Source organism: Thermodesulfobacteriota bacterium (assembly GCA_034189135.1).
Taxonomy (GTDB): domain Bacteria; phylum Desulfobacterota; class Desulfobacteria; order Desulfobacterales; family JAUWMJ01; genus JAUWMJ01.
Map to the genome: position 1 here is coordinate 1 of JAXHVO010000068.1, position 50580 is coordinate 50580.

A 50580-nucleotide genomic window follows, 5' to 3' on the forward strand; every position below is an offset into this window, starting at 1 on the left:
TTGGATTTTGGTCACAGAATCAGCGCTGTTACCTTTAATCCAAAAGGAGCATTTTTTAAATACTCAGCATAGCTTTTGCCATTCTCCCCAGCTTAGCTGGGGGTTTAGCTCTGTAATTATCCGCGCTGTGCCGGGCATTGTCAGTGTCACCTACAACATCGCCCCGAAACCCCCTTCAACGATCGAAGCGGTCTGACGATAATGAAAGCTTCAGCAGCCTGAAATGCACGGGAGAGCTTAGGGGACAGCCTTGATTTTATCCAGATATTCCCAGGCCTAAAAATGGTTGCGACATCGTCGCATAAGATGATGTCACAAGCTCGGCGATAGTTGGTCATTTCTTAATTTATCTGGAAATATTGGATTCCAAGCGAACACCACATGTGGCGCGCTCCATGAGCTCTAAAAACCAACACTATCTATGGCGAGCTTCCCTGGGTAACTATCATTAAGCATATATAGTAATTCTCATAAGTATGTTTCGTTTTAAATGAGGAAACTGTCTGAGTGTATTAGAGATTGTCAAGAAAGAACTTAAGTACAATATGCTCAATTTATTGAAATAGTTCTATTACTAAAATAAATTATCATAAAGTCAGTCTGTTCTTTCTTTACGATCTCTTATATACGAGTTTTTCATCGTTTAAAACGGAATATATTTATGAGAAACAGTATAACTCTTGAAATAAATATCGCCGGTTTGATAAATTGGCGCTGACTCAAAACGCACCACTCTCATTTAGCGTTCGGAATATTATTATGAAAGACAGAACCAGACGTACAGAATTTTGGTCCGGGGCACGCGATAGCTTACCCCTTATAATCGGGGCCATACCATTTGGTATTATTTTTGGTACCCTGTCCGGCGGTGCAGGGCTGTCCGCGGCTGGGGCCATGGGGATGTCGGTGTTTGTTTTTGCCGGCTCGGCACAATTTATCGCTATGGGGTTGGTGGGTGCCGGAACGATTTGGCCCATAATCGTGCTGACGACATTTGTGGTTAATTTCAGGCATCTGCTTTATACGGCGACCCTTTTACCCTACCTTCGGCACCTGCCGTCACGTTGGCAAGTGCCTCTGGCTTTTGGCTTAACGGACGAGACTTTCGCTGTGGCCGTGCGGCGCTGGCAGCAGGAAGATACGAGCCCCCATAAGCATTGGTATCAGTTCGGGTCCATGTTTTTCATGTATGCCAACTGGAATGTATGCACCTTGCTTGGTCTGGAGGCAGGGCGCATGTTGCAGGGAATCGGGGGGTGGGGGCTGGATTTTGCCATGGTGGCCGCCTTTGTCGGCATGGTTATTCCCTATCTAAAGGATAAACCCAGCTACTGCGTGGTATTGGTGTCCGGCTTGAGCGCCCTTGCTTTTAACGGACTGCCACATAAACTGGGCTTGATAATTGCATCGGTTCTGGGTATGGCTGCCGGTGTGCTTGCGGAATTGTTCATCGCTAGACGGTTGCAGTGCACCGCCATGGCCGACGGGGAGGAGTAATATGGAAACCGTTTATTTAATTGCCGGCATGTTTTTTGTCACTTTTTCCACTCGCTATGGGCTCCTTCCGCTGTCTGGCTATATCCGGTTTTCTCCCGGCATGCAGCGTGCCCTGAGCTATGTACCGCCGGCGGTGCTGACCGCCATTATTGTGCCGATGGCACTCATCCCCGACGGGCAAACGCTGCAGGTATCAATTGCCAACCCTTACCTTGTTGGCACAGTTTTTACAGGGCTCATCGGCTGGTTCAGCAAAAATTTGATGATAACCATTGTCGGCGGGATGGCTGTTTTTGGGATGTGCCAGTGGTTATTGACTCTTTTTTAATAGAAGCGTGACAATGTTTGCAGACAAATCTACAGATCCTGCTGCCAAGACCCAAAGCACCTGGTTTCAATAGAGCGAGTTTGCCGGAACTCACCTTGGAATCAATGAGGGTACCTTTAGTCCGCAGATTTGTCAAAAGGCTCGCGCCGGAATATTCGATATAAAATCATTTAACCATTGTTCATATGCAAAGGGACAACGCAATTGAGTAAAAATCAATTCAACACCACACCGGAACAGAGGTATTTGGAAGACTACGTGGAAGGGGCCGTACATGAGTTCGGTCCTATTGAAATTTCCGAAGATGAGATCGTCCAGTTCGGTAAAAAATTTGATCCGCAACTTTTTCACACAGATCCAACTGCGGCTAAGGAAACCGTTTACGGCGGTCTCATCGCCAGTGGTTGGCACACGTGCAGCCTGTTCATGCGATTATTTGTGGAACACTACTTGCCAGGACCTGCCAGCATGGGGAGCCCCGGGGTAGATGAACTGCGCTGGCTTAAACCGGTACGCCCCGGTGATAAGCTTACCTTGCGCATAACTGTGCACAAAGTAAAACCTTCCCTCAGTAAACCTGATCGCGGTGTGTTGTTCTCCTTTTGCGAGATGCTTAATCAAGAGTTGTGGCGACAATGATGGCCTTGAATTTGATTAGGTATCGAAACAGGGGTTGAAAGAAAACCGTCTATGGTACCCTGTTAGCTGTCTATAAAAAGGACATGGCCAAAAGACAGGTGTCTGCCATATCACCAGTCTAAATATTCTTGACATTACATGGTATTCCATAATATTTAAACTTTAATATTGTGCTCACATGAAGCTCAATCTCACTTCACCAATTTCATTTCTTATCTCTTTTAGACACTTTCTACCTATCGTTGAGTCAATGCTAAACTTCCGAATGCTCTTGCCCCTGAAAGATACTGGTTTTTCTCAAATATAATCTATCAATTTTGGTAAAGATTAATATGGAGAACCCACTTAAAATTACCAGCCTTGCTTTTGACAGGTTATAGATGCTCCGGCAGGAGCTAAGAAAATCATTTCTTTCCAAAGATTTTTATCTGATGCCCACCCCAGTCTTGACGGGAGATTTCAAGAATGAAGTGCCCAAAATGCCAGACAGATAATAAAGAAGCGGCCATATTTTGTCGCAAATGCGGGGAAAAATTTTCGCTCAACTGTACAAAATGTGGTGCTGAAAATCTTCCTGGCGATAACTTCTGTGATCAGTGCGGCTATAACCTAACTGTTCCTTCTGAATCGATCCCCAAAGATCTTTCCTTTGACGAAAAGATAGACAAAATTCAGCGCTACCTCCCCAAAGGCCTTACAGAGAAAATCCTCTCCCAGAGGAATAAAATCGAAGGCGAACGCAAGCAGGTCACGGTGATGTTCTGCGATATGGAGGGGTTCACCGGCCTGGTTGAGAAACTAGGCTCTGAAGACGCTTATGGCATCATGGACCGGATCTATGAGATCCTCATCCATAAGGTCCACACTTACGAGGGCACGGTCAATGAGATGACCGGCGACGGGATTATGGCCCTGTTTGGAGCCCCCATCGCTTTGGAGGAGTCACCTCAGCGGGCCATCCGGTCCGCCATAGCCATCCACCGGGAGATGTCCAAATTCAGCGACAAACTAAAGCAGGAGAAACCAGGCATCACACAACTCAAAATGCGGATCGGTATTCACACCGGTCCGGTGGTGGTAGGCACCCTGGGCAATGACCTCCGCGTGGAGTTCAAGGCCGTGGGAGATACGGTAAATCTGGCTTCCAGGATGGAAGGGCTGCAGAGCCGGGGACCAGCTACGTGACTGGAGAGACATTCAAGCTTGCGGAGGGATTTTTCCGGTTTGAAGCTTTGGGGAAACGGGATGTCAAGGGCAAGAAAGAGTCTATCAATGTGTATAGAGCGATCGCTCCAAGCACAAGAAGGACACGATTTGATGTCAGTACAGAGAGAGGCCTTACGCCTTTTGTTGGAAGGAAGCGCGAGCTTGAACTTCTATTAGATAGTTTTGAACGTGCAAAGACCGGTCGAGGCCAAGCCTTTTCTATAGTGTCAGAGGCTGGAATGGGGAAATCCAGGCTCCTCTATGAGTTCAGAAAGTCTGTAGCCAATGAAGACGTAACCTTTTTAGAAGGCAAATGTCTTTCTTATAGCAGGGGGGTTGGTTATCATCTTGTGATAGACCTTTTGAAAGCAAACTTTGATATTCTGAAAGGCGATGGGGATGCGGAGATTAGGGCAAAAGTTAAAAGAGGCCTAAAAACATTGGGATTAGATGAATCCTTGACTCTGCCGTATTTCTTGGAACTCTTGTCTGTCAAAAACAGCGGTATCGATAAGGTACCTATGAGCTCTGAGGCGAAAAAAAATCGAATTATGGAGGCAGTAAAGCAAATTGTTCTTAAAGGCTCTGAAATCAGACTTCTGATTCTAGCCTTTGAAGATTTGCATTGGGCTGACAAGACTTCAGAGGATATATTAAAATATATTTTGGAGAGCATACCGGGGGTAAGAGTACTAATGCTATTCACCTACCGACCCGAATTTGTGCACACCTGGGGAGGCAGGTCCTATCATAATCAAATCACTTTGAATCGGCTCTCCAACCGTGAAAGCCTTGTGATGGTGGCCCATATTTTGGGCACAGAGGAGATCGACAGTGACCTTGAGGATCTGATTTTAGATAAGACGGAAGGTGTCCCTTTCTTCATTGAGGAATTTGTGGAGTCCCTCAAGGCGCTAAGGGTAATTGAAAGAAAGGACAGTAAATATCATCTGGCAAAAGACATACAAAATGTGGCCATTCCTTCAACTATACAAGATGTCATCATGGCAAGAGTTGACTCACTGCCAGAGGGTACGAAAGAACTACTTCAGACGGGGTCCGTCATCGAAAGGGAGTTCAGTTACGAATTAATAAAACAGGTTACGGGTATACCCGAACAAGAATTACTCTCTCAGCTTTCACTCTTAAAAGACTTAGAACTTCTTTACGAGAGAGGCATATATCCGCAATCGACCTACATCTTCAAACATGCTCTCACCCAGGAGGTGGTCTATGATTCCATATTGACCAAGCGGAAGAAAGTCTATCATAAAAAAATCGCCAGGGCCATTGAAGAGTTGTATAAAGACACTATCAAGCATTATTATGTGATGCTAGCCGAGCACTTCACTGATGGTGAAAACTATGAGAAAGGAGCAACGTATTCAAAATTAACAAGCAAGAGGGCAGAAAGGACAGGATCATTGAATGAAGCGATTAACTATGCACTCAAGCGGGTTTCGTGTCTTGAGAAGCTGCCCAGAACTGATAGTCTCATAAATGAAATCATTCATCTCAGAACAATCCTCGGACTTTTCATGATCGATATGCTTCACTTCAAGAAGGCACAAGAAATTATCGCGCCAATCGTTGAACTTACTCTAAAAGGTAGTAATAATAAAAGGATAGCTCAAATACTCACCATAATTGGCACACGCGAGTTTGTTGTAGAGGAAAATTTCCCAAAGGCATTTGGGCACTTAGAGGAAGCCTTAAGAATTTCAAAAAAAACAGAAGGCATAGGTACTCTGGCTGTAGCCAGTTATTGGCTCGGGTGCGCTCAAGCTTACAATTGCGACTTTGAGGAGGCAGGTGTCAATATCGGTAGATCGGAGAAAATCCAAAGGGAGACGAAAATTCCCTGGCGAGAAGCAGCTCTTAAAAACCTTTTAAGTTTTCTCGTCTATTATAATCAGGGAAGAATTGACCTTGCTCATGAAACAAACCGCCAAGCTCTTAGGATAGCTGATGAAAGCGGCGATATTTATTCAAAGACGTTCGCCTATTGTTGCCAAGGAGTTTCATGCTTTGATAGAGGCTCTTTTCAACAGGCGTTGGAATTTCTTTCTTTAGGTAGAGAGTTCAGTAAAAAACTTGGTCAGTACTGGTGGGAACCAGGGTCCAACCATTTCTTAGGCGAAGTCTACTTCGAAACCGGACAATACCAAAAGGCGAAAGATCATTATCATAAGGCAGTTACCCTTTTTGACCAGTATGGTAATTGGCCGTCCGCTAATATATTGAGTAAAATAGGTTTGGTGAGAGCTCAAATATTGAACAGCGAAAAGGACTTCAAAATAGAAACTCTTTACCGCTATATTTCTGCTGCTAAGACAAAAGTGTATAAAGGAGAGATTAGGCGATATATGGGTGAGATCTTGTTGAATATAGACGATCATCACATATCTGAAGCGGAGGACTGGATTAAAAAGGCCATAGAAGCGAACAGCAGGAATGGTATGAGGTGGCATTTAGCAAAGAGCCGGGTGCTGTATGCCGAATTTTTTAAACGAAAAGGCGACACTTCGAAAGCCGGGAAACAACTCTCTGCAGCAATTAAAATCTTCAAAGAATGTGGTGCTGATGGGTGGGTGGAAAAGTATGAAAAGGAACTGGCTTCATTACCATAATCCTCAAAAATTTCTTTTAAATCTAAAACTCAATATCTTGTGTTTTAAGTGATTCCAATAAAAGTGCTGATTTGCTATTATCTATTATGAAAATGAACTGTCAAAAGTATTGACATCAATCCTGTGGGAGGCTTGGGACGCCTTTCAAATTTAAAGTCTCCAAGATGATTCAAAGATAAGCTATTCGCACAGCATGAATCAAAAATAGATGCACCGCACACTTTTCATGTCAATTTGGCTGTCAAGTGTATCTTGCTCATCCAATATTTGATTTATCCTTATTTTTTCCCTTCGGCCAAAACTTCTGCAATATGTTTGACTTGAATTTTGCTTCTACGTTTGTCCATTCCGCCACGAAGCTGTATCACACAGCCTGGACAATCTGTTACCAGAAGCTGGGCATCGGTGTCTTCTATGGTATCCAGCTTTTTTTTGAGGATTGCCGAGGATATTTCAGGAAAGTCGACTGAATAGGAGCCGCCGAACCCGCAGCAAACATCTTCGTCTTTGGACCGTACATATTCATAGCCGGCTAGTTCAATAAGTTTGCGGGGCTCCTCGACAACATGCAAACCCCTGCAAAGATGGCAGGGGGAATGATAGGCGACTTTTTTGTGGATTCCCTCAAATTCTTCAGCAGAAACGTTTAATACGTTTACCATAAAGGAACTGAAATCAATAATTTTATCTGCGAATAACTTTAAGCTGGCCAGTGTATCAGGATCCTCCTTAAATATCTTGGGATAATTGTGCTTGAGGTGAGAGGCACAGGAAGCACACAGGGTAAGAATGTAATCGTAATCTCGAGGCTGCATGGCCTTTATATTCTGAAGAGCCACTTCTTTGGCTGTTTCTTCTTCCGCCATCATTAAGGCAGGTAATCCACAGCAGGTTTGTTCCATAGGAAATTCCACCTGGACATCATGGCCTTTAAGTAATTTAAACAGCGCTTTGGCCTGTTCAGGATAAATGAAATCGATGGCGCACCCGGCGAAAAAACCGATGGTATATTTAGGCTGGACCACTTGAGGACGCAACTGTTTCCATTGATCTCTGAACGAAGTTTTGGCAATCACCGGCAGGCTGCGAAATCCGTGTTCCTTTTCAAAAAAATGCGGAAGGTGCCGGATCATCGGCTTATTTTTGGCAAGCGGCTTTTGTGCAAGATAGGCATGGCGCAGTATAAAATGAAAAAGTTTTCGGTTTTTCATGACCTTGGCCAGCAGTAAATTTTTAACCGGTGTTTTTCCTTCCTGATCCAATACCGCTCGATAGGTCTTTTTAATAAGATGAGGAAGATCAATATCCACCGGGCATACTTCTTTACAGGCCTGGCAGTTAATGCAGTTTCGTACAATCGCCCGGTCGTTTTCCTTGCCGTGGTAAAAAAGGGTTAGAATTAGACCGATAGCCCCGATGTAAACATGACCATATTTATGTCCCCCCACCTTGCTGTAGACAGGGCAGACGTTGGCGCAAGCCCCGCAGCGGATACACCTGAGGGCTTCCACAAAAACAGTGTCCTTGGCCAGAGCCAGTCGCCCATTGTCCAGAAAAACAATATGCATTTTCTTACGGTTCGACGGCGCAGAACTGCATTCGGTGGCACCCTTGATCCAGGTAACATAAGAGGTAATCGCCTGGCCGGTTGCATTCCTAGGAAGAACCTTGAGGATTCGTAACATCGATTTCAAGTCAGGAATCAACTTGTCATAGCCTACCAGCGCGACATGAACCTTTGGTAATGTGGTTACCAGGCGCATATTCCCTTCATTGGTCACCAGCCCGAGCGTTCCTGATTCAGCAATGGCAAAATTGGCTCCGCTGATCCCCATATCCGCCTCTAAAAAGGCCAGTCTAAGCTCTTGCCGGGCAACTTTCACCAGCTTATCGATATTTTTTGAGTCTTGTTTTTTTTGGGTCACCTCTTCGAACAGGTCGCCCACCTGATATCGGGAAAGGTGGATGGCTGGCATAACCATATGGGACGGTCCCTCGTGTCGCAATTGGATAATTCTTTCTCCCAGGTCGGTTTCCGTCACAGTAAAGCCTTCTTTTTCCAAATAGTCGTTAAGAAAGGTTTCTTCGGCGGTCATCGATTTGGCCTTAATGATCTTTCTTACGTTATTTTCTTTGCCAATATCAGCAATAATCTCATTGGCTTCACGGGCATCTTGGGCAACATGAACCTTGGCTCCGGCCGCTTCTGCATTTACTTTGAATTCTTCAAAAAGGTCCATAAGACGAGGCAGGACCGCATCTTTTCCCGCAGCAATTTCCTTTTTGATCCCTTCAAAATCGATACCTTGATAGACGGTGGGGCGGTTTTTCCGGTATACTGTATTGAAAGTGTCTAATGCGGTTCGCAGGAACTGATCTCCCAAAGCTTCCTTGAGTTGCTGTTTGTACGATTTCGTATCCTGGGCTGTTTTGATCATCCCTGCTATTCCTCCATAATAAGAAGGTGCAATTCCTGGGGACCGTGGACACCGATAGCCAGCACCCGCTCGATATCTGCCGTTCTGCTGGCACCGGTAATAAAGGCATAATATAGGGAAGCATCTGTTGTTAAGGTGGCATTCATCTCGCTTTCAATGCTGGCGCTGTCCGGCTTGATTTTTGAAGCCGGCAACACGGCCACGTGGATTTCGGCAAGCATGGTAGCGATCCGAACATCCTCTGCTGTTGAATCAAGTACAAGCGTGCCGGTTTCAGCGATACCCCAGTCAACAGGGGTAAGAGAGGTGTGGATCTCATTGGCATGCGGCCTTAAGGGAAATTTTAGTAATTTAAGCCCTGCCGTTTGACACTGTTTTTTTAAAAGGTCTCTCTCTTGAGTCTCTAGTCCGGTGGCAGCAATTGTTTTGCCTTCCTGTTTCTGTGTTAAATCAACGGTGTAATGAAAAGCGTCTTCTATACGATTAATTTTTGCGACAACGGTCTGGACGGCTTCGGCTTTTTCTTTCATTCGTTGAATGATATCTGTGTGTTGCATGGGACCTCCGCATGAGAAAACTGTCTGAGTGTATTAGAGATCGTTTAAAACGGAATATATTCTTTAGAAACAAACAGTCGTTTTTCCATCTTAGCTCGGTTCGACCGGGGAATTGCCTATGGGCCCGTTACAATACTTAATAAATAAGATCAGTGACTTACACGCCCCCTATCTTCTCAGTTAAACCCATACAGGCAGAGGCGATCAACGCTGCCGTGGGATTTTGTTCTTTGGGGCTGGCTCAAAACCAAGTGAAGCGAGATAGCTGCCGTACGCTCATTTCCAGATAGGATTGTTAAGTATTGTAACGGGCCCATAGGCAATTCCCCGGTCGAACCTTTGGTCTCAGGCTTCGTTGTGTCCAGTCGGGCAAGAAAATTTATAAGAAACAGTAAAAAAGCCAATATTCTCAAAATTGCTATCATTTAATCGGCTTACTTCCCGGTTACTCTGAAAATTAAACCTAAACTGAGGGCCGCCGCTTCAAGCCTTGGCCAGCTTCATTGTCATTTCGGCACCTATTCTCCGTTTTCCACGGTATATCACACCTTGTAACCTTTAGAGCCTACTCACTCATTTGGTAGGTATCTTTCAATACATAAACAAAATCGTTCCATACCCTGGAAAAACGCTTTTCATCAGCGACCGGCTTCTTGATCATTTTCATGCAATATTCCATCTGCTGACTGGTGCTGCTCGTCTTGGAATAAAGCTGGAGGGCAAATTTGGAAAAATCCCTGACCATGAAATCAAACATCTGGTCCAGAAGATCATCTTCAACATTGTCAAGCTTTGCCTTTTCAATCAGTAGCTGTCCGTAAGCAACCAGAGTAAAAAGCTCCCCCAGTGTCAGCAGAAAATCGATATCCTTTGCCTGGTCTTTATCGGGCGTGGCTTTTAGGAGAAATTCCTTGAGAACTTCTATCTGTGATTTGAATACGTTTACATTGGGAAGTTCGATGCTGTTATAGGCAAGATTGTAATCGTGGAAACGGATACCCCCCAGCCCCTTTGTAGGACCCTGGTTAAAAAGAAATTGGTCATTGCTCAGGTCATCCCGTTTCGCTATCGCCGTAAATTCATCAGGATTAAAAAAGTAGTTTGCCATGAATTTAATGATGAGCGACATATTTACATGAACGGTCCCCTCCAGTTTGGGGAGCGCCCGGATATCTCTTGCCGCCGATTCAAAATACATATCCTTTTCAAAGCCTTTGGCGGCGATGACATCCCAGATCAGATTGATGACTTCCTCACCCTGGGTGGTGACCTTCATCTTTACCATGGGGTTGTAAAGCAGGTATCGTCTGTCATCTTTTGCTGCACTTCGCATATAATCCGAAGCCCTTAAAGCAAACAGCTTCATTGCTGCCAGGCGGGTATATGCATCCACGAATAATCCTCTAATGTGGGGAAAATCTGTCACCTGTTTATTGTAAAGCCTGCGATGGGCCGCATGGGTGATGGCTTCATAGAATGCATGGGTGCAGATACCGATTGATGCCCATCCAAGATTATACTTGCAGATATTGATGGTGTTAAGACACGAATCCCATGCCTCCCGGCCCACGGTAAGGATATCTTCCTCTGTGATGGGATAGGAATGAAGCCCAAATTCAGCCACATAATTTTGTGAATTGGTGACGTTTTTAACCAGATCAAACTTTTCATGCTGTGAATCGACCACAAAAAAGACATACTCATCGGTTTCTGAATTTTTCCCGAATACGGAGACCAGGGCAGCCTCATTGGCATTTCCGATATAGTACTTTCCGCCGTCCGCCATGTATTTTCCTTCACCCAGCGGGGTCAGCATCATATCTGTTGAATAGATATCGGCACCATGTTCTTTTTCAGAAAGACCGAAGGCGAATATACCGCCATCTTTCAACAATTGCGCAGTTTTCTGCTTTACCGCCTCATTTTTTCCCATCCAGATGGGACCCAATCCCAGCATGGAGACCTGCCAGGTGTACCAGTAGCTCAACCCGTAAAAACCGAGAATCTCATTAAAATAGCAGATACGGAAGGTATCCCACCGGGAATCTTCGTCCCCGTATCCGGCCGGCGTCATAAGAGTTGCAAAAATCTTTTCCTTTTTTACAAACTCTATAAAATCGGCATACCATATGCGCTCATGGTCGTCTTCTTTAAGTTTTTTCTTTCCTTTGTTTTCAAAAAACGCGATGGTTTTCAGCATAATCTCCGTTGATCTTTCATCGAGATGCTCATACTTCTGCATCTTGGGGTTTAAAAGAATCATCATTTTCTCCTTGCACTAGTAATCAACTATAATTTGTTTTGTTTTCATCCGTGGTAACTGCTGATAAATTCTGGTTTCATCAAACATGGGTTTAAAATGCGCTTTTCTCTCACAGTCTTCAGCCTATCCACCTGGGTAGTTACGCTAAAGGCAATATAAGCAATTTGTGCAATATAAATCAAGAATAGATATACTGCACACGTTTAACGTCATTTTCTTTATTAAATTTTAAACCGGAGAAATGTCCTCTTACCACGGATTCGGGCGGAATTAACCGACGTTACCGAACATCGTTACAACTTGACATATAACTTTCAATTTTCTATATTTCTTTTACCAAAAAGGAGTTCTTATCTATTCCAGCGCTTGCTATATTCATCATATGACTGTATTTCCCGGCTTGAGATCTAAGGCAAAAGCTCCCTCCACTGAAGCTGTTTCCTCTTTGGCAAACTGATTTAAAGATCTCACGGTTTGAAGCAGGGTTCCCACAAGAGGGCCGAACCAATGAGTATCCGGCTGGATAAAATACTTTGTGCCACCGATTTTTCACCCTTTTCCACGGTTGCATTGCGTTACGGAATTAACCTGGCCCTTCGATTCGATTCCCATCTGTTAGTATCCCACACCATTTGCTTTCCGCGTAATCAAATATACGGCACTGCTTCATCTGCACGGGGCAGTGAGCAGGAAGAGCAGGAAAAATACGCTTTAAAAAAAATCAATCAGTTTATGCGAAACCAGAGACTAAGCTGGGAACCCCTGGTGACGCACGGTGAACCTGTAGATGAAACCACCCGTTTGACCGATGAGAAGGATGTAGATCTGATTGTTGCAGCCAGTCATGGGCTTTCCGGGTGGAAACGGCTTGTGATCGGAACGGTGATTGAGCGGATGGCCCGCAGGCTTACCAGACCCCTCCTGGTGACCCGGGTGGCTGAAAAAATGCTCCCCAAAGAAAACCTTTTACAAACACCGCTTAAAATCAAAAAAATTTTAACGGCTTGCGATTTTTCATCCGAATCACCAGAGGTTATCGAATACGCCCTGAATTTCGCTCATAAATTTAATGCCAGACTGTACCTTTTGCATGCCATTGAAGCGCCAATGGATGAGGACATTGTGAATCCAACTGATGCACCCTATGGAGAGGTACAGCAATTTTTAGAAGATGAATTACGTAACAAACTGGCAAATCTCGTCTCTGAAAAAGATGCCAAAGCCTGTGACCTGAAAACCGTTCTAGTTCACGGACTCCCCGTTGAAGGACTCTGTTCATATGCAACCGAAAACCAAGTTGATCTGATTGTTTTAGGTGTTCGTCATCGTGGCGCTTTGGGAAAAATGATAATCGGCTCTACCACCGAGGCTGTGCTCCGCTGTGCGCCGTGTTCTGTGTTGGCGGTACCGCCGACCGTTTTCCCTGGCCGAAAGGCAGATGGAAACACCAGAAATAAAAAAAGACTGAAAACCGGAATTGTGAAGGATAAAAGATACTTAAACCATTTAACAGGAGAGGGTCATCTTGAAAGTCACCAAAGACTGGAAGCGATCTATACCATGCTTGACGAACCGGATATGGACGGGTATTTTGTCTCCCTTGATCCAAGGCCCGCTGAAAGGGAAGAGCTCCTTCTGCTGCATTCCCCGGAGTATATCGACAAAATTGCTTCCACGGCAGGCAAAGACGCTTTTTCCTTAACACCTGATACCCATACCTCACCGGGGTCTTATGAAGCGGCCCTTTTTGCTGCCGGAGGATTATTTGAAGCCATTTCCAGAGTGGTTTCAGGTGAATTGACAAATGCCTTTGCCCTGATCCGGCCTCCCGGTCACCATGCCGAAAGGAGCCGCGGTATCGGATACTGCCTGTTTAACAATGTGGCCTTAGGCGCCATGTTTGCACATCAATATTTAGGGCTTAAACGAATTCTTATTGTCGATTTTGACGTCCACCACGGAAACGGAACCCAGCATTTTTTCGAGCAAAACCCCCGGGTTCTATTTTTTTCCACCCATCAGTATCCTCATTTTCCCGGCACCGGTTCTTTTACCGAAACCGGGCTTGGAAGGGGGGAAGGCTATACGGTAAACGTCCCCCTTGGCAAAGGCTATGGAGACGGTGAATTTATCGCTATATATGAAAAACTGCTCAGACCCATTGCCCTGGAATTTCAACCGGAACTCATCCTCGTTTCTGCCGGTTTTGATATCCATAAAAGCGATCCCATGGGTAAAATGAAAATCACCACCAAGGGTTTTGCCGGACTGACCCGGTCTATCATGACAACAGCAGACATCTGCTGCGACGGAAAACTGGTTTTTTCCCTTGAGGGAGGATATCACCTAAAAACCATTGGTAAATGTGTAAAGGAGGTTTTAAATGAGCTGGCAGGGCATACGCTTTGCCCAATACCGGAACTGAAAGGCAGGGATAGCCGGAAAAAATTCGATTACGTTTTCAAGCGTTGCAAGCATGTGCATGAACAGTTCTGGAAAAACCTGTAGGGGGATCTCATGAATAAAATTAAGATCATGGAGTCATCGGTAGCAAAATGGAACCGGATTATCGACGGTAAAGGTTCGGATGGGGGGGTGCTCGACTGTCCCCCATGCAGAATTTTCTACATGCTTTTGTGTATCGGATGTCCCATTGCCGAATATACCGGGAAAAAATTTTGTAAGGGATCCCCATATATTCCCTGGTACTGGCACCAGAATAACGTCCATGCCAAGATTAAAAAAAAGGTTTACTGTCCTGAGTGCCTCCGCCTGGCGACCGATATGAGAGATTTTATGATAGAAATAGTCGAAAGCCTGAAAGAAAAAGAAGAGGGAAAGGCAATCATATCAGGAAAAAACAAAAGTTCTGTTGGAACTGACTCGATGGAAAAGAAAAATTGTGAGATTAACAAGTGACCGATAGTCTATTGGGTGTAATGGCGGCAGCTGCAGTTACCGTTGAAATTGGATTGTTGCTTTTGGCCGGGTTCGCCATGTTTAAAAGCTGGGGACATACTTTTGCCGAAGCGGCTGCTTATGCCTTAATACTTACACTTATGCTGCCGTCATTCCTGCTGCAGGTTGCTTTTTTGGCTGGAAACCCAACCATTTCCATGGGGGCAGAGGCTGCAGTCACTATACTGGCTGCCATTGCAGCCTACCGGTTGCGTCGATATGTCAGCCAGGCCTGGTTTACCATACGGACCTTTGTCTCAGGACATCCGGTTGCAAGCACCGTTCTTTTAATCTGCTTTGGCTATCTCGCCACCCAGGCATTTCTTCTTCCACCTGCGGGTGTTTACTGGGAAAACCTGGGACAGGTCCTCAGGTTCCAACAACAGGACACCCTTTTTGCTAACGAAAATCAGGCACTTTTTCCGGTCAATATTCTTCTTCTTCCCCATCTTTTTCTACGTTTTCATACGGATATGGGGATCGGTGTTTTGGGCATAATGGCTTATCTTTCCATTGGCTTTTCCACTTATGCCCTTGCCCGACGTTATTCATGGCCCCCAACGGCTTTTACCGTCACCATGCTTGTAATGAGTTTTCCCAGGTTTGTATATATGGCAACCTCTCCAGGGTACGAAATCATTCCCGCAGCTGTTGCTGTTTTCTGTCTTCTGGCCATTTATCGCGTGGTAGAACAGCCAAATATAAAGGATCTGCTTTTTTTATTTCTCAGTATCCTGTTTTGTATCTCGGGAAAATGGATGTGTCTGGCCTTCACCGCCATTATTTTGCCGCTCTCACTGATCCTGCTTTTCCGCCGCCATGGCGCTTTGGCATGGTGGAAACTGATTAAAGCTCATCAATGGTCCGCACTGTTAACCTTGCTTCCGGCCGCGATCTTTTCCCAAAGCTGGCTTTTTTTATACAATTGGGTTTACCGGGGAAGATGGTTGGCCAAGGAAAGCACGTCGGATTTTGCATATAACACCGATGGCCTTTTGGGAGCGCTGGCAAATATGATTCGCTACTTCATTGAAAGCGCTCATTTTACCAGACCGATAAATCATATCTGTCAATGGATGGTTCATTTCAGTATGGCGGACAGTTTTCAAAAAATTTACGATTTTTTATTTGCACCCCTTTGGGGAAACATCGGAGCAGCAGCTTCTTTTAAAATAGCCTGGGTGCCTGCCGAGACTTTATCATGGTTCGGCCCTTTCGCTTTTTTGCTGGTCATACCCGCTGTTATTTATGCATTGGTGCGCGGGCCAAGGCGACTGAAATCAACGGCAATTGCACTGGTTGGCTATCTATTCCTGCTGGTGTTGATCCCGGCCTGGAATTCCGAAAATGTACGTTTTTTCAGCATATTATACGCATGCGGTGGTTTTTGCATCGCGTTTTTCCTTCCCCCCTGGCGATTTACCAAACGCGGCAAAAAGGGCCTGCAAATTGCAAGCGCCTTGCTTATGGTATATGCATGTTCCTGCAATATGCTGAAGCCGATTGTCGGGATTGAGCCTGTACGTATTGGCATGATCAATTTAGCTGCCGGTAATTATCTGGATTCCGCTCAATTTTTTCATGAAGCCGCAGAAAAAAGTGTGTGGGTGAGCAACGACTGGGGACGTGACCGTTTTGCGGCGGCAAAACATCTTTTTGGGGATAACCGGGTGGCCGAATGTGCCGGCCTCTTCGCTAGGGGATCGAAAGTCGGGGCCTGCTACAAAAACCCTTCTTTAATATATCCCTTTATGCTGGCCTGCAAGGATGTCGACTTTTTTCTGTTGCCTTCACAAAAAGTAGCCGCTGAAAACAAAGTTGCGCTTTACCAGCCGGATTATCTTCTTGGCATTGATACTGACCTGCCGTTTCGCCCGGTCGGATCCCGCCCATTAAAGACCTGGCCATCGGGAAAGGCGGATTCAGCCTTAAAAGGTGTCTTGATTCAGCTAAGCAGAAATGATCATGAAACCTAAAGCAAGCTGTTTTTTATTCAAAATCATACTCAACCGTTCGATTTTACGTTATTTTCTGCTTAAGGGAAATCTTAATCTGCTTTTTAGCCGTGTGACGGATTTCACACTGATACTGTGATATATATCATTGCGCTTACCATTGTTCCAATATATACTGTAACCAAATTAGATTGACACCCAGGTCTTATTTAAATATACTTTTCAGGACCGAACGGTGGAAAACAATTTAAAACCACCATCAACCGTGAAATTCAAACTCAGGATGCGTTCAACCAACACTGACACAAAAAAATATTTTACTATGATTCGCATTGCGTCTTTGTATTTGGCGGATGTAGAGCCTCAGGCACAAACAACTCACATGGAAATGGTGTGTAAGGAGGAAAAATGAAGCGTCATCAACCTGCAATAATAATTCTATTATTGGCCATCACTGTTTTAATGGCAGGGTGTGCCTCATCACCGGTCATTGAGCGCAAAGCAGTAGATACGACCATTGACCTTAGCGGACGATGGAATGATGCCGATTCAAGAATGGTATCTGAAGAAATGATCAAGGATTGCCTTGGTCGGCCGTGGCTTCAACGATTCAAGATTAAACATGGGGGAGAACCCACGGTTATTGTTGGTCGTGTTAAAAACCGAAGCCATGAGCATATCAATGTGCAAACCTTTGTTAAAGATCTGGAAAGAGCTTTGATCAATTCAGGGCAGGTTCGGTTCGTGGCATCCAAGGGAGAAAGAGCCGGGATACGCGAAGAACGAAAGGATATGGCCAAACATGCATCGGATGAAACCATGAAAGGCCCGGGCCAGGAAACAGGTGCGGATTTCATGCTCATAGGAGTGATCAATACCATTCGAGATGATATCGGTAAAAAAGCGGTCATGTTTTATCAGACCAATCTTGAACTGATCGATCTGGCATCCAATGTTAAAGTATGGATCGGAGAAAAGAAAATTAAAAAGCTGATTAAAAAGAAAAGTGTGAAATGGTAGGATGCGAACATGAGTATATCGACACCAACGACCAAAAAAGCATTTTTATCTCTTTTGCTGCTGTTGTGCGCCGGGACCGTGATTTTTTCATGTGCCCCTAAGGTCAAGCATTATCCGGTAATCAATCAGCACCTTTCCAATCAGAATTATGAACAGGCGCTAAAGGTGATTAAGGACCATAAAGGGGATTACCCTAAGCGAAATGCCGCTCTTTACTATATGGAAGAGGGAATTCTGGCCCATTTTGCTTTGCGGTATAAGGAAAGCAATGAAAGTCTTTCCCGGGCGGAACAGATTATGGACGAGCTGTATACCCGGTCCATTTCAAAGCAAACAGCGTCATTTTTTATCAATGACAACACGATCCCCTACCGGGGAGAAGACTTTGAGAGTGCGATGGTCAATCTTTTCATGGCCTTAAACTATGTTGGCCTGGGTCTTAGGGATGAGGCCCTGGTGGAGGCCAGAAAGGTAGATAACAAGTTAAATATTATTAACAGTCGGTACCCGGAAGATAAAAAAAATGTTTACAAGGAAGACGCTTTTATTCGATTTCTCATGGGCGTCCTGTACGAAGCCGACAGTGAGGATAACGACGCATTTATATCTTACCGTAAATCGGAAGAAATATACCGGACCGACTATCAGCAAAATTATGGTGTTTTACCCCCGGTTTTATTAATTGAAAACCTGCTTTCTTCCGCCAAGGCAATGGATTTTGAAGTTGAGCTGGCGGAAATACAAACACAATATTCAAATGTCGCTTTTATGCCTCCGGCCCAAAAAAGAGAAATGGCCGAAATCTACCTGATTCATTATAACGGTCTGGGCCCGGAAAAAGTCGAAAGACGCTGGGTCGTCCCGCTGCCGGACGCATATGTTGTCAAAATAGCCTACCCAAAGTTTAAAAAAAGAAATTATCAGATTGTCCGGGGAGTAACCACATTGAAAAATATCACCTCCGGGATGTCTTACGAGTTTTCCACTATCTTAATGGAACATATTGGGTCCATTGCGGTTAAGAACCTGGACAATCGCACCGGCAGGATCAAAGCCAAGGCCATTGCCAGGGCAACCACCAAATACCTTGCAACCAAAGCTTCATCCAGGGCAGCCAAGAGGGAAGGAGGTGCCCTTGCCGGTCTGTTGGTTCAGGTGGCCGGCAATGTAGCCAGTGCGGCCACTGAACAGGCGGATACCCGTCACTGGAGACTGTTGCCTGCTGAAATCAGGGTAGGCAAACTAGCGGTTCCGCCCGGAGAGTATGAGGGAAAAATTAATTTCGTCAATGCATCCGGCAGCATAATCTCTTCAAGAAAAATCGAACCTTTTACCGTTGACAGGGGAGAAAAGAGATTTATGACCCACCGGACACTGAATTAATGGTTTAGATTTTAAGTTAACACAATGGGGATGGATATGAATCGATCATACGTACAATTGAAAATTTTAATGCTGTTGCTAGCCGCTTTTGTTCTGATATTAGCGGGCTGCGCTGCTCAAAAAAAGCAGACCAGGATTCCGACGGAAGAAATACAAAACAGAGCCAACCGGTCATTTGATGACTTATCTGCCCATGAAACCGGACAAAGAAGACCATCTGCTGGTAAAGAAGAAAGATATGAGCGTTCATCACCGCCGGCTGAAATAAAAGCCAAACCGTCTGCGGTTCGCGCCCGCAAAGGAAAACGGCCGGACTGGGTGGACGGAGAAAGCAGCGAATACCCTTCTTCTTTTTATATGACCGGTGTCGGCTATGCCCCGGATCGACAAACCGCGGAGAATAAAGCCAGGGCGGAAATATCTAAAATCTTCTACAGTGAGATCGATGCAACCAACCGTGCATATGAAGAATATTTACAAACCACCTACAGGGGGAAGTCAAAGACAAGACAAAGTATCAGTCTTGAAGACATCACCCAAGTATCCACCCAGAAAGTACTTTCCGGAGTATCCATCGCCCAGGTTTACCTGCAAAGCCGGCCGGAAAAACTTTTCTATGCCCTTGCCATATTGGACAGGGAACAAACCAAAAGAATACTCAGCCAAAAAATTGACCAGCTTGACCAGGATATCCAAAAGCTTCTGACCGATAGCCGGCGGGAAAAAGATAAATTGATCCAGATAAAATATCTTAACGCCTGTATCGAAAAACATATTATCAGGCAGGCATATAATACCGAGCTTCGTATTGTGACCCGAACCGGAGAGGGAATACCGCCGAAGATCAGCTTCAGCGAAATGAAAAATCAACTGACCGATATTTTACTCAGGGACTTTTTAATTGTGTTAACTGTCAAAGGGACCCGATCTTCGGATATCAAGGAAGCTCTGGTTGAAGCCCTGAATAAAAAGGGATTCTCCGTATCCGATGATATCTCCAGAGCGAGTGTAGCCGTCCGCGGCAAGGTAAATATCAGGCCCTTTGAACAAGGCTCTTCAGAATGGAAATTTGTGCGGTGGCAGGCCTATTTCGATCTGGTTGATCGGCAGGGTGGCGCCGTATTCGGCAGCATTAAAAAAACAGGAAAGGAAGGTCACTTGAATCTTGCCCAGGCGGAAGAACGCGCGGTGCGAAAGATAAGGAAAACCCTTGCAACTGATATTGCTGATGATATAACCAAGTATATTTATTCTCAGGGTAAATAACATACCATAGAAAGGAGGTGAAAGGCGATGAACAAATCTAAATCGAGTTGTCAACTATTACTAGCTGTTATTACTGCTTTGTTTGTGATTGTAAGCGCTCAGGCTTATGCCTTTACACCCAAGGAGATTTATCAAAAAACTGGTCCCGGAGTGGTGCTTATCCTGGCATCAGAAGGCTCGAGGATGGGCAGTGTGGGCACAGGGTCAATCATAAGGGAAGACGGTCTGATCATCACCAACGCTCATGTTTTTCTCAGATCGGGTTCTTCAAAAAAGCTGAAATCTGATATTGCGATCTTTCTAAAACCGGACAGGGTGACCGGAAACCATAAAAAAGATCTCTCTAAAAAGTACCGAGGCAGGATGGTATCATGCAATATACCGCTGGATCTTGCTCTGGTTAAAATAGTGGATATTAATATACCGCTTACCAGAGTTGATTTTGCCGATGCTGAAAGTGTGGGTATCGGTGATCAGGTTTATGCCATCGGGCACCCTGAACAAGGTGGTCTGTGGAGTTTAACCACCGGTGTGATCAGCGCGTTCCGGGCAAATTATGGCGGAGTACCCGGCAAAGATCTTTTCCAGACGGATGCCAGTATCAATCGTGGCAATTCAGGTGGTCCTCTGCTAGATGAAGAGGGAGTGATGGTGGGGATCAATTCCATGATTGCCAGAAAAGCAACCGACGGATTAACGATTACCGATGTTAATTTTTCCATCAAGTCAAGTGTGGCAATTAAGTGGTTAAACAGCTTGGGCTACCACTTTTCTGCAAAAAGACAGACCGTTGCAGCTGTGCCAACGCCTGTTAAGGAAAAAGTCGTTCAGCCAAAAGAGACAACGCCCACCCCCGAGGCCGAGCCGGTTAAAGAAAAGCCGCGCAAGGAAGAAACGGCTAAACCGGTTCAACCTAAGCCAAAAGTAGTTCAGCCGGTCACACCAAAAGAAAAACCGGCTCAACCGAAGCCAAAGACCGTTCAACCCGCAAAACCTAAGGATCGGCCGGAAAAATTCGGCGCCGATAAAATACTAACCAGGAAAAAACCTTATAAATTGACCGGCCTGCTGAGGGACATGCAGGAAATGGAAGACATGATGGATGATATGAAGGGGAAAGTCAGAAAGTTCAAAAAAAACAAATACTAAGGAGGTAACCATGAAAACAAAACAACTGTTTGTACTTTTTATTACTTTGTCAATGGGAATTCTGCTGATCGCTGGCTGTACATCAACTCCTCAACCCAGTGCCGACACCGCTTCACAGGGACCTGCCTGGGTGATGAAGGGAAGCGGTGCCTTTGATGTGGCCAAAGGAAAAGTTTTTTATGGGGTTGGTGCAGCCTCCGGCATCAGAAACAAAGCTCTTTTACGGCAAACCTCAGATAACAGAGCCCGTGCTGAAATCGCCAAGACCATGGAAACTTACGTGGCAACCCTGGCAAAAGACTATATGGCCTCCACAACTGCCGGTGATATGTCTAAATCTTCGGAAGAACAGCATGTGGAAACCGCTTTGAAGACATTTTCCAAAACCACCCTTCATGGTGCAACCATCGTCGACCGATGGATGGATGCTTCGGACGGAACCATGTACTCGCTTTGCGAGCTTGATCTTTTTTCTTTCAAAGACGCCTTGGAAAAAAGCAAGGAGCTCGACAAACAGGTTCAAGACTATGTAAGGGATAATGCTGAAAAATTGCACGGCGAGATGGAAGAGTTAGAAAATAAATAAACATTTGACTCCAGGCCACCCATCGTGTTGCTGCGATCCGGTGGCCTGGAAACATGAACAGGTGCTCGCCTCATTTCTTACCTGAAACAATCCAAAAATATATTATAACTCAAGTTTCGCACCCCGGTTTGGCGGAAAGTAATGCCCTGACGGCAGGTAACATATAAAATCAGATGTGAATCGAAACGGTTATATTTTTTTCTGTAAGGGGATATGTGGGTCATCTATTACCCCTTTTCGCAGTGTCCGGATAGTTGGGATAGACCGTCCCTTTTTTATTGTTTAGCAACGGATAGACTGTATCCCAACTATCCGGACACGCTGCAACTGATTCAATTCATATCCCCTGGAAGAAAATAATATAACTGTCTCGATTCACACCCTTAACACCAATGGGCGCTTTAACAATTCCGGCTCCACCGTTGATAAGGAGTACGAAACTTGAGTTATAAATTAAGGTTCTTCTTCAATTACAAAATTTTTCACTGCAAAAATGATACTTAAAAGGGGTCGGTAAGTTTTTCGCACTCTGCTCAGTTCGTCCGGAGAAGTGCCCATTTGCCCGTATCGGCCTTAACAAATAAGTCCAGCACTCTGTACACGCCCCCTATCTTCTCAGTTAAATCCATACAGGCAGAGACGATCAACGCTGCCATGGAGTTCTGTCCCTTGGGGCTGGATCAAATCGAATCTCAGTCCGCCTCAGGCGGACCGTACGCCAGTTTCTCGAAATGATTGTTAAGGCCGATACGGGCAAATGGGCACTTCTCGGGACGAACCACTAACAATCATTAAAACTCAATCGGCTTACAAAAAAAGCCATCGCTAAGAAACTCCCCGGCTCCTCACTTAAATCACTTTACTTAACCGTTTTTTCCTGCTATTTTTGTCACACTATCAACCAATGTACTGGAGTTATCTTTTATTTTGCGCAAAATCGGAATCGTAGTAAAAGCAGATAGAAAAGCCGGGAAAAAAGCCGACGAGCTGGAAAAATGGCTGCGTGCCAAAGGAGTTGAAGTTATAAGGCAGGAAAGTCTGCCGCCCGGCCGTCAGCATTTCGCCAAACCAGCATCTTTTGCCCCTGTTGATTTGTTTTGTATTTTTGTTCTTGGCGGAGACGGAACATTTTTAAGCGCCGTTCGATGGATTGGGGACCAGGATATTCCCATTCTGGGGGTTAAATTTGGCGAGGTCGGTTTTTTGGCAGAAACAGTGGAAGAAAGTCTTTTTCACGTCGCCCAATCGATTTTAAATAATGATTTTACCACCAACCCCAGAATGCGGCTTTTGGTGAGTGTGATCCGGGCGGAACAGAAAATTGCCGAAGAAACCGTGCTTAACGATGTGGTGGTAAACAAAGGAACCCTGGCCAGGCTGGCACACATAAAAACCTATATTGACGATCACTATCTGACGACTTATCGGGCGGACGGACTGATTGTATCAACGCCCACCGGCTCAACCGCGTATTCGCTGGCTGCCGGCGGCCCTGTGATTCATCCTTTGGTCCCCGGAATCGTCATGACACCGATTTGTCCCTTTACCCTGACCAACCGCCCTTTGATCATTCCCGACTCAGCAACAATCACCATCAGGCTGGAAAAAAAATCTTCGGATATTATGCTGACGTTTGACGGCCAGGAAGGTATCAGAATCACTGAGCAAGATACGGTTATCATCCAAAAAAGCCTGCGACCCATCCGCATGATCACCATACCGGATCAGCATTATTTTGATGTGTTAAAAGAAAAGTTGCGCTGGAGCGGAGGGCGGGTTTAACTGGCAAGAAAAATACGGAAAGGAGATAAAAATGCCGGATATGGATCAAATGAAAGAAGGAAAAAAGTACTATACCGATGTCCCTCAAAAAACGGAAGGTTTCTTTCTTAAGGGGTCAAATTCGCTTGATTGGGGGATGAAGAACAGACTGGCGCGTATCTTTAACCCTGAAACCGGCCGCACGGTCATGCTGGCCGTGGACCATGGCTATTTCCAGGGACCCACCACCGGTTTGGAACGCATTGATATCAACATCCTTCCTCTTATCCCTTATGCGGATACACTCATGCTTACCAGAGGAATACTGAGGAGTATTGTACCGGCGTCCATCACAAAATCGATTGTTCTTCGTGTTTCAGGTGGCACCAGCATTCTCAGCGAACTTTCCAATGAAGAAATTGCGGTGGATATTGAGGAGTCCATACGTCTCAATGTATGCGCCATGGCAGTCCAGGTATTCATTGGCGGAGAATATGAAAAACAGTCCATCATCAATATGACAAAAATGGTCGACATGGGAAACCGTTATGGCATCCCCACCCTTGCAGTAACTGCGGTGGGCACCGACATGGCTCGAGATGCCAGGTATTTCAGGCTCGCCACCAGGATCTGTGCTGAACTGGGAGCGCAATATATCAAATCATATTATATTGAGGATGGTTTTGAGACTGTCACCTCTTCATGCCCTGTTCCCATTGTCATGGCTGGAGGCAAAAAAATTCCTGAACTTGATGCGCTAACCATGGCCTATAATGCCATACAGCAAGGGGCATGTGGAGTCGATATGGGGCGAAATATTTTCCAGTCTGACTCTCCTGTGTCCATGCTCCAGGCAGTCAAAGCGGTGGTACACCATAATGAAACACCCCAAAAGGCTTTAGACCTGTATAACACCTTAAAAAACCAGGAGTCTGCATAGAAAAAGGTGGCCGTTCAAAGGTTCAACGTTCAACGTTTAAGGTTATGGTCAAGGACAAAATTAAAGGCCCTAAGTATCGTAAAAAATTTGATTTTCCAAGACGTTATCGATGTAACGACAGTTTTCAAAATGGTGCCCTAAGACAAAATGCAACCTCTGAACCCTGAACTTTTGAACTCCTGAACGTTTACAAAGAATAATAGGACCCAAACTGTGATAAGTGCCTTTAATGAAACTGATGCCAAGCAATTGGCGGAACATTATGCCGACATCCCTGAAGGATTGGCTCTTCGGATTTACACTTCCCGACTGATTGGACAAAATCCTCAGTTGGTGCTTCACGGAGGTGGCAACACCTCGGTTAAATTAATTCAAAAAAATGTTTTTGCAGAAAAGCAGGAAATTCTTTATGTTAAGGGAAGTGGTGTCGATCTGGCATCCATTGATGTGCACGGGTTTTCCGGTTTGGACCTGACTCTTCTTCGAAAGCTGAGGAATTTGAATCAGCTCTCGGACGAAGAAATGGAAAACCAGCTGGAAGTTCGAAAGGTTAACTCGTCCTTGCCAAACCCTTCTGTTGAAGCACTTCTCCACGCTTTTCTCCCGCATAAATACATTGACCATACTCACGCCGATAGCGTGCTTGTGTTAACCAATCAGAAACATGGAACAACTTTGATAAAAAAAGCGCTGGGGCCCAAAGTTGCCGTTCTTCCCTATACCTTGTCCGGTCTTCCTCTGGCAAAAGAGGTGGCGTCTCAGTACGAAAAAGATACTGATATAGAGGCCGTTGTCATATTAAATCACGGAATTTTCACTTTTGGCGAGGATGCCAAAACCTCCTATGAAAGAATGATTGATTATGTGAACAAAGCGGAAGCGTTTGTTAACAAAGAAATACAGGGCAAAGCTTTGATGACTCCCTGCAGCGATATTACATCCATAGAAAATATGGACACCGCAATTGCCCGTGTCGCCCAAACAGTGAGGGGTGTCTGCGCCCACCAGGCCTCTGATGGAAGCCTGCGTCGATTTTACGTTGAAACCCGAAATGAACCGGATCTGTTAAAAATTTCTCTTGCCCGGGAATCGAAGACCATTTGCACTTCCGGTGTCCTCACCCCTGATCATGCCATCCGCACCAAAAACCGGATGGTATTTATCGAGCATGTTCCGGACCATGACCATGATCTTAAAAATATAATCACGCAAAAGGTGGAAAGTTTCAAACAGCATTATCATTCCTATTTTAATAAGCAGCTCAAGGAAAAGGGACTTGATCGAAAGCAGCTTGACCCATATCCCCGTGTTTTTCTTATCGCAGGATTGGGATTGATGGGCCTCGGATTTACCCGTAAGGATGCCCGTATCGCTGCGGATATCGCCGAGCACACCGTTCGTGCTAAACTCAATGCCGGTGCGCTGGATGAATATATCCCTATTTTGGATTCCCATATTTTTGACATGGAATACTGGAGCCTGCAGCAGAAGAAATTGCATTTGTCCCTCTCCAGCCCCCTGCTCCAGGGGCAGGTGGCGGTGATTACAGGTGGGGGTGGTGCCATTGGGTTCGGCATCGCTGATCGATTGCTGGCCAACGGTGCGGTGGTGGTACTGTCCGATATTGACCAACCCCGTTTGAAAAAAGTTCGCTCCATTCTGATAGAAAAATACAGCAATAGCCAGGTGGAAGTGGTTCCCTTTGATGTGACCCAGTACTTTTCAGTGGAAAAAGCCTTTGAGAAAATCAGTCGCAGACTCGGCGGGATCGATTTGGTGATACCCAACGCAGGTATCGCTCATGTGGCCAGAATTGAAGATCTTGATCCGGATAAATTGGATCAGGTGATGGCCGTCAATCTAAAGGGAACATTCACCACCATCAAAGCCTCTGTACCGATTTTTAAAAGACAGGGAACCGGAGGAAATATCGTGGTAATCAGTTCAAAAAATGTTTTTGATCCTGGTGCGGCCTTCGGAGCTTACAGCGCCTCAAAAGCAGGCGCCCATCAAATCTCAAAAATCGCCGCGCTTGAACTGGCAGAAATTGGGGTCCGGGTCAATATGATCAATCCTGATGCCGTATTTGGCGATGAAAAAATATCATCCAAACTCTGGGATCTTATCGGACCCGACAGAATGAAGTGTCGAGGGCTTGACTGCCAGGGATTAAAAGAGTACTATCACAACAGAAATCTGCTGAAGGCGAGTGTGCTCGCAGAGCATGTCGGTAATGCAGTTGTTTTTTTTGCCGGTAACCAAACCCCCACTACCGGCGCATCACTCCCCGTAGACGGAGGAATTCCTGCTGCCTTCCCCAGGTGAATGTTGTTGCTGCCATAATATTGACTTATTACTCATTTACAGTATAAAAGGTAAACGTGATTTTTACCCGCAACCCGAACAGTGAAATAATGAAAAAGTTACCGGCTTTCATCCTATTTTTATTGTTTTTATTTTTGTGTCATGCCACCTCAGCGCTCAGTGAAAAAAGTAAAGCGGTGGTACAATATAGACAAAACGGCCATATTAACTGGACCACAGGAATGGTTCAGGCAAAAGGGGTGGCAACGCCATTAAAAAAGAGTTCCGGCAATGCATCTGTTTCCAGCATGAAACTCCTGTCTGATTCAAAGAATAACGCCAGACACAACATGATGAAAACCATAAATACAGTCAGGATCAATTCGCTACAAAAAGCAAAAAATTGCGCCACCATTAAAAATTCAATCGCAAAACAACTGGAAGAAATCATTTACAAGGCCCGCGAAAATGAAAAAATGAGAAAATACCTGTCGGATGGAACCGTTGAGGTTTATTTACAATTGAGTTTGTATGGTGGTTTTGCCCAGCTTTTTCTACCTCAGGAAATTAAACAGATCGAATCGATTAAGCAGGTGTCCGTCGCGGGAAAAAATTCTTCCTCACCACCATCCAAAACTCCCGATTTAAAGTCTTACACCGGTCTGGTGGTTGATGCCACGGGCATATCGGTAAATCCTGCCATGGCCCCCAGACTGCTGGATGAAGACGGGAAGGAGGTTTATGGCGCGGCATTTGCCAGTCGGGAATTTGCGGTACAAAAGGGTATGAGCGGTTACACCAGGGATTTAAAAACCAGCAAAACAGATCCCAGGGTGGGAAATAATCCATTATGCGTCAAAGGATTAAGAACCACAGGCCCCGGGAACTGTGATATAGTCATCAGCAACGCGGACGCTTCCACCCTCAGGCACTCTTCCCAACATCTCGCATTTTTGAAAAAATGCCGGGTAATCATCGTTCTGGATTAATCCGTCAACGTCACTCACCCGCTTTAGTCAACCACATCTTCTTTTTGTGTCATGCGGTATTGTTGCGGGTAAACGGTTGCTCATTTGGTGTTATCCATCGGAACATTCATCTGGAAAAAACCCGTAACTCGCAACCCGTAACACTTGTGTGATAAGCAACTAATAAGTTTAAAAAATGACATTAAAAAAGCTATAAGTGTCATTGTAAGATTAGTACCTGTAGTGATCCGGCTTAAAAGGCCCATTTATCGGCACACCCAGATAATCTGCCTGGAACTGGTTCAGTTTTGTCAGCTTGACACCGAGTTTGCCAAGGTGCAGCCTGGCGACTTCTTCATCCAGTTCTTTGGGGAGTGTGTAAACCTCTTTTTCATGATTCTTGGCTGCAAGCTGCATCTGGGCCATGCATTGATTGGTGAAACTGTTGCTCATAACAAAACTGGGGTGCCCGGTGGCACAGCCCAGGTTCACCAGCCTTCCTTCCGCCAGAATAATCAGAGAACGCCCTGATTTAAGCCTCCACCGGTCAACCTGGGGTTTAATCGTCTCTTTGGTGCATTGCGGATTATCGGTAAGATATGACATCTCAATTTCATTGTCAAAATGACCGATATTGCAGATGATTGCTTCGTTTTTCATTTTTTCCATATGCTTACCGGTGATCACATGGTAACATCCTGTGGCGGTCACAAAAATGTCCCCCATGGGGGCCGCATCTTCCATGGTTACGATCTCATACCCCTCCATAGACGCCTGAAGGGCACATATTGGATCGACTTCGGTAATTAATACCCGCGCGCCGAATCCCCGCATGGACTGGGCACACCCTTTTCCCACATCACCGTAACCGCAAATCACCACTATCTTACCTGCAATCATAATATCCGTTGCACGCTTAAGGCCGTCAGCCAGTGATTCCCGGCATCCATAAAGATTATCGAATTTTGATTTCGTGACCGAGTCGTTCACGTTGATGGCAGGAAAAAGAAGATCTCCGCTTTTTGCCAGATGATACAGGCGGTGAACGCCGGTGGTGGTCTCCTCTGAAACACCGCGAATTTTTGCTGCTATATTGGTCCAGAATTTGGGATCACGCTGGTAACTGACTTTCAGGCGCGCTATCAGACATTTCATGTCAGGGCTGTCGTACTCTTTGTCCAGCAATGCCGGGTCTTTTTCAACAGCCGCACCCTGATGAACGAAGAGAGTGGCATCACCTCCGTCGTCGACGATAAGATCCGGACCGGTGCCGTCGGGCCATGTCAAGGCCTGTTCCGTACACCACCAGAATTCTTCCAGGGTTTCTCCTTTCCAGGCATAGACAGCAGCCAGTCCTTCTTTTGCAACTGCAGCGGCCGCATGATCCTGGGTTGAAAAGATATTGCATGTGGCCCAACGAATATCTGCGCCCAGTACTTTTAGTGTTTTGATCAGCATGGCGGTCTGGATAGTCATATGAAGACTTCCCATCACCTTCAACCCTTTGAGCGGTTTTTCAGGGCCATATTTTTCCCGAACCGCCATCAGGCCGGGCATTTCATTTTCTGCAAGAGCCATTTCTTTGAAACCGAGCTCCGCCTGTGAAATATCGGCCACTTTATACGGGAGTGAAGGATCAACTTCCAACAAACCGTTGGAAATTTCCTTTGTTTTTGCTAACGACATTTTTTGTTCTCCTTAATTCAATTATAGAGGCCGTTTCAAAATGTTCAATTTTGTTCGAGATCAAGGAAGGCGAAAATTTTAACCGCAGGAATACATGAAGTATTTCGAGGATTAAAATTTGAGCCTGACGCAGATATCTGACAAAAGGGGACGTTTTGAAATTGGCTCTTACAGTCCTGCCTTTTCTCTCATCTCATCGGCCTTGTTGGTCTTTTCCCAGGTAAACTCCGGTTCATTTCGACCAAAATGTCCGTAAGCCGAAGTTTTTCGGTAAATCGGCCGTAACAGGTCAAGATAGTCGATTATTGCAGCAGGCCTTAGGTCAAAGACCTCTCTGATTATCTCTTTCACGCGAATCTTGGGAATCACACCGGTTCCCATAAGATCAACCATCACCGAAACCGGCTCCGGCACACCGATGGCATAAGCAACCTGCACCTCGCATTTCTTTGCCAGGCTGGCGGCAACGACATTTTTCGCAATATGTCTGCCCATATACGATGCGCTGCGGTCCACCTTTGACGGATCTTTTCCGGAAAAGCATCCGCCGCCGTGGCTTCCCTGCCCGCCGTAGGTGTCAACGATAATTTTACGGCCGGTAACTCCGCAATCTCCCATGGGACCGCCGATCACGAACTTTCCGGTTGCATTTATAAAGTAACGGGTGTCACCGTCAATCATATCCTGAGGGATCACCTTTTTGATTACCTCTTCTATGATGGCCTCTTTTAACTCTTCATAGGTCACATCCGGTTTATGTTGGGCAGCGATAATAACCGCATCCACGCGTTTGGGCGTACCGTTTTCGTATTCGATGGTGACCTGGGATTTGCCGTCAGGCCTTAAAAAATCAAGCACGCCGTTTTTTCGCACCACAGCCAGACGCTGGCATAACTTGTGGGCATACATGACGGGCATCGGCATCAGTTCAGGTGTTTCATCAGAGGCAAACCCAAACATGAGGCCCTGGTCTCCTGCACCCTGCTCCTTGAACAGGCCTTCTCCGGTATTTACTCCCTGAGCGATGTCCGGTGACTGATGGTCGATACTGGTAACGACCGAACATGTTTGCCAGTCAAAACCCATTTTGGATGAATGGTACCCGATATCACGGATGGTATCGCGAACCACCTGGGGCATATCAACATAACAATCCGTGGTTATTTCACCGGCAATAAAGGCAAGGCCGGTGGTCACCAGAGTTTCACAGGCCACCCTGCATTTTGTGTCCTTTTCCATAATTGCATCAAGTATTGAATCGGATATCGCGTCTGCGACTTTGTCCGGATGTCCTTCTGTAACGGATTCAGAGGTAAAAAAGAATTGCTCGTTTCCCATAAAAGTCTCCTTTGTTTTTGTCTTATCGGCATCATATCGGTATGACTTTATCGAAATGATGTGGATGGTTTTTTTTAATTCGGATTAAGTATCATATTATCTATTAAGCGAGTTTTGCCTACGGTTACCGCCAGGGCCATGAGTACCGGTTTGTCGATGGTTTGAACCGCTTCAAGGCATTCGGGATCACATATTGAAATATAATCTATTTGGGTCTCAGGGTAGGAAGTGATCAACTTGGTTGCAGTCTGTATGAGCTCCTCGGCATCTTTCACTCCGTCTTTCAGTATATTTTTAGCTTTGACCAGGGATTTGTAAAGAGTCAATGCAGATGGCCGCTGTTCCGCGGTTAGATAGTTGTTCCTTGAGCTCATGGCAAGGCCATCGGGTTCTCTTACTGTCGGACCGGCGACGATTTTGATATCAAAATTCAAATCTTGAACCATTCGCCGAATAACCATAAGCTGTTGGTAATCCTTTTCACCAAAAATGGCCACATGGGGTTTAACCATGTTGAACAGCTTGGCCACAACCGTTGCCACCCCTTTAAAAAATACGGGTCTTGAGAGTCCGCAAAGATGATTGGGGAGTTTTTCCAGTTCTATATATGTCTGGAATCCTTCCAGGTACAACTCCTGCCGGTCCGGGGTAAAAACAACATCCACCCCCTCTTTTTCTGCAAGCTGAAGATCCCTTTCAACATCCCGGGGGTAGGCTTCAAAATCTTCCTGGGGACCGAACTGGGTAGGGTTGACAAAAATACTTATGACCAAGTCATCATTTAACTCTCTCCCTTTTCTCATCAGGGAAAGATGTCCTTCATGGAAAAAACCCATGGTGGGAACAAATGCAATGGTTTTGCCCTGGCGCCTGATTTGATCTGAGCGTTTTTGTATCTCTTCTGCTTTGTGTATGATCCTAATGATTTTACCTCAACACTCGGTTTGCTTAAACAACTAAACTAAAACAGGAACACATAAATGTCAATATATGATAAAAAAGAGCTATTTTATCAAGTCATAACTGTTAAGGTAACACAGCTCTTTTTAATCCGTATTCAATTATAATACTTTGGTAAATAATCTCGGAATTTTATTTTGAAGGTTAACTTAAAAGCCCCGTTTGCAAGGTGTCTGGTAAAATCATCACGGTGTGATACTTCTTAAATCAAGTTGCCTGCAACATGTTTTCAGGAATATTTTTTTGTTTTTGCGCAATCAGCACAAAATAATTTAGTGGGGTTCCATCCTGGCAAAATCTGTGACGATAACGTTTTTTGGATTTCATACTAAAAACACCGCTGTCTGTCATATCATTAATCAGCTTCGCAAAACCTGTTCGATCTTTTTTGCTGCAAAACTCATCCTTTATATTAAAGGCGACCCATCCCGTTTCTGAAATTATATTGTAGGCCTCGGCAAATGCCTCGGGCGGTATATCGTCGAACCCCAAGGCTGCGACTACCGTCATGCAGTTTGGAGACCACTTTTCGATTTTCTCTCTTGCTACATTAGACAGCCTGGTCAGATCTTCAATTAAATAATCTTCGTAAATTTCCGGCCGATCGCGTTCAATTGCTTGGGCGGCTTCTTCGATGATGTCTATTCCGAACACCGCATCGGCACCAACTGATTTAAGTTCTTCACCCACCATGCCGTTGCCGGCACCCACATCAAGCACTTTCAAGTCGGAAATATTCATCGGGCTGTTTTCAACCTCTTTTACAAGTTCGGAGCAAACAACATTGGGCGAGTCGCACTTGTATTTGTCATAAAAAAGATATTCATAAAGCCCGGGGACTTTGTATATCTCGTCATAATCATGAGCCCTTATCCGCTTTTCCACCCCGTTGTATTCGATAATAAAAGGCTCTTCCCCCTGCCGCACATTTTTAGCTGTCTCAGGTATCCTTAACTTAAAATTATTTTTTTCCATTTCTATCCTCCTTTAAATCTAAATGTATAATAAAAGTTTAAATTGTTTATTATAATAAATTATGAATATATAAATTATGAATTCAAAATATTACAAAAAAACTTAACCGTTTTCTTCCGGCATTTCATTCTATTCAATCATGCCGTATCCGCTCGAGAATCAGTAAACTTAAGGCTGCAAATATTAACAGGAATGATCGGGCAGAAAGTTAAATGAGCAAAACTTTTAAGTGAAAAAATTAAAGACTATAAATTTTTATATGGAATATTTCAATTAAAAATATTTCTTGTTAAAAATTTTTTTATTCGATATTTATCTTTTTGTCAATTGATTTTTTCAAATTTTTAAATCGCTATTGAATTATCTGGTTGATTTTTTCTGAAAATGGGATAAATCTAGGCGGAATATAGGGAGATAGATATCATGCTCGAACAAGCCGACTTAAAGATTATCATGCGCCTTCGGCAGATCATTCAGGAGATGTCGCGTCATTCCAAATACCTTCTGGAAAAATACAAAATTACCATACCACAGCTGATCTGCCTGCAGGAAATTTTTCAACACGGACCGATTTCTTTGAGCGCGTTAACAAAAATCGTTTTTTTAAACAACAGTACGGTCACCGGCATTGTTGATCGCCTTGAGAACAGAGGCCTTGTTCAACGGACCCGAATCAGCAAAGACCGGCGACAGGTTCATGCTGAAATTACCCAGGCAGGTATCGAATTTATTGAAAAGTCGCCCCCGCCATTGCGAAAAACTTTTTTTAATCGCCTGGCAGAACTTGACGATGAAAAGATAACACTCATATTGTGGTCTTTGGAAATGATCGTTGATATGCTTGGCCCGAAAAAAGAACTGTTGAAAGTACCGGTCCCTCCTGCTCATTTTGACGAGCCCAAAGCGGAAATTGCGCCTTCAGAGGGAATTACACCATCAGAGGAAATATAGGCGACACCTGGTGTAATTATCGCTGCACCTTCGGAAAATTAAATTGCAAGTCCACCATGAATAAAACCGCAAATAAATTCCTGAAGCGCTCTTAGCCTGCTGTTTTAAAAAAAGTCATCTTGTCTTGCCACCAACGATGTCCGTCCGGCTGAAATTTATTTGACATATGAACTCCCTTTTTTTATAAATCACCGGGGTAAAAAACCTGTTTTATACCGCTTGCCATAAATATGTTCCGAAATATGGAATTTCGGTATAAGTGGTTGTAGAAAAAACGTTTCCATAACGGAACGTTTTTTTGACAACCACTATACAAGTTCATTGTTTTCATCTCAATACTGAAAGGAGTCTTAAAATGAGAAAATACTATTTGATAGGTCTTTTGCTTTCGGTCATGCTTGTTTTTGGTTGTAAGACGACTCAATCAACCTCTTCAAAATCGGTTTCCAAGCCGGTTGCCCCAAAAAAGTCTGTTTCCATCTATGTTTTAGTGGACCGGGGAATTAAGGCGAACATGAATGCTTTCGTCAAGTCACAGTACAATTCTCTCGGTCTGTGGATGGAAAAGGATCTTGTAAATATACTGGAGAAAACTGGATATAAGCCGTACCTGATACAACATAGAAAGGCTTACAAACGCGGTCCAGGAAAATATCTGCTTAAAGTGACCATTACAAACTTTGGCGGAGGTGCTCCAGGTGTGCGAAGGGGATGGAGATATAGGAGATATGGAGGCGGTGTTGAAACTTTGGATACCCGTTACCAGTTGTTCGGCAGAAGTTCAAAACCTTTTCTTGCCAAAACCCATGGAACAAGTTCCAGCAGGGGTTGGCGTCGCTGTGCAAGAAAACTAAACGAAGATACCGTCCAGGCTGTCACTAACCGATTAAACAAAATTAAATAATCGTCTAAGTTTCGCACTTTGTTGTTTGTTCAAAGCCATAGACGGTAAGGAATACACACAAATTGTGTCTCACCGTCTTTTAACAGCGATGTAAATATAAGATGCAAGGTATAGATAATATTATATGACCGATTTAAGCACAACCGGAAAAAATTTTGATTTCTGGCAGAATCATTCCTTTAATTACCTGCAAATGGCTTTTCGCACTGATAAGCGGGAAGTCGTTCATCACCCGGACGGTTATGGAAAAAGAACCGGACAATGTGGTGATACGGTTGAAATATTTTTAGCTGTCCGCCATGATAAAATAGATTCGGTATCATTTCAGACAGACGGCTGTATAAACACCAATGCCTGTGCCAATACAGTGGCATGCCTGGCGGAAGGCAAACATATCGATCAGGCATGGGAAATTTCGCCTGAAACAGTCATTGATTATCTCGGCACATTGCCTGCTGAAAAAACCCACTGTGCGGAAGTTGCTGTGGGTGCTTTTTATCTTGCTCTGGCCAATTTACGAGAACTGAAACGAAGTCCCTGGAAAAAGCATTACCCGCATCAGATGATAAAAAGCAGATGAAACCATTGCAAAACATTCCCCATTTTACAACAACGCGGGAAAACAAATTTTTTCATTTATTCTTGACATGAATTTGCAAGTTGTTTATAGCTTTCACTTCAAAGAAGGTACTTTGATACTAACATAGGCTAAAGACTGACATCCGGTAGTTTACTCTTCAACGGGCACCAACAGGCAGTTTAGGAATCGCGATAGGAATGGGGCTGAAAGATTTATTAGAAAAGAAAAAATCCACCATTACCAAAGACTGGTTTGAAGCGGTTGCTGCCACGTATGCGCCTGACGCAGCTGATTTTTTTAAAAGACAGAAAGATCCCTTTGCCAATCCTGTAGGAAATACCATCTTTAACAGTATAAAAAAACTGTTTGACGAGCTTCTATCGCAGATGAATCGCGAAGAAATAAAGTCCTGTCTGGACCCCCTCGTCCGGATTAGAGCTGTTCAGGATTTTTCCCCCTCAGAAGCCACCTCATTTATCCTATCTTTAAAGAAAGTGATTATTACACATTTAAAAAAAGAACTTCGTGATACACAAATTTTTAATGAATTTTTGCAATTTGAAGAAAAAATTGACACCTTGTGCCTGATCGCCTTTAATATCTATGTTGAATGTAGAGAAAAAATTTATGAATTAAAGGTAACTACGGAAAGAAATAAAATATACAGTGCGTTTGCACGAGCGGGTTTAATAGATGATGCTCCGGAAAATAATCCTAATCTTAAAGCGTTATAATAATACAGTCACCTGGCAGCAAAATATTACATGATTTATTGTATGTTGTCACGGAACCCTAAGTGAGGTAACATTATATGAATGTAAAATACCTTTATTCCCTCATTGCTGTCGTTGTTCTTTTCCTGATTTCCTACATTGGTGTTGAAGCGCTGGGTCTTCATATCCTTTTTGGAATCGTCATTCCCTATGTGGCCATTATCATATTTATTGCCGGGTTCATTTACCGGGTGATGGCGTGGACACGTTCGGCGGTTCCTTTTAAAATTCCCACCACCTGTGGTCAGCAGAAAACACTTCCCTGGATCAAGCCAAACAGTGTTGACAACCCGACCACTACCGGAGGCGTGGTGATTCGAATGATACTGGAGATTCTGTTTTTCCGGTCTTTGTTCAGGAATACCCGGATGAAGCTAAAAGAGGGATCCAAACTGTCCTACCAGCTGGAAATCTTTTTATGGCTGGGGGCTCTGGCATTTCACTGGTCATTTCTTACCGTGATCGTTCGGCATCTTCGCTTTTTTACCGAGCCGGTTCCTTTTTTAATACAGTTGCTGGAAAGACTGGACGGTTTTTTCCGCATAGAAATTCTATATGATGTCTATAAATGGGGCCTGCCCGGTGTATATCTGTCCGGCCTTGTGCTGCTGGCAGCAGTGACCTATCTGTTTTTAAGAAGGGTTTTCATTCCCCAGGTCAGATATATCTCCCTTGCCGCAGATTTTTTCCCGCTTTTTTTAATTTTCGGCATTGCGTTAACCGGTATCCTGATGCGTTATTTTTCCAAGGTAAATATTGTAGAAATAAAAGAATTTGCCATGGGTCTGATAACCTTTCGGTTTACCATCCCGGAAGGAGTCGGGGGCGTTTTTTATGTCCATCTGTTTTTTGTCAGTATTCTGTTGGCATACTTTCCCTTCAGCAAGCTCATGCACCTGGGAGGAATATTTTTAAGTCCGACCAGAAACCTGACCACCGACACCCGCGCCAGAAGGCATGTCAACCCATGGAATTATCCGGTTCCTACCCATACTTACGAAGAATATGAAGACGAATTCAGGGAAAAAATGGTAGAAGCCGGACTGCCGGTGGACAAACAGCCTGTTGCAAAAACACCGGAAGAACCACAGGAACAAGAAGAAAAGGAGTAGTTTATGGCAGATGTTCCAACACCAGAAGAAATGTTAAAGATGGACCACCGTCCTTCTCAAACAGGATGGATGGAAACTCCCGTTAATATAAGAAAAGGCATTGCATGCTACGCCTCAAACCCTAAAAGTGTGGAGTATGTCGGGCTTCCCTACCCCAGAACCTGGAGCTGTTTCGAGGAAGACTGGCAACTGCCGGAAAACTGGAAAGAAATTATTTTCGAAGGGTTTAGAGAACGTCTGGAACGGTTTCGCTCTTTTAAAGTGTTCATGGATATTTGTGTCCGCTGCGGAGCCTGTGCCGACAAATGCCATTTCTTTATCGGAACGGGCGATCCTAAAAACATGCCGGTTTTAAGAGCCGAACTGTTGCGTTCCGTCTATCGTAATGACTTTACCACCGCGGGAAAAATTCTTGGCAAGGTGGCCGGGGCAAGGCCGCTTACACTGGCGGTATTAAAGGAATGGTGGTATTATTTCTTCCAGTGCACCGAATGTCGAAGGTGCTCGGTTTTTTGCCCCTATGGGATAGACACTGCCGAGATAACCATTATGGGTAGGGAACTTCTCAATCTCATCGGACTGAATATCGACTGGATTGCCACCCCGGTGGCCAACTGCTACCGGACGGGAAATCACCTTGGAATACAGCCCCACGCGTATAAGGATATGCTGGACTTTTTTACCGATGAAATCGAGGACATCACCGGAATCAGGGTGAACCCCTCATTCAATAAAAAAGGTGCGGACATCCTGTTTATTACCCCGTCCGGCGATGTGTTTGCCGATCCGGGGACCTTCACCTGCATGGGATACATGATGATATTTCATTATTTACAGGAGAAGTACGGTTTTGACATCACCTGGAGCACCTATGCATCCGAAGGCGGGAACTTCGGCTTTTTCACCTCCCACGAGACCATGAAGCGACTCAATGCCAAGATGTATGCAGAAGCCAAAAGACTCGGAGTAAAATGGATTCTCGGAGGTGAATGCGGCCACATGTGGCGGGTGATTAACCAGTATATGGATACATTGAACGGTCCGGCCGATTTTCTGGAAGAGCCGGTTTCCCCCATAACCGGAACCAAGTTTGAAAACGCCAAATCCACCAAGATGGTGCATATTATGGAGTTTCTCGCTGATCTTATCAAGCATGATAAACTCGATCTCGATCCCAGCAGAAATGATCACATCAAGGTCACCTATCACGATTCCTGCAATCCTGCCAGGGGCATGGGACTTTTGGAAGAGCCAAGATATGTGATTAACCACGTATGCAACCATTTTTATGAAATGCCTCAAAATACAATCCGGGAACAAACCTTCTGCTGCGGCAGCGGAGCAGGCTTGAATGCAGGTGAAGATATGGAACTGAGAATGGCCGGAGGGCTTCCCAGGGCCAACGCCGTCAAATATGTTCATGAAAAATTCGGTGTAAATATGCTTTCATGTATCTGCGCCATCGACCGGGCGGTACTTCCTGACCTCATGTCTTACTGGGTTCCGGAAGTCGATGTCACCGGTATTTGCGAAATGGTGGCCAATGCACTGAACATGCCCGGACAAAAAGAAAGAACACTTGACCTGCGCGGGGAAGAACTGCCGGGAATAGAGGGTGATACGGAGGGTGATGCTGATGAATGATAAAAAAATTATCATTGCGGGTTTAATTATTTTTATCGCAATTATACTGTTTCCTTTCTGGTATGGTCTGCTGAAGGCCGCCCCTGCACCTGAACTTAAATTGACCGATAAGGCCAAGGCGGCCAAAGAGTGCGTTCGCCCCACTGATTATATGAAAGCAGAACATATGCAGCTGCTTGATGAATGGAGACATTCGGTGGTAAGAAATGCCGAGAGAGTGTATGTCAACAGCAGCGGAAAGGAATTTAACATGAGTCTGTCAAATACCTGTCTTGATTGTCACTCAAACAAGGCAGACTTTTGTGATAAGTGCCACGATTATGCTTCGGTAGATCCTTATTGCTGGGATTGCCATATTGATAACCCGAAGGAGAAAAAGTGATGGAAAGCAGCAAAAGACGCTTTTTGCAAATAGCAGGTATTTCAGCCCTTGGTTTGGGGGCAAAGCCTGTTCTGGATGCATTTGCCAAAGAAGAACACGGCGATAAACCCGAGGTTCAAATTAAAAAAGGGGACAAGGCCTTAAAAGCCAAACAGTGGGCCATGGTCATCGATACCCGGAAACTCGATTCGGCAGAGGCTCTTGAGCCGATCATTGATGCCTGTCATAAAATTCATAATGTTCCCACCAAGCTGGAGAATAAGGGACATGAGGTGAAATGGATCTGGGAGGAAGAATACAAGCACGCTTTTCCGGGAAAAACCAATCGGTTCCTTGATGATAAGATAAAGCAGACGCCTTTTCTGGTCCTTTGCAATCACTGTGAAGACCCGCCCTGTTGCCGCGCCTGCCCCACCAAAGCCACGTTTAAAAGAGAGAGTGACGGGATCGTGCTGATGGATTTTCACCGCTGCATCGGCTGCAGATTTTGTATGGCGGCCTGTCCCTTCGGTGCACGAAGTTTCAATTTCAGAGATCCACGCCCTTTCATTGAAGAAACCAACAAGGAGTTCCCCACCCGAATGAAAGGGGTGGTGGAAAAGTGCAACTTCTGTGCGGAGCGCCTGGCGGTTGGCAAAATGCCTGCCTGTGTGGAGGCATCCAACGGCGCCATCGCTTTCGGGGATCTGTACGATCCTGAGTCTGAAGTCAGAAAACTGTTAAAAACAAACTACACAATCCGACGTAAGCAGGGCCTGGGTACCGAGCCTTCTGTTTACTACATAGTGTGAGGTCGTTATGCTTGAATTAGCAATCAAAGGCAGCAAAAAATATTATGGGTGGTTGGCGGTTCTGCTTGTTATAATCGGGGTTGGATTTCTCGTTTATCTGAAGCAGCTCGATTTTGGCCTGGGCATTACCGGTATGACCCGGGATGTATCCTGGGGATTTTATATCGCCCAGTTTACCTTCTTGGTTGGTGTGGCCGCAGGGGGTGTGATGGTGGTTTTGCCATACTATCTGCATGATTATAAGGCCTTTGGAAAGGTGACCATTTTGGGCGAGTTTCTCGCCATTGCCTCCGTGGTGATGTGCCTGTTATTTATTATCGTCGACCTTGGCCAGCCCATGAGGCTTTTTAACGTTCCGCTTTATCCCACGCCGAATTCCGTTCTTTTCTGGGATATGATCGTATTGAATGTATATCTTTTCTTAAATATTATTATCGGCTGGAATGTGCTGGAAGCCGAGAGGAATAATGTTCACTACCAGGCATGGCTCAAACCGCTGATATATATTTCCATCCCCTGGGCGGTGAGCATCCATACGGTTACCGCCTATCTTTACTGCGGTCTTCCGGGCAGAGGATTCTGGATGACAGCTATTTTAGCTCCCAGGTTTCTTTCTTCCGCCTTTGCAGCCGGTCCGGCACTATTGATTCTGTTATGCCTGATTATCCGAAGGGTGACCAATTACGACCCGGGGAAGGAACAGATTCAGTCTCTGGCCAAGATCGTGGCCTATGCAATTTCAATTAATGTGTTTTTCTTTCTCTGCGAAATTTTTACTGTCTTTTATGCCAACATTCCCGAGCATACCGATCATATTAAATACCTTTTTGTCGGTCTTCACGGACACGGTGTGCTGGTGCCCTGGATGTGGACCTCCATGGTTTTGATGGTGATCAGTATTATTTTGCTGGTGAATCCAATCACGCGTAAAAACGAAAGCATTCTGATTGTCGCCTGCATCACCACTTTTGTCGGCACCTGGATCGACAAAGGGCTTGGCATGATCTCCGGCGGTTTTGTACCCAGCCCCTTACACCATGTGAATGAATATGTTCCGACCATACCTGAAGTTCTGATCGCACTCGGTGTCTGGGCCACCGGATTTTTGGTGTTAACCCTCCTGTTTAAAATCGCGGTTTCAGTAAAGGAAGAAGTTCGCGCATAATCGAAACTGCTAAATAAATTTTCCAAGGGCTCAAATTTTCGGTTTGAGCCCTTTTTTTTTCTGTAATAAATTAGCCTTGTTAAAAGATTTAATACGGAGTTTCACGCAGAGACACTGAATATTAATTTTTAATCTCTGTGAAATTTCCTGGCATATCCATGGTAACCATATAATGGTTGAACAAAAAATTACCAACCTCAAGCTGCCACTCTCCGGCGCTCTTTTTACCGCCTTTATCTGCATCCTGTTCGGATCCAATGCGGTGGCGATAAAGATGACCCTTGAAGGAATAGGTGTTTTCACCTCAGCCGGGATGCGATTCGGCGTGGCATCGCTGGTAATTAGTCTATGGGCTCTGTCCACACGTAAGCCTTTTGTCATAAGAAAAGGACAATTCTACCCCATGCTCATTATTGGCATGATATTTTTTGTTCAACTGTCCCTTTTTTATTTTGGCATCAGCAGAACCAATGCCTCCCGGGCCACACTGTTTGTCAACCTGCAGCCTTTTTTCCTTCTGGTTTTGGCACATTATTTCATTGCTGAAGATGCCATATCAACAAGAAAGCTGTTGGGCATTCTGGTGGGTTTTTCCGGGGTGGCTTTTGTATTCCTGGAAAAGAAGGGAATCACTGCGGATTTTCAAACCGGTGACCTGATCGTTTTATGTGCCGCTTTTCTGTGGGCCTGCAATGGGATTTATACCAAAAGAATTATCGCAAACTTTGAACCGTTTCATCTCGTGCTATATCCAATGATGATCGCCACCCCGCTGTTTTTTCTGGCAGGCTTTCTCTTCGATGGCAGCATGATATCGGAAATAAACCCGAGGGTGACTTTATCGTTATTATATCAGGCTGTTGTAACCGGATCCTTTGGTTTTATCGCCTGGATTACCATGCTAAAAAAATACGGTGCCGTCGCTTTGCATTCTTTTATTTTCATTATGCCGGTGGCGGGTGTGCTGCTGGGTGGACTTGTTTTGCGAGAACCGATCACTGCAAAAATTATGCTGGCACTGCTGCTTATCGTTTCGGGAATCTTTATCGTGAATCTAAAATGGGTTCATGCACCCACATAACCATTTCACACCTTTGAGTTAAGATCGTTATCATTATGGCAAAATCAAATTGGTTTGAATGTTCAGTGTTTTCCGACCAAAGCGACTGCCTGTGCATGCTTCCCTGAAGAATAAGCAATGACCCCACCTGCTTTATCTGCTTTCGAAAGTTGAGAGATGCTGTTGAATGCCCAGTGAAATTTGATGGCCCCAATTCTATGGAGATTCTCACATTTAAAATAGACTTAAACCCCAACCGCCCGGTTGAGTGTCCGTGAAGCCATATAAATTCAGTGTCATCTATTCGGTTTTTACCGCAGCTTTTGTTGGACGCATTTTCCTTTGTGTGTCTCTACCAGCAACATAATGTCTGCGATTTTTTATTCATCATCATCGTAATCTGGATATTGTGGCGGAGATTCTCCAACTGACTTGATTAGTTTAATATGTTTTTTATTAGATTTTAATTCATCAATATTTTGTACATAGATTCGATGCCACCAATCACCCCCAAAATCAAATAGATAGTGAAAAACATCATTTTCATTTAAGCCGGCATCACCAATTCGAGTCTTTGTTGTCGATGCAGAGGTGACTAATGCGTTAATTTGTCGTTAGACGGATATGATTTTACAACAATCAACATTAAGATTTTCTTGACTCGACATGCACCAATAATGATATCATTAATGTTGTTCAACCTGAGTAACTCTCAGAGACTGTCGAAAAAAACTAAATTTACGATTTTGATGTTTGTAACCTAGTGATTTTCTGTCCAGGCTCGGGATCGACAATTATGGCGGCAAAGGCAAACCGGCTGGCTGCCACCTTGTTTTACTGGCGTAAAATGGAAGGAAGGTTCCGATCAGACTGGATGCCACAACCGTTTATTCCGGGGAAAAAGAAGTGACCACCATCGTCTGCTTTCGTGACCTCAGCGAGAAAATCCTCCCGAGAGTCATAACCTTGAAAGGATAGCAAGCAGTATGGCTCGACATCTCAAACTCTACAACCAACAGTTTGGTGATACCGCCGCGCGGATAGGATTGATTAGCCAGGCGCAATTGAATGAAGCACGGAGGCACCAGAAAGAATTACAGGAAAAAACAAAAAACGATGTATCCCTGGGACAAGTATTGCTGCAGCTCGGGCATATTACTGAAGAGCAACGAGCTGCCATTATAGCAATGCTGGCTCTGTCAGAAGACAACCAGAAAAGCGGTGAAAGCAAGGCTCTGCGTGAGAAAGCCAAGATACTGTTTAGGGAACTGGGGCTTTACAACCAGCGCTTCGGAGATCTTGCCATGAAGCTGGGATTCATTTCTGAGGGCCAGCTTAAAAAATCTTTAGAAATTCAAAGGAAGGTACAAGAAAAAATAAAGAACGACGTCCCCCTCAGCCGGGTTTTGGAAGAACTTAAATATCTCTCAGAGGAGCAAAAGGCGGCAATACTTGCAGTGCAGGGCCTGACTGTGGAAACTGCGCCCGGTAGCGAAAAAGCCAAATCAGGTGTCGAAGGATTCGGACCTGGTGCCGAAAATGGTGAATCCGACGATGAACAAATCTTACCCGGCAAACAGGAACCCAAAGAAGATGAAGAACAGGTTAAGATTCATGAATATTTTTTGGTGGATGTTAGTGAAGATAAGTTGACTGCCAGGTTGATGCCGAACGCCCGGGATCATGAGGAACTGGTTTTTGAAGATGTGCTCAAGTTGATTGAAGCGGAAGGGATTAAACATGGTCTTGTTGAGAAGGCTGTGATCCTAAGCTTTTTTAAAGATGAATCTGAAGAACCTAAAACACTGACAATAGCTAAGGGCTATCCTGCTGGAGAAGGAAAAGATCCGGAGATTGTGTATCACTTTGAAACCAACCCGCTCACAGCCGGTAAGTTGATGGAAGATGGAACTATCGACTGGAAAGATCGAGGGGAAATACCCCAGGTCGATGAAGGAAATCTTCTCGTGGAGATAATACCCGGTATTAATGGTACGGTTGGGATGGATGTGTTCGGGAATGAAATTCCTGCGCTACCGATCGCGAAAGTAAGTCTGAAAGCCGGTAAAGGGGTGAAAAAATCCAAGGACGGTAATCGTTTTTTTGCCGGTGCCAAAGGGACCCCGCAACTGTCTCGAAATGATACACTGATTGTTTCTCCGGTACTCAACATACCAGGCGATATAGGCGTCGAAACCGGACACGTTGAATTTAATGGGCATATTGAAGTGGAAGGCACCGTTCAAAGCGGTTACCGGGTGAGGGGTGAGAGTTTCAGAGCCCAGAGTATCGACAATGCAGAACTCCATGTCAGTGGAGACGTTGTGGTGACCGGCGGGATTTTCAACTCAAAGATCAACTGCGAGGGCAATTTGAATGCCGTGCATGTGCACAATTCCGACATCAATTCCGGCGGTGACCTCGTTGTTGAAACGGAAATTACTGAATCCAGGATTGAATTATATGGGATTTGCAAGGTGGAGAACGGCACCATTATATCTTCCGAAATTGCCGCCCGGGAGGGAATTATCGCTAAGAACGTAGGGACCGCCGTGTCAAAACCCTCTGACCTGAATGTCGGGGTTGACCACATACTGCGCCGGAAAATTTCGGGGCTCAAAAAATTGTTTTCAAAAACGGGCCGGAGAAAGAAGGACCTCACGCCCCAAATCGAAACCCTGAAGGCCCAGTCCGACCAGATAAACGGAGAACTCGGGGAGGTCGCCCAGAAACAAGACCGATACATGGTGCAGTTGAGGCAATTAAAAGAAAAATTCAAGGATCATGAAAGCATTGATGAAGGACTGAAAGCTAAATATGAAAAGGCGATCGCAGAACTTGAAGCAGAACGCAGCGCAATAGACACAGTCGTGGAAGAGCTGATGAAGAAAGACAGCGAAATCGAAACTACCATTGCGGACCTTGAAGAGGAGGCGACTGAACTTGCTGAAGACTTGACGGAACTCGAAGAAAAAATTGAGATGCTACGGGAAAAGCGGGAAACAGAAAAGGGGAAACCGGTTGTGAAGGTTTCCGGGGATCTTTTTCACGGCACTAAAATTTCAGGTCCTAAATCAAAGCTCACCTTCAAGGACGATTGTGCCCATGTCAACATTTTTGAAACCAATAAAACTAAAGAGGGTCAATCTACCCGGTGGCATATGAAAATCAACCCCCTGCGGTGAAACATACGTAAGCTCTAAAACCCTATAGGGCATAAACTGTTTCTATATGCCGGGATCATCGACCACCATGAGCAGACATTGATGATTGCCACCTAAGCAAACATCAATCTCAGTGGTAACTGTCAGGGTGAAGCGGTTGCGGCTGTTTTTAATTATTCACCCGCCCGATGAACTGTATCAGGAGAAAATGCCGGCAAACAAACAGCTATATATTCGGCACCGCCCGCATTTGGTGTGCTATATTTAACCCATTCATTTTTATTAACAATAATAGCTTCACCCGCATGTACATCCAACTCGCCCGATTCAGTTTTTACCCTCAACATTCCTTTTAGAACCACTGTATACTCGGTAAATTCCGGCTGCTGCCCAGGCTCTACCCAACCTTGGGGACTGACCATGCGAGCGATACTCAAGGCTGTGGTATCGGAGTTAACCAACCCAATATATTCTTCAATTCTCTTGGGTTTGTTGCCGGCTGCTTCAATAACTGTTGGCTTATTTATTTTTATTGGCATGTGTGTAAATTTTTAACGGCACGCTTCAGTGACGCAAGTCTCTTTTTCGCGTCTGTTTGCCGACGCTTAGGTGGACTTTTCAACGTTATGCTGAGGCCCTAAAACCCAGTAAGGGATATTTCTTTTAGTCCATTTCGCAAAAGACATCTTCTCTGCCAGGTAAAAATGTCTGTATGCCTTAATTGCATCTCCAGGAACTTTATATTTTTCGGGCATGGCTTGAGCAAATTCGGTCAAGCCCAGATTTTCGTAGTCATAATTCGAAATTTCCCGAAGAACAGACATTGATTTGTGGTCTGTTTCTTTTTCAAATCTGAATCGGTATTCATTATTAAGTGCGGCTGCAAGATTTTGCAGCCAGGAAAAATTGTCGAATGACTTTTCTACCCAAAGCACACATGGATGTTTTATGTGGGTCGACTTGTATGGTGTAGAAAACCCTTTTTTATTTAACGCCGTGCATAACATCTGCACGCTCTCAAGTATCATTTTCACCACGTGTTGGTCACAATGATACTCTGCGCATTTTTCAATATTTTCATCCAGAATAAATATATTCATTTGAGCGAAGTTCACCAATAGAAACATGTACCTTTCAGCCAGCTTTTTAGAAAGTACCTTAATATGGTGCAACAGGCCAGAGGCATCTAATCTTGCTAACCTTGGCATCACCTATAATTTTCTTTTTTATATTAATCTTCAAGCACTTTCTGCGCGAATGTCCCCTATTTTGAACTTTTAAACTAGAACCTATCTCAAAAATAAGGTTCGGGTTCAGGGCAAGGCGTGGATCGGTGAAAAAGCGGAGCATACACGCAGTATGTGAGCATTTTGAACCGTTCCACAACGCCGCCATGGACACTAAGATTGTTTTTGAGATCGGTTCTAATGAATGTCCCTGACCCTAATAGCCTTGAACATTAAATGTTTCAACTACTTGAGTTTTTCGACATTAAGCAACTGAATCTCTCCCTCTGGGCTGAGGGCAATATTAATATTATTTTCTGTTTTAATTTTGACCGCCAGTGCATATTTTTCAATCGTTATGACATCTCCATCCTTCAGATACGAAGTAGCAATCCTTCCTTTATTGAGAAATGTCCCGTTGGTGCTTTTCAGATCTTCAATTAAGTAGTTACCCTGATTCTGAATAATCTGTGCATGTTGTCTGGAGACAGCAGGACTATCAATATGAATATCATTGCTTTCAAGCCTGCCGATAGTGATTTTATCTTTATCGGTTTCAAATGCTTTCAGCACTTTTTGGTTTAACTTCAGCAGTATTTTGATCATCGATGACCTCTATGGCTATGCGCTTTGAAAAATGGTAATTCTTGCTGCTGAGCGCCTCGAACCCTAAATTAGTCGACTTGTCAATATATCAGGGAAAGTCCCGAAACCCGCCAGATATCTATGCCATGAAAGTCCTTTACACCGGCGCATGGTCATTTCATGGTAAAGCCACGGGATTTCAGAAATCCACGCATGTGGGGACGGGATTCTTTACCCACCAGAGCCTTCATCTCCTGGGTCCAGCAGCTATCTTTGGTGCCACCCGTACGGGTTCTGTAATAATTCCGTAGTTGTTCATCATACGCCATGATACCCTCCGTGTCATCTGAGTTTTGATAACGATCTTCCTTCAGTACCACGGGGAGGGGCAAGCGGGGTTTGACTTCAGGGTCCTGGGCCGGATATCCGAGACAAAACCCGAAAACAGGATATACCTGATCCGGCAGATTCAGAAGCGCAACGACCCTCTCCGGATCATTGCGGATACCGCCGATGTAGCAGATGCCCAAACCTGTTGATTCGGCGGCGACGGCACAGTTCTGGGCAAACAGGGCCACATCAATGGTGGCAATGATGAAGTGTTCGGTCATCCCAGTTATAAAGTCACCGCTCTGCATCTCACAGGCCCGTCGGGATCGGTTGAGATCGGCACAGAACACCAGAAAAGCCCCGGCGGTGGTCACATATTCCTGATCCCCGGACAACCGGGCAATTTCACGCCGCGTTTCCGCTTTCCGCACACGGATCACCGTGGTGGCCTGGAGGTTGCTGGAGGTAGCTGCAGATTGGCCACACCGAATAATTTCATCAATCATACCATCATCCACCGGTTGATCGGTGAATTTTCGGATGGAGCGGTGGGACCGGAGTAATTGCATCACTGGATTCATTTAGTCCTCTTTCAGGTAACTGATTAAACGCAATGATTGCATATTTCTCTCCTCTTTAAGATGGGCCTTGACGCTGGGAGGAAATCGAAGTCTTCGCTATCTGGGTCACTCACAGACACGATAGCCTCCTTTATCCTTTCCAACAATCGTAAGCACTGTCACTATTTTTCAACAGGAACGATCGTCTTTCTCTGACGCATGGATATTAAATCCTTCTTTTAGAGTTTGATGTTCCCCTCAAAAAGTGGACTATTATTTGTATTAGCTTGTCTGTTGCTCAAATTCAACCCTTCAATCAAAATCATAATTCCTCCAAGCGGAATCAAATAATACTAAAAAATTATTATGTTATTTATCAGCTTATTATATCAAAGTATTGTCTAAAGTATTTCACAATTTTGGCGATAAATTAAATAATGGAGTTGTGTTATTGGTAAAATATCCCAAGCTAGTGAGTATAACAATCCTAAACAAACCAGTATATTGGGGATGTTAATTCAAGAACTAAGAAGCGGGGAACTGATGGATAATTATAATATCTGGAAAGAAGATGCATATTCAATGCACCATCGCACATAAGTTTAAATTCGGAGGTAGAAATGAAAAAATTATATGAATTTATGTTTTGTTTTTTATTTGCTTTGATTTTTATTGTCCCTGCAAAAGCTGCTCAACCAGTTGATACTCCCAAACTCGTTAAAGAACTTGGATTCCAATCAACAATGGAATTGAGAATGTCCATACCGAACGTCCCGCAGTCTGATTTTGAAAAAGAAACCATATTGAAAAATTCTGTCTATAAAAAGTATACGGACCTATATGAAAAGATTAAACACGTCACGATTAATAATTATCAACCCAAAACCTGGGAAGGTAAAGATGCAGCGAAAACCTTAGTTGAGTTTAGAAAAGCCATAGAAAAGTATTTGGCGAAATACAAGGAGCTAAAAAAAGATCATAAGCCCAAGAAAGATCTTCAAGAAATTTTAGATAGATATCAACTTGGAACCAATGCTTTAAACATCAGAAGTTTTGTTGATTCTATTGTAAATCCTTCTCGCTCCATGCTTAAAGATTCTATTCTTACAAGAAAAATCGTTAATCTCCACAATGAATTAGTTCGGATTGACCCCAATGAGTTCGATCTTTCAAATCCGATGATAAAAGACAGCGTAATTATTCTATATAACCAATTTTTAGATATAGCTAAGAATTTTGTTAAGACTAGAAAGGACCTAATTGCTCAAGAAAAAAAACAGGCAGAAGAAAAAGCTGCAAAGATCGCAGCAGAAAAAGAGCGGATAGCTAAACGGAATGCCAAACTCAAAGAAGAAACTGCCAGAAAAAAACATGAAAGTTTATCTGCATCTGTGGAAAAGAAAAATGTTACAAAAACATCAGATGCACCCTCCAAGATATTAAAAGAGGAAAGAGCTGAACCAGTTAAGATTAAACAGTCTACGGTAAATAAGATCACCAACAAGTATTCTCGTGTGAAAGGCGGTTGGAAATTCTTAAAATGGGGAATGATTCCAGATGAAGTTGAAATTTTACTGAAGCATAATTATTTTATCCCGCTTCAAGGCAAACTAAAAACGTACAGACAACCATCACATGTCTGGTTTGACAACGGTCTTAAATACGATTTTCAGAACAACACTCATGTTATTGGCGCTCCAAATTCAATTAACATGTATCGATATTTCAAAATTAATGAAGGATTTACGGGCAATACTTTAGAATGGAACAATGCCAAACTACCATATGAGAGATCTTTAACTATCTTTTTTTATCAAGAAAAGCTTTTTGGTGTTAAAATTCAGTATTACAACTCATATGATGATGCCTTAATTATTGTTACGGGATACAAAGAGAAATTTGGAGGGAAAATATTAAAATACAACAAAGATACTCGCGATAATGTGATTTATTTTCTGGACAAGAAAAATCTAAGTATAATTGGTACGAAATCAGTGACCTCTGGCGATAGGAATTCTACTATCATTGTTATGGTAAATCCCGGCATTCCACCTAAAATGATAAAAGACGAAATTAATCGACAAAAAATTCAAACTGATAAGCAACATAATAAAATAAAAAGCAATTTGTTTGAATAATTAATATTTACAATCATCATAACGAACTTATAAACTTTCCTGAAATCTAAATCGTTAGAATTATCAATATATCAAGGAGGCTCCCGAAACCCAGGAAGTCTCCATCCGGTAGAAAGGTCATGGCCCAGGGTTCATTGAATACTCCAAAGCTCTCGGCCAACAGCCTTGAACCTGCATTACCGTAAATTATCTTATCAGCGGACTCGGCGTAGGTGTTGCAGAAAAACAGGAGCAATACCAGGGCCAGGCAACTTATTAAACGCAATGATCGCATATTTTTCTCCACTTTCAGATGGGCCCTGAACGCTGGGAGGAAATCGAAGTCTTCGCTATCTGGGTACGCACCGGTACGATAGTCTCCTTTATCCTTTCCAACAATCGTAAGCACTGAGAAGCACATCATCGACT

Annotated in this window: 42 protein-coding genes and 1 pseudogene; 30 read left to right on the forward strand and 13 right to left on the reverse strand. The window is 44.4% G+C overall.

Going from position 1 to position 50580, the window contains the following annotated elements; genetic code table 11:
- The 6 genes from SWH54_09855 to SWH54_09880 all read left to right on the forward strand — a co-directional run.
- The coding region (locus tag SWH54_09855; protein ID MDY6791561.1) for a hypothetical protein at positions 1–196 on the forward strand (196 nt) is incomplete at its 5' end.
- Positions 197–759: 563 nt separating this feature from the next.
- A complete protein-coding gene (locus SWH54_09860; protein MDY6791562.1) occupies positions 760–1497 on the forward strand; it encodes an AzlC family ABC transporter permease in 738 nt (245 codons plus the stop codon).
- Between the two features lies 1 nt (position 1498).
- The gene (locus tag SWH54_09865; protein MDY6791563.1) at positions 1499–1825 is read left to right on the forward strand and encodes an AzlD domain-containing protein; all 327 of its coding nucleotides are present in this window, start codon (positions 1499–1501) and stop codon (positions 1823–1825) included.
- A gap of 204 nt (positions 1826–2029) precedes the next feature.
- Positions 2030–2464, forward strand: coding sequence for a MaoC family dehydratase (locus SWH54_09870; GenBank protein MDY6791564.1), 435 nt, complete (start codon positions 2030–2032; stop codon positions 2462–2464).
- A 465-nt stretch (positions 2465–2929) separates the two neighbouring features.
- On the forward strand, positions 2930–3649 hold the full coding sequence (locus SWH54_09875) for an adenylate/guanylate cyclase domain-containing protein (protein MDY6791565.1): 720 nt from the start codon (positions 2930–2932) through the stop codon (positions 3647–3649).
- Positions 3646–6300 carry an AAA family ATPase gene (locus SWH54_09880; protein MDY6791566.1) on the forward strand — a complete coding sequence of 885 codons (2655 nt, stop codon included), beginning with the start codon at positions 3646–3648 and terminating at the stop codon, positions 6298–6300. The genes SWH54_09875 and SWH54_09880 overlap by 4 nt, the downstream gene beginning before the upstream one ends.
- A gap of 278 nt (positions 6301–6578) precedes the next feature.
- Here the strand turns inward: SWH54_09880 and SWH54_09885 are convergent, their stop codons facing one another.
- From SWH54_09885 to SWH54_09895, 3 genes are all read right to left on the reverse strand, one after another.
- On the reverse strand, positions 6579–8735 hold the full coding sequence (locus SWH54_09885; protein ID MDY6791567.1) for an LUD domain-containing protein: 2157 nt from the start codon (positions 8733–8735) through the stop codon (positions 6579–6581).
- Between the two features lie 8 nt (positions 8736–8743).
- Positions 8744–9295 carry a lactate utilization protein gene (locus SWH54_09890; GenBank protein ID MDY6791568.1) on the reverse strand — a complete coding sequence of 184 codons (552 nt, stop codon included), beginning with the start codon at positions 9293–9295 and terminating at the stop codon, positions 8744–8746.
- A gap of 565 nt (positions 9296–9860) precedes the next feature.
- Entirely contained in the window at positions 9861–11558 is a 1698-nt protein-coding gene (locus SWH54_09895; protein ID MDY6791569.1) for an acyl-CoA dehydrogenase, read from the reverse strand.
- 507 nt (positions 11559–12065) lie between these two features.
- Between SWH54_09895 and SWH54_09900 the strand changes: the two genes are divergently transcribed.
- The 12 genes from SWH54_09900 to SWH54_09955 all read left to right on the forward strand — a co-directional run bounded on the left by SWH54_09900 (position 12066) and on the right by SWH54_09955 (position 27869).
- On the forward strand, positions 12066–14066 hold the full coding sequence (locus tag SWH54_09900; GenBank protein MDY6791570.1) for a universal stress protein: 2001 nt from the start codon (positions 12066–12068) through the stop codon (positions 14064–14066).
- 9 nt (positions 14067–14075) lie between these two features.
- Positions 14076–14477, forward strand: coding sequence for a hypothetical protein (locus SWH54_09905; GenBank protein ID MDY6791571.1), 402 nt, complete (start codon positions 14076–14078; stop codon positions 14475–14477).
- Positions 14474–16492: a hypothetical protein gene (locus tag SWH54_09910; protein ID MDY6791572.1), complete on the forward strand. Its 2019-nt coding sequence runs from the start codon at positions 14474–14476 to the stop codon at positions 16490–16492. The genes SWH54_09905 and SWH54_09910 overlap by 4 nt, the downstream gene beginning before the upstream one ends.
- A 387-nt stretch (positions 16493–16879) precedes the next feature.
- Positions 16880–17491 carry a penicillin-binding protein activator LpoB gene (locus SWH54_09915; GenBank protein MDY6791573.1) on the forward strand — a complete coding sequence of 204 codons (612 nt, stop codon included), beginning with the start codon at positions 16880–16882 and terminating at the stop codon, positions 17489–17491.
- Positions 17492–17500: 9 nt separating this feature from the next.
- Positions 17501–18874 carry a hypothetical protein gene (locus SWH54_09920; protein MDY6791574.1) on the forward strand — a complete coding sequence of 458 codons (1374 nt, stop codon included), beginning with the start codon at positions 17501–17503 and terminating at the stop codon, positions 18872–18874.
- A 36-nt stretch (positions 18875–18910) separates the two neighbouring features.
- The gene (locus tag SWH54_09925) at positions 18911–20140 is read left to right on the forward strand and encodes an LPP20 family lipoprotein (protein MDY6791575.1); all 1230 of its coding nucleotides are present in this window, start codon (positions 18911–18913) and stop codon (positions 20138–20140) included.
- Positions 20141–20167: 27 nt separating this feature from the next.
- A complete protein-coding gene (locus SWH54_09930; GenBank protein ID MDY6791576.1) occupies positions 20168–21289 on the forward strand; it encodes a trypsin-like peptidase domain-containing protein in 1122 nt (373 codons plus the stop codon).
- A gap of 10 nt (positions 21290–21299) precedes the next feature.
- Positions 21300–21875 (forward strand): hypothetical protein, encoded by a 576-nt coding sequence (locus tag SWH54_09935; protein MDY6791577.1) that lies wholly within the window; start codon positions 21300–21302, stop codon positions 21873–21875.
- 927 nt (positions 21876–22802) lie between these two features.
- Positions 22803–23657, forward strand: coding sequence for an NAD(+)/NADH kinase (locus SWH54_09940; GenBank protein MDY6791578.1), 855 nt, complete (start codon positions 22803–22805; stop codon positions 23655–23657).
- Positions 23658–23688: 31 nt separating this feature from the next.
- A complete protein-coding gene (lsrF, locus tag SWH54_09945) occupies positions 23689–24576 on the forward strand; it encodes a 3-hydroxy-5-phosphonooxypentane-2,4-dione thiolase (GenBank protein MDY6791579.1) in 888 nt (295 codons plus the stop codon).
- Positions 24577–24789: 213 nt separating this feature from the next.
- Positions 24790–26901 (forward strand): bifunctional aldolase/short-chain dehydrogenase, encoded by a 2112-nt coding sequence (locus SWH54_09950; GenBank protein ID MDY6791580.1) that lies wholly within the window; start codon positions 24790–24792, stop codon positions 26899–26901.
- An 89-nt stretch (positions 26902–26990) separates the two neighbouring features.
- The gene (locus tag SWH54_09955) at positions 26991–27869 is read left to right on the forward strand and encodes a hypothetical protein (protein MDY6791581.1); all 879 of its coding nucleotides are present in this window, start codon (positions 26991–26993) and stop codon (positions 27867–27869) included.
- 210 nt (positions 27870–28079) lie between these two features.
- On the opposite strand, the gene ahcY is transcribed toward SWH54_09955, so the two are convergent.
- The 4 genes from ahcY to SWH54_09975 form a co-directional block, all read right to left on the reverse strand.
- Positions 28080–29534 (reverse strand): adenosylhomocysteinase, encoded by a 1455-nt coding sequence (ahcY, locus tag SWH54_09960; protein MDY6791582.1) that lies wholly within the window; start codon positions 29532–29534, stop codon positions 28080–28082.
- A 168-nt stretch (positions 29535–29702) separates the two neighbouring features.
- Positions 29703–30872: a methionine adenosyltransferase gene (metK, locus tag SWH54_09965; protein ID MDY6791583.1), complete on the reverse strand. Its 1170-nt coding sequence runs from the start codon at positions 30870–30872 to the stop codon at positions 29703–29705.
- Between the two features lie 74 nt (positions 30873–30946).
- Positions 30947–31795 (reverse strand): pantoate--beta-alanine ligase, encoded by an 849-nt coding sequence (panC, locus tag SWH54_09970; protein MDY6791584.1) that lies wholly within the window; start codon positions 31793–31795, stop codon positions 30947–30949.
- Between the two features lie 244 nt (positions 31796–32039).
- On the reverse strand, positions 32040–32807 hold the full coding sequence (locus SWH54_09975) for a methyltransferase (protein MDY6791585.1): 768 nt from the start codon (positions 32805–32807) through the stop codon (positions 32040–32042).
- A 423-nt stretch (positions 32808–33230) separates the two neighbouring features.
- On the opposite strand from SWH54_09975, the gene SWH54_09980 reads away from it, so the two are divergent.
- The 10 genes from SWH54_09980 to SWH54_10025 all read left to right on the forward strand — a co-directional run bounded on the left by SWH54_09980 (position 33231) and on the right by SWH54_10025 (position 42190).
- The gene (locus tag SWH54_09980) at positions 33231–33758 is read left to right on the forward strand and encodes a MarR family transcriptional regulator (GenBank protein MDY6791586.1); all 528 of its coding nucleotides are present in this window, start codon (positions 33231–33233) and stop codon (positions 33756–33758) included.
- Between the two features lie 355 nt (positions 33759–34113).
- Complete coding sequence (locus tag SWH54_09985) at positions 34114–34662, forward strand: hypothetical protein (protein ID MDY6791587.1); 549 nt, start codon at positions 34114–34116, stop codon at positions 34660–34662.
- Between the two features lie 124 nt (positions 34663–34786).
- Positions 34787–35242: an iron-sulfur cluster assembly scaffold protein gene (locus SWH54_09990; GenBank protein ID MDY6791588.1), complete on the forward strand. Its 456-nt coding sequence runs from the start codon at positions 34787–34789 to the stop codon at positions 35240–35242.
- Positions 35243–35439: 197 nt separating this feature from the next.
- Positions 35440–35976, forward strand: coding sequence for an RsbRD N-terminal domain-containing protein (locus tag SWH54_09995; GenBank protein ID MDY6791589.1), 537 nt, complete (start codon positions 35440–35442; stop codon positions 35974–35976).
- Between the two features lie 77 nt (positions 35977–36053).
- Complete coding sequence (gene dsrM / locus SWH54_10000) at positions 36054–37127, forward strand: sulfate reduction electron transfer complex DsrMKJOP subunit DsrM (GenBank protein ID MDY6791590.1); 1074 nt, start codon at positions 36054–36056, stop codon at positions 37125–37127.
- A 3-nt stretch (positions 37128–37130) separates the two neighbouring features.
- On the forward strand, positions 37131–38771 hold the full coding sequence (locus tag SWH54_10005) for a (Fe-S)-binding protein (GenBank protein ID MDY6791591.1): 1641 nt from the start codon (positions 37131–37133) through the stop codon (positions 38769–38771).
- Positions 38764–39153, forward strand: coding sequence for a sulfate reduction electron transfer complex DsrMKJOP subunit DsrJ (gene dsrJ / locus SWH54_10010; protein ID MDY6791592.1), 390 nt, complete (start codon positions 38764–38766; stop codon positions 39151–39153). Before SWH54_10005 ends, dsrJ begins: the two co-directional genes overlap by 8 nt.
- The gene (locus SWH54_10015) at positions 39153–39944 is read left to right on the forward strand and encodes a 4Fe-4S dicluster domain-containing protein (GenBank protein ID MDY6791593.1); all 792 of its coding nucleotides are present in this window, start codon (positions 39153–39155) and stop codon (positions 39942–39944) included. The genes dsrJ and SWH54_10015 overlap by 1 nt, the downstream gene beginning before the upstream one ends.
- A gap of 7 nt (positions 39945–39951) precedes the next feature.
- On the forward strand, positions 39952–41109 hold the full coding sequence (gene nrfD / locus SWH54_10020) for an NrfD/PsrC family molybdoenzyme membrane anchor subunit (GenBank protein ID MDY6791594.1): 1158 nt from the start codon (positions 39952–39954) through the stop codon (positions 41107–41109).
- A 172-nt stretch (positions 41110–41281) separates the two neighbouring features.
- The gene (locus tag SWH54_10025) at positions 41282–42190 is read left to right on the forward strand and encodes a DMT family transporter (GenBank protein ID MDY6791595.1); all 909 of its coding nucleotides are present in this window, start codon (positions 41282–41284) and stop codon (positions 42188–42190) included.
- A gap of 77 nt (positions 42191–42267) precedes the next feature.
- Here the strand turns inward: SWH54_10025 and SWH54_10030 are convergent.
- Positions 42268–42414 (reverse strand): annotated as a pseudogene (locus SWH54_10030) (hypothetical protein).
- 741 nt (positions 42415–43155) lie between these two features.
- Between SWH54_10030 and SWH54_10035 the strand changes: the two are divergent.
- A complete protein-coding gene (locus tag SWH54_10035; protein ID MDY6791596.1) occupies positions 43156–45354 on the forward strand; it encodes a FapA family protein in 2199 nt (732 codons plus the stop codon).
- A 152-nt stretch (positions 45355–45506) separates the two neighbouring features.
- Here the strand turns inward: SWH54_10035 and SWH54_10040 are convergent, their stop codons facing one another.
- The 4 genes from SWH54_10040 to nfsA form a co-directional block, all read right to left on the reverse strand.
- The gene (locus SWH54_10040) at positions 45507–45872 is read right to left on the reverse strand and encodes a cupin (protein MDY6791597.1); all 366 of its coding nucleotides are present in this window, start codon (positions 45870–45872) and stop codon (positions 45507–45509) included.
- 66 nt (positions 45873–45938) lie between these two features.
- Positions 45939–46433, reverse strand: a complete 495-nt coding sequence (locus SWH54_10045; GenBank protein MDY6791598.1) for a pyrimidine dimer DNA glycosylase/endonuclease V — start codon at positions 46431–46433, stop codon at positions 45939–45941.
- Between the two features lie 372 nt (positions 46434–46805).
- A complete protein-coding gene (locus SWH54_10050; protein ID MDY6791599.1) occupies positions 46806–47165 on the reverse strand; it encodes an FHA domain-containing protein in 360 nt (119 codons plus the stop codon).
- A gap of 152 nt (positions 47166–47317) precedes the next feature.
- Entirely contained in the window at positions 47318–48055 is a 738-nt protein-coding gene (gene nfsA, locus SWH54_10055) for an oxygen-insensitive NADPH nitroreductase (protein MDY6791600.1), read from the reverse strand.
- Between the two features lie 599 nt (positions 48056–48654).
- On the opposite strand from nfsA, the gene SWH54_10060 reads away from it, so the two are divergent.
- Positions 48655–50172 carry a hypothetical protein gene (locus tag SWH54_10060; protein MDY6791601.1) on the forward strand — a complete coding sequence of 506 codons (1518 nt, stop codon included), beginning with the start codon at positions 48655–48657 and terminating at the stop codon, positions 50170–50172.
- A gap of 46 nt (positions 50173–50218) precedes the next feature.
- On the opposite strand, the gene SWH54_10065 is transcribed toward SWH54_10060, so the two are convergent.
- On the reverse strand, positions 50219–50580 hold a 362-nt coding region (locus SWH54_10065), incomplete at its 5' end, for a hypothetical protein (GenBank protein MDY6791602.1).

Coding starts and splice junctions, on each gene's coding strand:
- SWH54_09860 (MDY6791562.1), top strand. CDS start 760: ATGAAAGACAGAACCAGACGTACAGAATTTTGGTCCGGGGCACGCGAT.
- SWH54_09865 (MDY6791563.1), top strand. CDS start 1,499: ATGGAAACCGTTTATTTAATTGCCGGCATGTTTTTTGTCACTTTTTCC.
- SWH54_09875 (MDY6791565.1), top strand. CDS start 2,930: ATGAAGTGCCCAAAATGCCAGACAGATAATAAAGAAGCGGCCATATTT.
- SWH54_09890 (MDY6791568.1), bottom strand. CDS start 9,295: ATGCAACACACAGATATCATTCAACGAATGAAAGAAAAAGCCGAAGCC.
- SWH54_09895 (MDY6791569.1), bottom strand. CDS start 11,558: ATGATTCTTTTAAACCCCAAGATGCAGAAGTATGAGCATCTCGATGAA.
- SWH54_09900 (MDY6791570.1), top strand. CDS start 12,066: ATGAGTATCCGGCTGGATAAAATACTTTGTGCCACCGATTTTTCACCC.
- SWH54_09905 (MDY6791571.1), top strand. CDS start 14,076: ATGAATAAAATTAAGATCATGGAGTCATCGGTAGCAAAATGGAACCGG.
- SWH54_09915 (MDY6791573.1), top strand. CDS start 16,880: ATGAAGCGTCATCAACCTGCAATAATAATTCTATTATTGGCCATCACT.
- SWH54_09920 (MDY6791574.1), top strand. CDS start 17,501: ATGAGTATATCGACACCAACGACCAAAAAAGCATTTTTATCTCTTTTG.
- SWH54_09925 (MDY6791575.1), top strand. CDS start 18,911: ATGAATCGATCATACGTACAATTGAAAATTTTAATGCTGTTGCTAGCC.
- SWH54_09930 (MDY6791576.1), top strand. CDS start 20,168: ATGAACAAATCTAAATCGAGTTGTCAACTATTACTAGCTGTTATTACT.
- SWH54_09935 (MDY6791577.1), top strand. CDS start 21,300: ATGAAAACAAAACAACTGTTTGTACTTTTTATTACTTTGTCAATGGGA.
- lsrF (MDY6791579.1), top strand. CDS start 23,689: ATGCCGGATATGGATCAAATGAAAGAAGGAAAAAAGTACTATACCGAT.
- SWH54_09955 (MDY6791581.1), top strand. CDS start 26,991: ATGAAAAAGTTACCGGCTTTCATCCTATTTTTATTGTTTTTATTTTTG.
- ahcY (MDY6791582.1), bottom strand. CDS start 29,534: ATGTCGTTAGCAAAAACAAAGGAAATTTCCAACGGTTTGTTGGAAGTT.
- metK (MDY6791583.1), bottom strand. CDS start 30,872: ATGGGAAACGAGCAATTCTTTTTTACCTCTGAATCCGTTACAGAAGGA.
- SWH54_09975 (MDY6791585.1), bottom strand. CDS start 32,807: ATGGAAAAAAATAATTTTAAGTTAAGGATACCTGAGACAGCTAAAAAT.
- SWH54_09980 (MDY6791586.1), top strand. CDS start 33,231: ATGCTCGAACAAGCCGACTTAAAGATTATCATGCGCCTTCGGCAGATC.
- SWH54_09985 (MDY6791587.1), top strand. CDS start 34,114: ATGAGAAAATACTATTTGATAGGTCTTTTGCTTTCGGTCATGCTTGTT.
- SWH54_09990 (MDY6791588.1), top strand. CDS start 34,787: ATGACCGATTTAAGCACAACCGGAAAAAATTTTGATTTCTGGCAGAAT.
- SWH54_09995 (MDY6791589.1), top strand. CDS start 35,440: ATGGGGCTGAAAGATTTATTAGAAAAGAAAAAATCCACCATTACCAAA.
- dsrM (MDY6791590.1), top strand. CDS start 36,054: ATGAATGTAAAATACCTTTATTCCCTCATTGCTGTCGTTGTTCTTTTC.
- SWH54_10005 (MDY6791591.1), top strand. CDS start 37,131: ATGGCAGATGTTCCAACACCAGAAGAAATGTTAAAGATGGACCACCGT.
- dsrJ (MDY6791592.1), top strand. CDS start 38,764: ATGAATGATAAAAAAATTATCATTGCGGGTTTAATTATTTTTATCGCA.
- SWH54_10015 (MDY6791593.1), top strand. CDS start 39,153: ATGGAAAGCAGCAAAAGACGCTTTTTGCAAATAGCAGGTATTTCAGCC.
- nrfD (MDY6791594.1), top strand. CDS start 39,952: ATGCTTGAATTAGCAATCAAAGGCAGCAAAAAATATTATGGGTGGTTG.
- SWH54_10025 (MDY6791595.1), top strand. CDS start 41,282: ATGGTTGAACAAAAAATTACCAACCTCAAGCTGCCACTCTCCGGCGCT.
- SWH54_10035 (MDY6791596.1), top strand. CDS start 43,156: ATGGCTCGACATCTCAAACTCTACAACCAACAGTTTGGTGATACCGCC.
- SWH54_10040 (MDY6791597.1), bottom strand. CDS start 45,872: ATGCCAATAAAAATAAATAAGCCAACAGTTATTGAAGCAGCCGGCAAC.
- SWH54_10045 (MDY6791598.1), bottom strand. CDS start 46,433: ATGAATATATTTATTCTGGATGAAAATATTGAAAAATGCGCAGAGTAT.
- SWH54_10050 (MDY6791599.1), bottom strand. CDS start 47,165: ATGATCAAAATACTGCTGAAGTTAAACCAAAAAGTGCTGAAAGCATTT.
- nfsA (MDY6791600.1), bottom strand. CDS start 48,055: ATGAATCCAGTGATGCAATTACTCCGGTCCCACCGCTCCATCCGAAAA.
- SWH54_10060 (MDY6791601.1), top strand. CDS start 48,655: ATGAAAAAATTATATGAATTTATGTTTTGTTTTTTATTTGCTTTGATT.